Below are 57,671 nucleotides of genomic sequence, written 5' to 3'. Positions count from 1 at the left end.
TTACATTGCGATCAAGTGATGATTAGGTAGTAAAAACAGAGAGCCGTCCGACCATTGCTGTGGTGCGGACGGTTTTTTTTGCTGTTTAAATCATAGTAGTCGACCCTTCATTCAAGTTGAACGGCAGGTTACGGCCCAAAAAATAAGTGCCAAGGTGCTGACGCCAGCACCCAACAGACATACCCCATTCCAGCCGGCATATGTGTACATATGAGTCGAGGCGATGGCTCCAGTGGCGCTGCCGATGGAATAAAATATCATATAGCCTGCGGTAAGTCGGCTACGCGCTTCAGGACGCACAGTGAAAATCATGCTCTGATTCGTCACATGCACAGCCTGTACCGCCAAATCCAGAAGGATAACGCCAAGGACCAAAGCGAACAGCGAGTGCTCGGCATAGCCGATAGGCAACCAGGATAGCAGCAGCAGAGCCAGTGCAATACCCGTCGTCCGCTGTCCTGAGCCTTGATCGGCAAGACGTCCTGCCCGCGCAGCCGCTAATGCTCCGGCGACTCCGGCCAGACCAAAGGCCCCGATAGCAGTATGTGAAAGAGATAGCGGCGGGGCACTGAGAGGCAATACTAGCGAAGTCCACAATATGCTGAACGCAGTAAAAATGAGCAAAGCCAGCACGGCCCGAACACGCAGAATCCGTTCTTGCACGAACAGTGTGAAAACCGAACGAAGCAGCTGCGGATAGGATAGCGTTGCTCCTTTGGGTTCATTCTGTGGCAGCACCCGAAACAGCGCTACAGCCATGAATAGCGTCAATGCGGCAGAAACAAGGTACACCGAACGCCAACCCGCGAGATCGGTCAATACACCGGCCACGGTTCGTGCCAGCAGAATACCGATAACGACACCGCTGGTCACCAGACCTACGATACGTCCGCGTTCAGCCGGGGCGGCCAAGGTTGAGGCGAACGCGACAAGTGTCTGTGTGACGACAGCCAGCAGTCCAACCGCTGCCATGCCCATGAGCAGGATTGTACGCGTGGGAGCCAGGCTAACTGCGACTAACGCCAGCACGGATAGGAGCATTTGTCCGGTAATCAGCCGCCGCCGATTCAAAAGATCGCCAAGCGGGACGAGCAGAAACAGTCCCAATGCATAACAAATCTGCGTGACTGTAATGACGATGCCAACCGATGAATGTGTGATGCCAAACTCGTGTGCCAGCGCGTCCAGCAATGGTTGCGCGTAATAAATGTTGGCGACAACCAGCCCACAGACGATGGCAAATAGGAGTGCCACAGATCGGGACATGGAATGAACGGGGGCTGTTTCGGCAGCGTTGGCTACAGTCTGATGGGGCAGGAGTACCGCTTTTTTTTCTGACGTCTTCATTTGCACATACCACATCACTTTCTGTGAGTTACATACCGATAAGTATAATATACCGATTGGTACGTAATGATTTCAGGTTAATATAACTTGCGTCCATACGAGATGTCAAGAGTTTATCATGTACATATTTGACAGTCGCTTCTGATAATCATACAATCTTAATATACTGAACGATACGAAAAGAAGGGGTTATTTATGGTTCGACCACGGGAATTTGATGAGGAAAAGGCATTGGATGCAGCGATGCAGCTTTTTTGGGAAAAAGGGTTCGAGGCTACGTCTTTAAGCGATTTAACCTCCAAAATGGGAATTCAGCGCCCCAGTATTTATGCTGCCTTTGGGGATAAAAAGCAATTATTCGAAGCCGCGCTGCGCAAATATACACAATCCCACGCTGCTAATGTACGGTCCAGACTGCTAAGTAGTGCTTCTGTCAAAGAAGCAATTTGCAATTTTTTTGAAGGGGTAGTGGCAGAAGAATATGATGAAGGCCCTAACCGGGGGTGCTTTTGCATCAATACAATGGTAGAATTGGCCCCACATGATGAGAAGTTTGAAATTTTGACGAGGGAACATCAGATGTATCTTTCTACTGTATTCCAAGAAACCATCGAGCGTGGTATACGGTCAGGGGAGCTTGAGGCGACTACGGACGCGCGAGCTTTGGCTCATACGATGATCTCGTTGTTAATCGGGATTACCGTAATGATGAAGTCACGTCCGGAGCGTTCTTTTGTGGATCATGCGGTTGCGACTACACTTATGTTATTGAAGTGACTATTTCATTTTGAATATATTAAGGGATGTGTGTATTTCTCGCAATTTTTTGGAAAGCTCATGATTGAGAAGAAGCATCAGGGGATTATCGTAAATATGTCTTCTGTTTCTGGAATGGAAGGAAGCTCGGATGCGATCTATGGATTATCAAAAGCTGCAATCTTGGGCTTTACTAAAAGCTGTGCCATGAATTTTTCACCTTATGTAAGGGTTAATGCTGTGGCACCAACGATGGTAAGTACTCCAATGATGGATCATATTCCTGAATGGAGAAAGGAAGAATATACAAGTCACCAGCTAATTCCAGAGCCTTTAAATGCAGAAGATGTTGCTTATACTGTCCTTTTTCTGCTATCGGAAAGATCCAGGCATTATACGGGAGCGACCTTTGATATTAATAATGGCTGTTATTTAAGATAATTTTATACGATATACTGGAAATCGCTTGTGTAGACTATAAGATGAATCTATAGCTTGATGTAGTCAATGAATACGGGTGACAAGGATGATGAACACGCAAATTCAACTGTTAAATGTATTATTACGCGTGGTGCAAGGAGACATCACCCGTTGTAAGGCCGATATTATGACGTTTTGTACAGAAGCATACTACTTTGGATGAAATTATTTTTGTTTGTTTTGATGCGGATAATGCTCAGTTATACAGCCGCAAGCTTCAAGATGAAGTAAAGGATATTAAAAAAGATACGGTTGAATGAGAGAATGCACGAGTGGGTATAAGGGGGATAAGTGAATGCATGAGGAGCAAAATCAGGAACATTGGCCGGTGTGGGCTACGGAGCCTGTGAAAATAGTGAATCCTGATCCTGACTGGTCAGAGCAGGGCTTGCAGGTTATTCACGAGTTGCGGGAGCTGCTACTGCCGTTTAAGGTGACGGAAATGGAGCACATAGGAAGCACGGCAATTCCCAATCTTTCCGCCAAGCCCATCATAGACATTATGGCAAAATTGGAATCCTGGGATAGGTTGGAACAGATTGTATCTGCCTTGCAACCAGCAGGCTGGAGCTATGTTCCGCCTGAGCTGGACGGTCGGGAATGGAGAAGATTTTTGGTTAAAGTGGAACAGGATCAAAGAAAGGGACATCTGCATCTCATGCTGGAACATGAGGAGCATTGGGATCAACAACTGTTGTTTCGAAACCATCTTCGTGAACGGCCTGAGCTGGTTCAGCAATATGATGCATTAAAAAGGAAGCTGGCGATGGAAAATCAGCATGATCGTGAAGCGTACACGGACGCTAAAACCGATTTTGTGCAAAACGTTCTGGATGCCGGACCATCCTAAAGATTAGGACGGCCGGACATCCCGGTTTTTTACATTGTTACTATAGAAGGTAGAATCGCTGGATAGTTTATAGGAAGGGAACTTCTCGTCTGCATCAAGGCGCATGGATTCCTCAAAATAAATCGCCTGCTGACCGCTAACGAGAAAAGGCAAGCTGCCCGCCTGTACTTCTATATCGCCGTTGTCCGGTGCGCTGACGATCTTTAGTACCGTAATACCATCACAGCCGCAGCCCTCTGTGTCGTAAAAAAGCTTGATATAGCCCGGTTGATCACCGAGAATTTGTGTAAGCCGCTGTTCAGCCAGTGGATTGATTTGAATGTTCATGATGTCATGTCGCTCCTTTATTTCGAATAGGTCCTTACTGATAAATAAAATCCCGCGAGATTGGCTTGTATTCATGTCAGGATTTTGAAAAATTCGATTCCAGTCGCTCCAAAGTGCAATATATAGACGAACTAACCATTTCGATCTATATATTGTTTATTGGAAGTCGCTTATTGGATTATATGGAGGGCTGATTACAGACGTTTCAAGAATACACTGATACGCTCCAAGGCGATTTCCAGTTGTTCCTGCGACGATGCGTACGAGCAGCGGATAAAGCCCTCGCCGCCCGGTCCGAATGCGGAGCCGGGTACGGTAATGACACCCTCTTCTTCCAGTAACCGCTTGGCAAACTGCTCTGAGCTTAAGCCCGTGTGTGTAATGGATGGAAAAGCGTAGAAGGCACCGTTCGGTTCATGGCACGGCAGTCCTGTCTGACGCAAGCTTTCAACAAACCATTTTCTGCGCAGATTGTACGATTCCATCATGCGGTCTTTTTCCTCCAGCCCGTGGCGCAGGGACTCAATAGCGGCAATTTGCCCGATAATAGGAGCACACATGACCGTATATTGATGGATTTTCAGCATGGCTGAAATCAGCTCCTGCGGGCCGCATACATAGCCGACTCTCCAACCCGTCATCGCAAAGGCTTTGGAAAAGCCGCTGATGAGCAGGGTTCGTTCTTTCATGCCCGGCAAAGCGGCGAAGCTTACATGCTTCTGTCCATAGGTCAGCTCACCATAAATTTCATCGGAGATCACGACTAGATTATGCTCCTCCACCAGGCGGGCAATCGGTAGCCAGTCCTCATAAGTCATCACTCCACCTGTCGGATTGTTCGGATAACAGAGAATAAGCACTTTGGATCGTGGAGTCAGCTTGGCTTTGAGCGCTTCAGCCGTCAGCTTGAACTGCTGATCAGCAGAGGTTTCAACCGTTACGGTATGCCCTCCATTCAGAAACGTGATCGGTGAATACGAAATATAGCAGGGAGCCGGAATGAGAATTTCATCGTGTTCCGTAATCAGGGCACGGAGCGCCAAATCCAGCGCTTCACTGCTGCCGATCGTTACCATGATTTCATTTGCCGGATTGTAGGACGTGTTAAAGTTGCTCTCCAGATACCCGGCAATCTCCTCACGCAGCTCGGGAAGACCAGCATTCGGTGTGTACGAGGTCTTGCCATTTTCCAGTGCTAGAATACAAGCCTTTCTGACATGTTGAGGGGTCACAAAGTCCGGTTCACCAACACCAAGCGAAACGATATCTTTTCTGCCCGTACTATATTCAAAAAACTTACGGATGCCTGAAGGCGGCATTTCCCGTACAGCTGGAGTTAAAAAATCGCTTATAGATACTGTGGTCGATACGTTCGTCATATTGATTTCCTCCTTTTTGAAAAACAAAAAAAACCCGCCCCTGTAAAGGGACGAGCTTATACCCGTGTTACCACCCTAGTTTCATTCCATAAGAAATGACACTCTGTTCACGTATCCATCAATACGTGTTCCGGTTAACGCTGGAAAGGCGGCAGAGCTTACTTCAAGTTCAGCCCGCTTCTCGGAGATGGCGTTCGGCTACCCTCGGAATGTTGGCTTTCACCTGCCCCAACTCTCTGCAAATCCGCTGTATAGCTTACTCGTTCTCGTCATTGAAATTTGTTGCCGTATCAAGTTAGGTGTAATTATAAGCACAACATTTCAGGATGGCAAGTCTTTTTTTATAAATTTTAAAGACAGGAGCATCATCATTGACGATTGGAAAATAACGTATATAGTGGTATCAAGGGGGATTGGGCCCCCGATTTCACCATGATATTTGACAATATTGGCTAGAGAAGGATGGTGTCCATATGAACGTATTTGAACGCTTTAACGGCAAGGTTTTGCCTACAGGATGGGGCTGGACCAACGAACCGACTGTATGGAGATTCGATGATTCCAAGGCTTTAAAAGTATCTGCACCTTCACAGGCGGATTTCTTTAGAGATCCGTCCGGCGCGGCGATAAAATCGTCCGCACCCTTTTTGCATACAACGCTTCAAGGTGATTTTACAATATGGACGAGGGTTCGTGTCGATATGAAGCAGCCTTATGATTCAGGATGCTTGATGATTATGGCGGATGATACCCATTGGGCCAAGCTGTGCTTTGAATACTTTGAAAGCACCCCCTCTATCCTTAGTGTGGTCACACGGGATACGTCCGATGATTGTATATCTGGGACGATGGACGTTTCCAATCCGTATTTGCGAGTGGCAAGAGCCGGAAATTGCTTTGCCTTTCATTATTCATCAGACGGGCAGCAATGGAAGTTGGCGAGATATTTTGGCATGGATGTTCCAAACGAGCTAAAGGTCGGGGTCGTTGCACAATCTCCGGTCGGAGAAGGTTGTGATGTTACTTTTGATGCCTTGAATGTGGAAAATCACGTATCCGGGGACATACGAACTGTGTAATAAACGGAGAGAGCATTTCTATAAACAAATATGGCAGCATGACGTATATACGTATATTCATACAGGGGGAAGGACGAGAGTTTGCTGTTTAAAGGGAAGAGATATAAGCTGCCCGGCTTATTGAGTGTACTGCTTGTAGCTTCGTTGGGATGTTATGGACTTATTATGTATGTGCAGTCCACAAGTGGGACGAAAATGTATCAATTTTTGTACTGGGATATATTTCTGGCATGGGTTCCGGTCTTGATTTCTCTAGGAATGATCGCCTTATCCAGACTGGGAAACATAAGAGTGAGAAGGCTTCTTTTATTAATTGCCGGAGTCGTATGGCTGTTTTTTCTGCCGAATGCACTCTATTTGCTGACTGAATTACTGCATGCATTCCGTTTTTATGAAGTGAATCCTGACTCGCGTTTTTGGCTGGATATTCAATTTTGGTTGATCTTATTTACGCCTTTTTCGGCAGCAGGGATTGGTCTTTTTCTTACTTCCATTTGTATATTTACGATCCACCGTATGCTGCAAGAGGTTTGTTCCAGCTGGCTTGCGTGGGTTATCGTTTTTATATTCCTGTGGCTGTCCAGTGTAGGTGTATATATCGGCAGATTTGCTCGCTGGAATAGCTGGGATGTGGCGTTGCAACCCATGGTGATCGTGATGAATGTTTGGAAATGGGTGGTGCATGCCGGAGCAAGGGTTCATTTGTTGTCTTTTAGCTGGCTGGTGTTTGGAATCGCGGTCATTTTTTATCTGTTGATCTATATCTCTTTAAGTGAGGAGAAGCACGCTTAGGCCGAGGAGACGTATTCCACGAATACGGGCTTCGGCCTTTTTACATATGGGAAGTCATCAGCTAACGTTGGCCTCCCCGTGTTCTTCATAAAGCACACGCACCAGCAGATCCTGACTGAAATTGCCGAATCTTTTGCCGAAAATGGTGAGACCCCCTTTGTTCTCTGACTGATCGGATACGGATAAGCGTAGTGTAATATCGCTTTTATAGTTAAGCCCAATATCGTCTATTGTGACTTCTGATATACGGCATCCGTCAATAAAGCTTCCATGTTGATTGATGCGAATTAATTTGAGCATGCCATATTGATTCAAATGCGGTGGCCACCAATCGGGATTCAGAACCCCCGGTACTTCTCCAAAATCTCCGGCGCTAGTCCAGTGACCAATAGGGATGCCGTTGACATGAAAACAAATGTCGGAAGGATATACCTCACAATAACCCGGTGCTTCTGAGCCCAGTTCTGCGGAAAATTGAATTTCGGTAAAGGATTGATTCTCTTTCAGATAGTTAGGAATCCGATATTCCAGAAAACCATCTGCCATCCAGATCATTTCCGAGTCCAGCCGCCCGGGATCTGCAAAATAGCGGGGATCATCAAAATCACCAATAATGCTGTCTCTGGTCACCAAGCCACAGGTAGGTACTGCCTGGTAGTTACTATAATGACCGATGCGAATTTCAACCTCGTACACATTTTTCTGCTCTCTGCTACGCAAGTCCACCATCAGTTTTTCCTTGTTCAGATAGCACATTTTTCGGGTACCATGCTTGCCGCTTACTGTATTGATCTCGACAAGGCCACATTCCTCCAGCTTACGAATATGCATCGTAATCGTACCGTTGCTCAAATCAAGCCTGTTAGCGATGTCATTCATACTTTGTCCTTGATGGGCGGCGAGCAATTCCAAAATTTGAATGCGGATTTCCGAGCCGAGCGCTTTGAAAATGTCTAGCCCTGACATTAAGTCCTTAATATAAATCATAGCTATAGACCTTCCTTATCTATAAAAAATGTAATGTAAGCGCTTATATATTTGTTTTGATTTATGTTAAAATAAAATCAGAAAGAAGTAAACCGCTTTGCTGTAAATTATTTTTACAAAAATAAAAAGGGGAGTGAAACGAAACTCAGAATCGTTTTTTTACTTAAATAAAATCGTATTTAAGTTTATTTACTCTAAATTTTTCAATAAAATAACTTAAATACGATTTTATTTCGTTTTTCATGCTATTTAATTCTATACTTTATATTTATTTAAAAAGATTTAAAAATGCATTGACGAACCGTAGAATGCCGTGCTATATTTTGTTTGTAAACGAATACATTATTGATAAAGTAAAATGTTAATTATATGGCGCATGAGAGGGATGATGATCACAGGCTGAGTGTACAACAGATGATGTACCGCACAGGTGAATACAGCCCAAGTGGTATGAGTTTATTTTAACACTATATGTATGCGGTTTCATTTCAATTTTAGGAGGGGTCGCGTTGATAAAGAAAAAAGGTTTTGCAATGACAATGGTTGTGCTGTTGATGATGGTTGCTGCACTGGCTGGCTGTAGTGGAGGAAGCTCCAGTAGTGATGGAAGCAAGGAGCTGACGTTCATGTTCCGTGGTGGTACGGATGAGCAGAAGGCTTATAAGGAAGTCATTAAGAAATTTGAACAGGAACATCCTGGCGTGAAGGTTAAAATGGTCGTGACGGCAGCAGATCAATATGCTACAAAGCTTAGAGCTGCGATCACAGGGAATAATCTTCCAGATGTCTTTTATTTTAACCCTGGAGATGTGAAGGCTTATGTAAATAGTGGGGTACTGAAGGACCTCACCCCTTACATTGAGAAGAACAAGGATATAAAGCTGGATAACATTTGGAAATACGGTGTGGATTTGTATCGATATGACGGTAAAATGGCTGGCCAAGGAAATATTTACGGTATGCCAAAGGACTTGGGTCCATTCGCCTTGGGTTATAACAAAACCATGTTTGAAAAAGCAGGCGTTCCGTTACCTGATAAAGACAAACCGTATACATGGGATGAGTTTATCAAGGTCAGCCAAGAGCTGACAAAAGATACGAATGGTGATGGCAAACCGGATCAGTATGGTACAGGTTTTAACGTTCAGTGGGCATTGCAAGCCTTCGTATGGAGCAATGGTGCGGATTGGCTGGATGAGAGCAAAACGAAAGTAACGATTGATGATCCTAAATTTGCGGAAGCGCTTCAATACTTTGCTGATATGCAAAACAAATATAAGATTACGCCTGGTATTGAACAATCACAAACACTGGACACCTATCAACGCTGGATGAAGGGCGAAATGGCATTCTTCCCGGTAGGTCCTTGGGATATGAGTACATTTGAAAAACTGCCATTTGAATATGATCTGTTGCCATTCCCGGCAGGATCGACTGGCAAATCGGCAACATGGATTGGTTCTCTGGGTATTGGTGTTTCCTCTAAAACAAAGTACCCGGATGAAGCTGTAGAACTGGTCAACTATCTGACAACTTCCAAAGAAGGAATGAAGCAGCTCGTAGATGCCAAGGTACAAATTCCGAATCTGTTAGATATGGCGGACGAGTGGTCCAAAGATACGAAAACCAAGCCTAACAATAAACAGGAATTCATTGATATTGTGAATGACTATGGACGCTCATTACCAGGCAACTACACGTATAACGCAGAATGGTACGATATTTTCTTCACCGATATTCAGCCTGTGCTGGACGGGAAAATTACGGCAGCGGATTATGTGAAGCAGGAGCAACCGAAGATGCAGAAACTGCTGGATAAAGCGGTGGAGCAAGAGAAAAAATCACAGAAATAGTACGTAAATAACGGATAGAGGATGATGTTAGTGGCTGATATCATGCTGCTGGCATCATCTTCATTCCAAATTAGAAACAGAGGTGAGCCCTGTGATAACCAAATCTAATCTCTATCGCAAAGAGAAAATATATGGATATTTATTTATCCTTCCTCCTATTCTCGGTTTGCTAATCTTTACGTTGTTCCCGTTTGTCTATTCGTTATACGGCTCTTTTACAGACTGGGACGGATTGGGACAAATGAACTTTATTGGTCTCGATAATTTTAAAGATTTATTTACCGATGAACTCTTTTACAAATCGATGTACAATACTCTTTTCTTAATGCTGGGTATTCCAATCGGTCTTTTGTTAGCTTTGCTGCTGGCATTGGGGTTGAATCGCAAGATTCCGGGCACGACAACGTTTCGTGTGATCTACTATATTCCGGTTATTTCTTCTTTGGCTGCTGTTTCTATTATGTGGAACTGGGCATACAACGGAGACTACGGTCTGGTGAACCAATTCCTCGAATTGTTCGGTATTAAAGGTCCCAATTGGCTGATGGATAAGGATACGGTTAAGCCTGCCTTGATCCTTATGACGGTCTGGAAGGGTCTTGGCTACACGATGTTACTGTATTTGGCAGCCCTGCAAAGTGTATCTCGCTCTTACTATGAAGCAGCAGAGCTGGATGGAGCTAGCGGATTCCAAATGTTCCGCAACATTACATGGCCAATGGTGAAACCAGTGACCTTTTTCCTGGTCGTAACCAATATCATTGGCGGTTCACAAATCTTTACTGAAATGAACATTATGACTCCTACAGGGGGGCCGGAATACTCATCCGCCTCAATCGTCTTCTATATTTGGGATAAGGCATTTAAAAACCTGCAAATGGGATATGCCTCCGCGATGGCTATGATTCTTGGCATCTTCATTTTTATCGTAACTTTGATTCAATTCAAAATGAATGAAAAATCGTCCTTTGATGGGGATTGATTTTCGCGGAAAGGAGTGAGTCTGATTATGTCCCATAGTCAAAGAACGAAAGTTACCAATATCATTATTTTTATTGCACTGGCGATTGGAGCGATTGCGATGATCGCGCCGCTGCTGTGGATGCTGTCCACTTCGGTGAAAGAAAAGCAGGATGTCTTTGCTCTTCCACCGGTATGGATACCAGAGGTGTTCCAGTTTAGCAAGTACAAGGAAATTTGGGAAGCGGGACCTTTGTTAAGCGGGATCAAGAACAGCGTGATTGTGGCTGTAAGTGTTACCGTTGTGGGTACCTTTACATCCAGTGTGGCTGCTTTTGCATTTGCAAAGCTGAGATTCCCTCATAAAAATAAACTGTTTCTTTTACTCATCGCATCGATGATGATTCCATACCCAACGGTTATGATTCCACAGTTTATGATGTTTTCCAAGCTCGGTTGGGTAGATACACTCTTGCCTCTGATCGTTCCAGGTTTGTTCGGGAATGTGGTTATGATCTTTTTCCTGCGGCAGTATTTGCTCAGTGTACCGGATGCCATTATCGAAGCAGCTAAAATTGACGGAAGCTCTTATTTCCGACTGTATTCGTCCATTACATTCCCGCTTATTAAGCCGGCAGTAGCAGCACAGCTTATTTTATGGTTCATGGGAATTTGGAACGATTATTTGGCACCGATTATTTACTTGAATTCACCGGAAACACAGACGTTGCAGTTGGTCATAGCGAACTTTAATGCGACCTATGCCATTCAGACGGATTATCCGCTCATTATGGCAGCTTCCATAGTCGCTTTGTTACCTGTGCTGATTATATTCCTGATCTTCCAGAAACAGATTATTGAGTCGGTTGCTATTTCCGGTGTCAAAGGTTAAGTGTAGCCACTGGAGGGCACGGATGAATGATGCAAGGCAATCACAATATGTAATGGGTAAAGGAAGGAGGAGAATAACAGTTATGGTAATGCTGCTTATGCTGGGCCTATCCGGCTGTGGGGATAATACCCCGGACCCTATATATCCGCAGGCTCCGCCTCCCGATCACTTGTATGATCAGAGTACAATAAATGATGAGCAGCGCTGGACGATTAACAATGCGCATGATCCTGCGATTATCAAAACAGATCAGGGCTATTATGTATATTCCACGGATGTAAAGGCAGGCGGAGAGCTGAGGCCGGGGGTCATGGTACGTAAATCGACTGACCTGATTCACTGGAACTGGGTGCAGTATGCACTGCCCGGCATTCCAAAGGAAGCGGGGGCATGGTCATCAGCAACCAATCTGTGGGCACCGGACGTTATTAAAATGGGCGATGCCTATCGGATGTATTATTCAGCTTCCACCTTCGGTAGCACACGGTCAGCAATCGGATTGCAGACATCCAGCTCGCCGGAAGGCCCGTGGAAGGATGAAGGGCTGGTCGTTAAAACGAAGGAGCATGACAAGCTGAATGCGATTGATGCCAATCCGGTGCTGGATGCGGAGGGGAATCCGTGGATGGTATACGGCTCGTTTTTTGGAGGCATTTATATTACGCCACTTGATCCCCAGACTGGAAAGCTGAAGGAGTCTGGCTACGGCAAAAATATTGCCGCCAGAGATCGGGCAACAGAGGACGGTGCTGTGGAAGGGCCGTACATTGTGTACAATCCCGCATTCCGCAAATATTACTTGTTTGTCTCATATGATTCTTTGTTCGAGGACTATAATGTACGCGTTGCCCGCTCGGATTCGATCACAGGGCCGTATGTGGATATCAATGGACATGATATGGCAGATACCAGCTACTTGCCCCAATATGAGATCGGGAACAAGGTATTGGGTGGTTATCGGTTCAGCGAAGGAGAAGGCTGGGTTGCGCCAGGTCACAATTCCGTTCTGAAGGACGGAAAGGATTATTATATTGTGCATCACGCTAGGGGAGAAACGGATAAGCAATGGCCGTATCTGCATGTACGCAAAATATTATGGACCGATGAGGGCTGGCCTGTCGTATCGCCGGAACGGTATGCGGGCGAGCAGGAGCAGGATATACCTAAAAGATTATTACCCGGCAGTTGGGAACGCATCGTGATGAAGCAGGAAGTGGACGGTCAAGTGGAAGCTGAACCGCTTCGTCTGGAAGATGGAGGTCGGGCAACCAGCGGAACGCTTGAAGGCCAGTGGAGCTTTGACGGCAAGCGTACTTTAACACTGGATTGGAGCGATACATCCGAAAGGGCCAAGGAACAACTGCTATTGCTTCCTTCATGGGACTGGGAGCTGGGTCGCCAAACTTTAATTTTTACAGGTATGGACGACAAGGGAGTTTCCATTTGGGGTAAGCGTATCGGCGATTAATTGTATGAACTTACATACTACACATAGAGGAGAGAAGAACCATGAATCAACCTGTACCTTTTATTAATCCGGTCATTGAGCAACGGGCAGACCCTTGGATTTACAAGCATAGTGACGGATACTATTACTTTACCGGATCTGTACCAGAGTATGACCGCATTGAGGTTCGGCGGGCACATACCATTCAGGGCTTGAATACAGCAGAGCCTGTTGCCGTGTGGCACAAATATGAAACAGGCCCATTAAGCGCCAACATTTGGGCACCGGAAATTCATTTTATTGATGGTAAATGGTACATTTATTTTGCAGCGGCTCGCACCACAGAAACGAAGGAAGGTCTGTTCGACCACCGGATGTTCGTGCTGGAAAATGATTCAGCTAACCCTCTGGAAGGAGAATGGGTGGAAAAGGGGCAGATCAAGACCCGATGGGAAACATTCGCGCTGGATGCCACAACCTTCCAGCATAATGGAGTTCTGTATTATGTATGGGCCCAGAAGGATCCGGATATCGTCGGCAATTCCAATCTGTACATTTCTGAAATGAGCAATCCGTGGACGCTGCGCGGTGAGCAGGTGATGATCTCTACCCCTGAATATGATTGGGAAGTCATCGGTTTTAAGGTGAATGAAGGAGCGGCAGTTCTGAAACGAAACGGACGAATCTTTATCAGCTATTCAGCCAGCGCCACAGACTATAATTATTGCATGGGGCTGCTGACAGCGGACGAGAATGCAGACTTGCTCGACCCGAAATCATGGGCGAAATCGCCTGAGCCGGTATTCTGCACGAATGAGGAAACGGGCCAATTTGGACCCGGTCATAACAGCTTTACGGTTGGGGCTGACGGTAATGACGTCATCGTGTATCATGCACGGAATTACAAGGAGATTACGGGTGACCCGTTGTATGACCCGAATCGCCATACACGTGTTCAGCCGTTGAACTGGCATGAGGACGGGACGCCTGATTTTGGCATTCCTGTACCGGATGGAGTTCCTGCTGGTAAATAAGCGATACGAATGTTGTAGATGGTTCATGGGTTGCACAGCAATACTGTAGCTTTCTAAATAGGGTAGTAAGTATAATTTCACTACGCATAACAAGAGGAATAAGACATCCCCTGAGCATTAGGCCGGGGGATATCTTTTTTATTTCGGGAAAGCAAGGGTGATTTTTTTAAACTGTATATGGAAGTAAGCAGGCTGGCCGCAATTCCTTATGTTGGAGTTACGGTCATTTGTTTTGTAGAAGACAGGTATGTCAAGCATTTGATTTGATAAAAATGTTTAATATTTTCCACGGTATGGAAGCTGCAAATGTATGGTAAAGTGTAGTTTATACAAGAATTTTTTATCCTAAAGTTTTTTTCCAAGGTCTCATGTGCATACCGAATCCGAATCACACGAGGTGAGAAAAATGCTGCAATCATTAAAAGCCATTGCTAATTATCGGAAAGAAAATGATCTGGCCTGGGATACGCCGACTTGGCTGAAACTGCTCGTTTCGGCTGAGGAGCGTATTGTGAATCTGGAACGCATCCACTCTATAGGGGAGTTAAAGGATGCTAATCCCGTACTGGATTATGTGGAGCGTACGTTGCTTATTTTGGACGGGCTTCCATTGTCTTTCTGGATTAAGGAGCTGCTGGAAGACGTGCTGGTATGGTCTGAGACGGCCAAAGGAGGCACAGTTCGCGAACGGCTGCGCTGGCAGCAGGAGGGCATCAATTTATTTGTGCATAATATCGGTTCCGCCCAGTTGTACGTCAGACAGGCTCAAGCGGAGAAACCGGTGTTCCCCCGCAACACTATGACTCGGATTCTGATTGAGACCCATGGATTAATCGGACAGTATATACGGGGTGAAATTCCTTTTGCGGAAAATCGGGCGCTGCTGGAAATGACCCGTAAGGGCTGGTTAAGCCACGAGGAACTGGAGCTTGCCTTGCGGGTGCTGAACGAGTGCATTATCGCTGGGGTAGACCCTGAATTATGGGAGCAGGTAAGGAGTGAAGTGGAGCAACTGATTGGCTGGATCGCATGGGATAACGCGCCTGTGGCCTGGAGTGTAAAGGAACGACTGGAGAGATTACGATCGGTTTCTATTCATGAAGGGGAGCCCTTTGAGCAGGCTTACGCCGAGCTGGAGCGCGAGTTGAATGTAGATAAGGCGCTGGCTCCGTTGGAGAATCGAACGCTTTGGTATGTGGAGTCGGCTTTACAGGATTTTTCGTTGCAGGAGTTGGTGAAGGTATTTTTACTTGCGTTACGGGATGGTACGGGACAGGAATTGCCTGCAACGGTGCGACATATCAGCTTTGAATCTCTCATGAACACCATGCATTATGACTATCGCGGCATCAAGAAAATTAACGTTTATAAAAAACGGATGATCGAAAAGTATTTACATGCGCTATCCTGGCAGGATATCTTGAAAGGAAAACGGAAGCATAATCCTCATTTGAATGTGATCGTGGAGCATAAAGAGGAACTGCCGAGTACCGTATTTTTCAATTTTCATTTTTCATCTGCGGCTGAGAAGCTGATCGACTTTTGCATCGAGGCGGAAAAAACGCCTTTGTATGACAAAGCTATATTACTACTGTTTGACCTGTTCGGTTTGCGCCGTGATGCTTATGATCGTTTTCACAATGAGGAAACATATCTTACGGATATGAATCAAACTGTGGATTACAAAAAGGTCATTCTGGATTACGTGACGGGAACTCGTGTACTGGATATCGGACCGGGCGGGGGTGTGCTGCTGGACCTGATTGAACAGGAGATACCGGACGCGAAGCCGTTGGGACTCGATATTTCTGTGAACGTTATTGAGGCGCTCAAACGTAAAAAGCAATTGGAGGGCCACCGTTGGGATGTTATTAAAGGAGATGCCCTCCAACTGGAGGAATTTATAGAGCCGGGGAGCATGGACACGGTCATTTTTTCTTCCATTCTCCATGAGCTGTATTCTTACATTGAACGGGATGGAGCCCGATTCAATCTGCATACGGTGGAGGCTGCTTTGCAAAGCGCCTATCATGTGCTGGCACCAGGCGGACGTATCATTATCCGTGACGGCATTATGACTGAACCGGGAGAACAGCGCAGACGAATCCGGTTCCTGGAGCCGGACGGAATGGAATGGCTGTTGCGATATGCCAAAGATTTTGCAGGTCGCCACATTGAAGTGGAGCGTGTGAGTGAGCATGAGGCTATTTTGCCTGTGAACGATGCGATGGAATTTCTATACACCTACACGTGGGGGACGGAAGCCTATGTGCATGAAGTGCAGGAGCAGTTTGGGTATTTTACCCCTTCACAGTATGAAGAGTGTATTCGCCGCACGCTTGGATCGGAGGCTATAATCCGGGAGAGCCGTCACTATTTGCAGGAGGGATATGCAGAAGCGCTTGCCGGGCGTATTGAATTTACCGATGAGCTGGGTCAGCCTGTTCCCCTGCCGGATAGCACCTGTCTGATTGTGATTGAGAAGCCGCAATTGAGTAGGTTAAGCTGATCCAGTTGAACAAAAAAAAGCCTTTTGATTGCGCCAAGTGCGATCAAAAGGCTTTTTGGCATATTCGACCGGCTTATAGAGAGATTCTTAGCGTATTTGTGTTTTCATCATAGACTAATTGCGCACCCAATCCTTTGGCGAATACCTGTACAGGTACATAAGTGGTGTCGTTGATCGTCTTGGGGGCCAAAGCGATTTGTTCCGCTTGTCCGTTGTAAAATACGGTTTGGCTTCCCAGGGTTAACGTGACTTTGTGGTCGGCTTTGGTAACTCCTATGGTTCCAGTGCCGTGATCCCACACGACCTCAGCCTTCAAGCTTTCTGCTATATCGCGCAAGGGAACAAGATTTGTATTTTGGTAGACAATGGGCTTGGCTGTAAAAGAAATAGGCGTTCCATTCACGAGTACTTTCAGATTGGATGTAGTATAAGCGGGTTTTTGGCTCTGTTGTGTACTTTGCTGCTGTTTTGATTTTTGCTTTGATTTCGTGGTTTTCTTGGATGCAGAGCTACTGGAAGAGGAAGAACTGCTGGAGGAAGAACCCCCGTTATGATAGTGATATTCCCCGTAGGAAAGGCCCCATTTCGAGCAGTTGGTCCAGCAGGTATGGCCGCCACTGGAGTCTGTTCTGCCCGGATGAGCAGATACGGATAAAGAACCGGATAGAGCGAGCAGTAAGACAGAAGCAGTAATGCCGACTTTCTTTTTCATGAATTGTAATCTCCTTGTTATTCGAAGTTTTTATATGACCCTCAAAGTAGAAGAGAACGTTTGCAGTGTTGGGTTCTATAGAATATATCGGTAGCAGCATCCCAAAAATGTACCATAATTATGGAAAAAACGATTTTGGAAATGATATACCAAAGGGCCCTTCATTCGGCAGGTGATTGAGCAGGCGAAGCTTGAAAAATTTAAGAAGGAGGAATGATGAAGGAACTGGAGCAGCAACTTGGCATTTCGGTAGAAGAAAGATAACAAACAACTCTGTTTTTCTTAACACTTTTTGCATATAATACAGGAGAAATGACGGGATAACTTTAAAATGAAGGAGTTGTGTTGAAAATGTCAAAGCGTTTGATCCCCTATATTACGATGGATGGAAATGCGAAGGACGCGATTCAATTTTATGAAAAGGCATTGGATGCCCAACTGCTTTTTATCCAAACCTTCGGTGAAATGCCTGAAAATCCGGAATTTCCGATTCCAGCAGAGGTCAAGGCACGTGTGGGACATGCTACGCTCAAAGTCGGTGAGACGGAGCTTATGTTTTCCGACACCTTTCCTGGCTCGCCGTTTAGCAGCGGGAATCAGGTGAGCATCTGTATTACAACCGACAGTGTCGAGCAATCCAGAAAAATGTTTGACGCTCTACAGCAAGGAGGACAGGTGGGGATGGCTTTGCAAGAAACCCATTTTAGTCCTGCTTATGGGAATGTAACGGACAAGTTTGGTGTCACTTTTCAAATTTTCACGGAGGCTCGGTCTTAAACAATGGAAAACGGCCTGATTTCGCTATCTTGGCGATCTGGCCGTTTTTTTGCATGAATCCTCGTTCAAGAGGTTGCTCCATGCTGGCGAAGGTATTCTGCAACGTTCTGGTGGCCTTGCTGAACAGCGAGAGACAGTGCGGTTTCGCCGACGCTTCCCTTGGCATTTACAACAGCGCCGTGCTCCATTAACAGACGAATGATTTCCGGTTGATCGTCATGATATGCAGCGGTGTGCAGACAAGTATGACCATCGCTATCCTGAATGTGGGTTGGACCTCCTTATCAATCATAGCACTATGCTTTTTTTTGAAAATCAAATATGTATACTTATAGTATGGGTGGCCTTATCTGTTTTTACAAGCACAGGGTAATATATGTGTAACTGATCTTTGATGATCAAAGTGGAGAGACCTGAGGAGGTTGACGATGTTAGTCCCTAACGAGATTTTGTCTATATGGGAAAAGTTTAATACCTTTCCGATGGAGACGTTAACGAAGGCTTGGTTTTATAAGAAAACGGATGGAAAGAAACAGAGAGATGTGTCTTTAATGAAGGAGCACCATGAGCGGTATGGGATTACAGGTAATTGTTTTGACTTAGCGATATGGCTGCTGCACGAGTTTGAAAAAGAAGGAATTGAAGCTTATCCTATCGGCCATGACTTGGGGACAACAGAGGCGCACGTCGCTGTAATTGCCAAAATGAAGATGGCAGACGTTATTTATGCGACTTGGGAGACCAATGGTTGATTCCAGTATTAGTAGATGCAGATCATCCAAGCTTTACATCAGAGAGATTAACAGGCTTTTTTCCAGCAGCAGAAATTGAGGTTCAACCGCATCAGGATACAGTTACAATCTTATATCACAGACCTAATGGTAAAATGAGTCGTCAGAAGTTCGATCTTGCACCATTGGAATTCTCGACATTTTGGAAGGCAGCGGAAATTTCTCAGAACACAATAAAAAAGTCGCCTTTGCTAGAATGTAGAGTTCCGTATCTATCCGAAATTGCACATTGGGAGTTTTATAACTGGTCAAGTTTTCTGAGTACGACGGCTGGAATTATAAATGAACCTGAGATAAAGGATATTAAAGCATGGTGTGATCGACTCCATCAAAAAACAGGGTATGATAAGGATTTTCTTTTGGAAGTATTACAAATATACAAAGATAGTTGACTCAGTATGCAGAGATGACTATAACTCGTTCTTAGATGGTGCCTGTATGGTTTATAAATATAAATAACTCAACGACTTCTATGAATATGTAAAATACTTTTGGATATTAAATCATGCTGAGAAACGCAGCGAGTGGATGGATTCTGGAGAAGCGAAGCGTTCGCCTTTGCCGGGGGACTCGAACCTTAAATTCTGATCCAAAAGAATCCCCTGACAACAGCGATCGGAAGAACCATCCACTTGCGGAGTGGTCTTCCTTAGCATCACCTAAACAAACTATTTTCACATATACCGATTACCTACACTCCAAAATTAAAATCATCATCAGTCAGCGGCTCCACATTCATTGCACGCACGTAGCCGTTTCCTTTTTTAGAAAAGAAATCATGCTGCTTGGTGTGGGTGCTGATGCCGTTGAATACAATTGGATTGACTTCTTCTTCTTCAAACAACGGATCAAAGCCCAGGTTCATCATGGCTTTATTAGCGTTGTAGCGCAAGAAGACTTTGACATCGTCCACCAGCCCGATAGGAGCATAAATTTGCTCGGTGTATTGTTCCTCGTTATTGTGCAAGTAGCGCAGCAACCCTACCAGCGTCTGGTACAGATCCCGTTGCTCTTCCTCGTCCAGCTCTGCATAAATCTCCTGTGCCAGCACACCCACATAAACACCGTGAATACTTTCGTCCCGTAAAATCAGGTCGATAATTTCTCCGCTGCATGTCATCTTGCCCTGACCCGCCAGATAGAGAGGGTAGAAGAAGCCGCTATAAAATAAATAGCTTTCTAACAGCACTGACGCTGCCATAGCGAGATACAAGTCTTTTGGCGTATGAATATTCATATAATACTGACGAATGGTTTCCGCCTTGGTCTGGAGATGCGGATTTTCCTCTACCCAACGGAATATATTATCAATCTCTTCCGTAGAAGCCAGGGTTGTAAAAATGCTGCTGTACGACTTCGCATGAATTTGCTCCATCATCGCCATAAAGCTCAGTACAGCTTTGCGTTGCAGCCCGTCCACATGCTCCATAATTTGCGGCATACCCACGCCGCCTTGAATCGTGTCAAGCAACGTCAAGCCGCCTAATACTTTCATGTAGGCTTCTTTTTCAATATCACTGAGGGTTACCCAGCTCATTTTATCGTCGGACAGCGGAATTTCATCATCCGTCCAAAATTGCATAATGTTCTGATTCCAGAACATCAGTGTGAAATCATCGTCCGAGCGATTCCAGTTTACAGCTTGTATACCTGTCATTGTTTAGCATTCTCCCTTCAGCTTCCGAGATTTCCTAGAGTCATAATGAAATGACATAGGCGAATCATCGTATGCTTGACATACGGAAGCTGCATCCGCGAGGCCGTGTCCCAACCCATAAATGGCGGAACATCACGCTGGATACAGCTTCTAATGAAAAGCATCCATACATATGAGGACTTCTGATTTTAATTTATGATTATGGTCTTAGATCGAGCAGGTGAGGCACTCTTCTACAGACAGCTTTTTGGTGCGTGTGTAGTACAACGATTTGAGTCCTTTGTGAGCAGCATACAGGTAGCAACGCGCCAATTGGCGTGTAGTCACGTCACTGTTCACATGAAGCACGGTCGAAATTCCTTGATCCACGTGAGGCTGAATTTCTGCAATCAGGTCCAGCACCTTGAACTGATCCATTTGATACGCAGATTTATAAAAGAACACATTATCTCTTTGCAAGTAAGGCATTGGATAATAGGTCGTTGAGTTCGCATAGGTACGTGTTTCAATTTGCTCTACGATAGGCATTACGCTGGACGTCGCATTTTGAATATATGAAATGCTGGCAGTCGGCGCAATCGCCATACGGTACGCGTGATACAGGCCGTTCTTCTGCACGTCTGCTTTCAGCTTGTCCCAGTCCGCTGGAGAAGGAATATAGATGCCGTTGAACAGCTCTTGTACGCGTGCCGTTGTCGGACGGTAATCGGTGTTCATATAACGGTCAAAATACACCCCAGTCGCATAATCCGATTCCTCAAAGCCATAAAAGCTTTGTCCGGCCGCTTGCGCGATTTCCATGCTTTTCTCCAAAGAGTGATAGTTCATCGTCATGAAGAAGGTACGGACAAAATCCTTCGCTTCGTTGCTTTCATAAGCAATTTTGTTCTTGGCAAGGTAGCCGTGCAGGTTCATGACACCCAGACCGACAGAATGCATCTCCCGGTTTGCCTTGGCAACACCCGGCGCGTTCGCGACTTGGGTCATATCACTGACCGAGGTCAAGGCAATCATCCCCTCGTGAACGGATTCGCGGATTTTCCCATGCTCCATCACATTTACAATGTTGAGAGAAGCCAGATTACAGCTGATATCCCGACGGATTGTATCCTGTTGGCCGTAATCTGTAATTTCAGAGGTTTCCTGTAATTGGAAAATTTCTGTGCACAGGTTTGACATTTTGACCTGGCCCACGTTTTTAAGAGCATGTGCCTGATTCGCGTTACTTTTGTTCATCATGTATGGATAGCCGGATTCCAGCTGGATCATGGCAATTTTGGTCAGCATGTCACGCGCGCTCATCGCCACTTTTTTCTTCACCCGGTCGTCAGCGAGCAGTGTATCGTACATTTCATCCAGATCCATATCGTCCAGATGGGTACCGTAGGCCTTGTACACACTGTAAGGAGCGAATACATGCAACGGCTCATTATCCTGAGCCAGCTTATAAAAGCGGTTAGGTACTATCAGTCCAATGGAGAGTGTCTTCAGACGTACTCTTTCGTCGGCATTGATTTTTTTACTATCCAGGAACTCCAGTACATCCCATCCGAAAATGTTGTAGTATGCTGCGCCGGAACCTTTACGTTGACCCATCTGATCCGCGTAAGAGAAGCCGTCCTCCATCAGCTTCAGCACAGGCATAATTCCTTTAGCCGCGCCTTCTACACCTTTGATCGCTTCGCCACGTGACCGCAGTTTCGACAGGTTGACCGCGACACCGCCGCCGATTTTGGACAACTGCATGCAAGTGTTTAGCACGTAGTTGATCGAGTTGAGGGAGTCGTCCATTTCGAGCAGGAAGCAGGACACCAGTTCTCCACGACGGCTTTTGCCTGCATTTAGGAAGGTTGGCGTAGCCGGCTGGAGACGCTGCTCCATCATCGAGCGGGACAACAGGCGCGCCGTATCGGCGTTACCGCGTCCCAAATGCAGGGCGACGACCGCCACCCGGTCAGGGTAGTGCTCCAGATAAACCTTACGGTCATTACTCTTCACTGCATAATCCGTATAAAACTTGGATGCTGCCATATAGGAAGGAAATTTAAAATTATAGCTATGAGTGATATGGAAAATATCCTTAATTTCGTCAGCTGTATAGCTACTATAGAAATTTTCGTAATAATCATTCTCAATCATGTAGAGCACTTGAGCCGCTGTATCCGCAAACTTCAAGCTCCGTTCTTCGACTTCCTTCATAAATTCGTCTACAGCCTCTTGGTCCTTTTCCAATTGGAAAAAGCCATCTGTATCGCGTTTCATCAACATGTTGTTCAGTTCAATATGCCGCAACTCGGCTCACCTCCTGTTTGAAACGCTCTACATCGCCGAACGTTCCGGATAATTCAAATTTACTGATGACAGGCACGTTATAATGGTCGGAGATCAAATCCGCGCTTTTGGCAAAGCTCTCGCCCCAGTTACGGTTGCCGCTGGCAGCCACACCCACGAGGTTTTGAGCATTTTTTTGCAAAAAGGAAGATACCCTCTCAGGTATCTGTCCAAACCCCGTTGTATATGTAATGAGTACGTATGGTTCCTCTATAGTCATTTGCTCCTGGATTTGGACCGCCGGAAGCTTGAGCTTCCCGATAAATCTTTTTACATTGCCGGTCTTGGAATCATAAGCAATCAGCATTGTATTCATCCTCCTTGACATTTGGCAAAACAGCATCTGTCCAAGGCTCGAAATCCTGTAAAGATTCGCAACCCCTTGCTGGCTGTGCTTCGCCAAAATTTTAACGCCTATTTATATTGGTACTTCCATATCTGTATTTTCAAGATATATGTGTAAAATACGCGTTGTACACTATATTTAGAGTACGATTTCTATTTTATATCTATATATAGGTGAGGTCAATCACTTTTAAAAGGTTGGGCACAAGGATTGGGGGCAAGTCCAAGCGGGGTGCGGGATAAGCAGAATAACTTTTTTTTCGTGCGAATTTTACAAATGTACTGGAGTTTTGAAGGATGAAGATGTACGATTTGTCAATAGGAGATACTGTGGTAAATCTACCTTTTACTGTAGGGGGAATACGTATGATGGGAAATGGATTTATGGATTCAGGGTCGTTTGATGCCATATTTTTTATCGTTTTTGGAATCATTGCAATTGGATTTATTGCTATCATTGCCAAGGCAATCGGTACAGGGCTTTCGAATCAAGCTGCTGAGTTGGAGCAACGTTCATGCAAGGTGGTGGACAAGAGAACGAGGGTTCGCGGGGGCTCAGGCGATTTTTCAGCTTCGACAAATTATTATGTTACCTTTGAGTTTGATGGGGGCGAGCGTAAGGAGCTGGAGGTGAAGGATAGGGATTTTGGAATGATTGTTACTGGAGATCGTGGGGAGCTTCGTTATAAAGGCACGCGCTTTCTGGAGTTCGTGAGAGCGATGGAAGCATAAGCTGAATTACCTGAGGGCAGGTAACTGCCAGGATGCCCATACATAACTGGAGGGAAGATGTACTATGCCGCATATTATTGGGGAACGCATCGTGCTGAGAGAGTATCGTCAGGAGGATATACCGGAAATACGAAAATGGGTCAATGACCCGGATATTACACGCGGTTTGAGCGATGTTTTTACTTATCCTCATTCTCAGACGAATAGCGAAGCCTATGTACAGATGATGATCGACGGCAGTTCGGAGACGAAGGGCTTTGTCATTGCGCATAAAGACACACTGGACTATATTGGACAACTGGATTTATTTAAAATCAACTGGATGAATCGGCATGCCACGCTCGGCATTGTGATTGGACGCGATGATAACCTGGGCAAAGGCTACGGACGTGAAGCGATCTGGCTATTACAGAAATTTGTATTTCATACGCTGAATCTGAATCGGCTGGAGTTGGAGGTCTATGCATACAACGAGCGTGCATATCGCTGCTATCTGGCCTGCGGCTTCAAGGAGGAAGGTCGGCTGCGGCAAAAGCTGTTCAGGGAAGGACAATACTATGACATCATTCAAATGGGCATTTTGCGAAGTGAGTATGAGGCTGCGGAGCAAACGACGGAATCTTCGCAGAACGTGTAGGGAAACAGACAGTCATCATCGTGTCATGTATATATGGAACGAAACAGAACGTTCAATGTAAAAGGGCTGAACAGCATCAGGCTGTCAGCCCCTGTATGCTTTCATTCATATAAGCCAAGCTCGAACTATAAGCTGACTTGAAAAAATAAGCATCAAAACGGAGTAGGTGGAATGGTGCTGTACAAGCGAAGCGTTCGCTTTTGTCCCCGGATTTCTACCCTAGTTATATGATTATTCAAGAAATCCGGGGGCGGTGGCGATGGGAAGCACCATCCGACTGCGTAGTGGCACGATAAGTAACTTTTAAGTTCAGCTTATTTGATCGTTATTTTTCCGCGTTCCACAGCTTGAGCCGATTTTGGATCAGTCCGGTGTAGATTTCTTCAGCCTTCGGCACACCTGCCTGATCCAGCTCTTGGAGCATGCGGTCATAGACAGCATCAAATTGATCCGGCTTGGCGAGTACGGCCTCGGGAATCCGTTTGCGCACAATGTCCTGCGACTTCTGATAAATGACATTGTAGTTCGTATTGGTCGGAACGGGCATATTGTAGGCGGCGCCCCATTCTTTCACTGGAAAATCCTTTTCGTTCGGGAACAGGTCCTTCCACGTTCGAGCATTGTAGGCTTGCAGGGATTTTTTTTCGGCCCGGCTGTAATTTTCGGTAATCATCTCTGGATAGTTCGTCGTATAGTAGTTGCCAGAAGGGTCCTTGATGCCGTCACCGTAATGCGGTCCCCATATCCAGTACAAACCGATGCCCGACTCTCTCGTAAAAGCGGAATTATCGGTGTTTTTACGTTGCTGCACATCGGGCGGAATAACCCGTTTGCCATTCTCTACATTGTAATGCTGGCCTTCGATTCCCCAGTTGCGCAAAATTTGTCCTTCGTCGGAGGCCAGAAAATCCAGAAATTTGATGGCACGCACGGGATTTTTGCACGAGGTCGTAATTCCGATCCCGTATGCAGCATCAAACCCGAGCGGCTGGAGGGAATGATCCTCATATTTCTCGCTTAACGTGACTGGAAAATGCGCGTAGGTAAATTCATCCTTGCCTGACGCTTTGAGTGCGTTTTCGGCATCCTGATAGTTCCATTCCTGATCGATGAGTCCAATCACACGACCTGCGGCGATTTTGGACTTGTATTGATCGCTTTTTTGCACAAAAGTGTCCTTATCCAGCAGTCCTTCGTTGTACATGTGATTCAGCCAGCGAAAATATTCCCGTTCCTCCGGGCGTTTGTAGTGGAGAATGGCTTTACGCGTCTTGGGATCGATATAATACTCTCCATCGTCCGGTCCGCCTGTAGCGGTAACTGCCGGATTGGTTACGGTAATTTGAATTTTCCAATCTTCGGCATCAAGGGAGAGGGGGATGGTAGGCTGACCGTTAGTGGTGGGATATAGGGCTACATAGTCCTTGAGTGCTTTTTCAAAATCCTGAACCGTGCGAATTTTCGGATAGCCGAGCTTCTCGAGTGCCTGATGCTGGATTTCGAACCCGGCTTGTGCGTCAAATGCGATGTGATCTACGCCCAAATTTGTCGGAATGGTATAGATGGCAGGGTCGTCATGGCTATATTTAATACGGTTAAAATAGTCTCCATACACTTTCTTGATATTGGGGCCGTATTTATCAATCAGGTCGGTTAAGTCAATGAGTGCCCCGGCATCGACCAGCTTACCGACATCGTTTTTGGGATAGACCAGGTCAGGATACTCTCCGCTGGCAGCCATCAAAGCAAACTTTTCCTCACTCCGGCCATTGACGGCATGTTCTCCGTTCAGTGTCACGCCCGTTTTTTTGATAATTTCCTGTCCAATTGCATCCTTCATGTTATTCCAGTTCGAGCTGGCGTCACCACCAAAGAAAGTAAGTGTAACAGGACTGGTATCATCGGGATTTTCCTTTTCTGCCGTACCGCCTGTTCCGTTTGCGCAGCCCGTCGTGACGAGCAGCAACAAAGCCAGGAGCAGGATGGAGCCTTGTCGTACCGACCTGATCTTGAACATCTGCAAAATCCCCCTTTATAAGTATGATTTACATAATGTAAGTGCTTTCAATAGTAAATTGTAGGAAATAGCGAGCCTTCCGTCAAGTCATTTCTGTTGATTTGTTATGTGTTTGTTTTTTTATTATGCAAACATATTTTGGTGGATGGTGTGGATTTGTGCAAATCTATCGTTTGATGATCTAAAACAAAGTGTGCTACGATGATACCAGTTTATTGGTACGCCTATGTATTGGAAAGGCAGAGGCAAAAAAAGATTCCGAATAGGGTTGGGTGAGAAGATGCGTGGAAAAGTAACGTTGCAGGAAATTGCGGATGCGGCCGGTGTTTCAAAGTTCGCTGTTTCGCGTGCATTGTCCGGCAAGCCCGGAGTAAGTGAGGAGACGAGGGCAGTGTTGGTCAAGCTGGCTGCCCAGATGGGCTATTTTCGCAATCATCCAAAGACAACGGGGGTGGAACCTCGGGACACGGATGCCGGGGAATGGTCGGGAACTGTGCTGGTGTTATTTCCGAATATACGGCACCAGAACAGAGAATCCAGGTATTGGGGTCCTGTGTTTGAAGGTATTTCTGAGCGCCTGAATGGAAAGGGTATGAACATGCTGACGTTAACGGAGCCTTCGACAGAGGATATGTTTTCTTTGCTGAATCCGGAAGCGATCAGGGGCATTATCACGGTGGGGTCGATTTCTACTTCTATATTGCTGAATATTTATCGGATGAGCATTCCGGTCGTCATGGTGGACCATTGGGATGCTGCGTTTTTAAGCGATACGGTGTTTACAGATAACCGCACATGTATGTCTGAACTCATGAGAAATGTGCTGTGCAGGGGCTATACCCGTTTTCAATTTGTCGGAAATATCGACGATGCTCACAGTTTCTATGAACGTTGGGAAGCTTTTCGCTCCACACTGGAGCTTGGAGGAATAGACTTAAAGCAAAACGGAGCTTTGCTCCACATGGGAGCGCAGAAGCTTGCCGAGGAATTGGACAAGCTGACCGAGGATGAATTGCCGGAGATGTTTGTATGTGTGAATGATGTGACTGCCGGGCAAGTGGTGGATGCGCTCAAACAAAAGGGAATTGACGTCCCAAGGCGCTGTGGAGTGACTGGTTTTGACGATACGAGCGAGCAGATGCCGATTTATGCGACGGTGAGAGTGGATAAGGAGCTGCTGGGAATGCGTGCGGTGGATCAACTGCTATGGCGTATAACTAACCCGGATTCTCCCGTCGAGAAAAAGCTGCTGCACGCGGAGCTAGTCGTACGGGAGGGGTATGCGCCGCGGCTCAGTCAGGGAAATGATGATCATGAACACCCGATTAGTACAATCAAATATAGTTGATGTCCAGATGTAGATGATTGAGCTCCGTACATGGGGAAGATAAAAAAGTCGCTTTTAGCCTTTTTTGGCCGAGAGCGACTTTTCTTTGTTGTTTTTCAATTTGTTTTTTTACAAAAAACGATTTGACTAATTTGTTAGCTTGATGTTATTTTTGTTATGTTTATAGAGGAGTCAAGATGTTCCCAATCATCCTTATAGGGAGGCTTGTGACGATGTTCAATGTGACAGGGTTGGATAACTGGAGGTTTAGGGAAGCGCAAGGTGATGAGTGGCTTAGCGCAGAGGTACCGGGATGTGTGCATACGGACCTTTTAAGACATGGCAAAATTCCTGATCCTTTTATCGGAACGAACGAGGAGAAGGTACAATGGATTGACAAACAGGACTGGATATACGAAGCCCATTTTGAAATGAGTGTGGAACAGCTTCAGTGCCCGTGTGTAGAACTGGTGCTGGAGGGCTTGGACACGTATGCGGAGGTAAAAGTGAATGGACACCCCGTTTTGTCGGCCAACAATATGTTTCGGATGTGGAGACGGGATGTGAAGGCATGGGTTCAACAGGGAGAGAATCGGCTGGAAATCGCGTTCCGTTCTCCAATAGCTGAGGATGTGCCCAAGCTGGAACAACTAGGTTACGCTCTTCCTGCGCCGAATGATCAGTCCGAAGCGGGTGGTTTGGCGGACAAAAAGGTAAGTGTTTTCGCGCGTAAGGCTCCTTACCATTACGGTTGGGATTGGGGGCCGAGGCTGGTGACGAGTGGCATTTGGAGAGAGGTGCGCGTGGAGGCATGGTCCGGCCTTATCGTAAGGGACTTGTTTATCCGGCAGGATGAAATAAGTGCAGAGGGAGCCAGACTCACGGCTGTGGCAGAGATTGAGAATGCGGGTGAGATCAGAGAAGCCGATCTGCGTATTTCCGCTGACGGCAGGGAGTGGTCGAAGCCTGTTCGTTTGCTGAAGGGAAGGCAAACGGTGGATCTGGAATTGTATATGGAGCAGCCAAAGCTGTGGTGGTGCCGGGGGCTTGGAGAGCCGCATCTATATACGTTTGCAGCCGAGCTTGTGGAGCGGGATGAAGGAGCTGTAATCGCGGAAAAAACGGTGAAGACAGGCTTGCGTTCGATTCGTCTTGTGCGTGAACGGGATGTGGCGGGAGAGAGTTTTTATTTTGAACTGAACGGGGTTCCAGTGTTTGCGAAGGGAGCCAACCATATTCCGAATGACAGCTTTGCCCCTGAAGTGACACGGGAAAGGTATCGGCATGAGATTGCCAGCGCTGCCGCCTCTCATATGAACATGTTGCGGGTCTGGGGCGGCGGTATTTATGAGGAAGACGTATTTTACGAGCTTTGCGATGAATACGGTTTATTGATATGGCAGGATTTTATGTTCGCGTGCAGTATGTACCCGGGGGATCAAGCTTTTTTGGACAATGTGGCTAAGGAAGCGGAGGACAACATCAAGCGTCTGCGCAATCATCCATGTATTGCGTTATGGTGCGGCAATAATGAGATTGATTCAGCTTGGGCGCATTATGAGGAGAAGGGAGGCTGGGGCTGGAAAAAGGATTATACGCCAGCGCAGCGAGAGCGCTTGTGGTCTGATTATGAGACGCTCTTTCACCGGATTTTACCGGAAGTGGTACACAGCTGGTCCCCGCAGACGGCATATTGGCCCTCGTCTCCACTGATCGGCCTGTCTGGAGACCGAAATCAGCATGCTCATCCGTCCTCGACGGCAGGGGATGTTCATTACTGGGGCGTATGGCACGCATCTGAGCCTTTTGAGAATTACCATGTGCATGTGGGGCGCTTTATGAGTGAATATGGCTTTCAGTCCTTTCCCGAATACAGGTCCGTGCGCGCTTATGCGGAAGAGAACGATCTGGAGCTGGAATCTGCGGTAATGCTGGCGCATCAAAAGAACGGGGCGGGCAATCGCCTGATTAAAGAATATATGGAACGGTACATGCGGGAGCCGAAGGATTTTAAAGCTTTTCTTCCCATGAGTCAGATTTTACAGGCGGAAGCAATGAAAATGGCCATCGAGGCGCATCGGCGTCGCAAGCCTTACTGCATGGGCACATTGTATTGGCAAATGAATGATTGCTGGCCCGTTGCCTCCTGGTCGAGTATGGACTATTTTGGTCGCTGGAAGGCGCTGCAATATACGGCTAAGCGCAGCTTTGCCGATGTGCTGCTGAGCGTGGCGGATACGGAGCAGGGTAATAAGGAGCTGCATATTGTCAACGATACGCTAAAACCTGTTCAAGGCACGCTGCGGCTGACGCTTTTGCATATCCGGGGTAGTAAGGCCATCCGTGAAGAGGACATTCAGGTAGAGCAGCAAGCTAATGCGGCGGGGCCGGTACATATACTGCCTGCCGACAAATGGCTGAATGGCCTGAACCCTGCGGAGCATATGCTGGTCGCACGTCTGATACAAAACGGTGAACCAGTGGCTTCCTGTGAAGTTTATTTTGCTGACACAAAAGAGATGGATTTGCCGCAGCCGAATATTGAAGTGATAGAGGTGCAGGGAAGCGGAGGAAGCAGCTTTAACCTTCTCTCGGATGTACTGGCGAGGCATGTATGGCTGTCGGCGGACCAGGAAGGCATTTTCAGCGACAATCATCTGGATTTGGCTCCCGGTATTCCTAAAACGGTGGGATTTTTGGCTCTGGGCAGAGGGAGCTCGGCTTTTGAGGCAGCTTCTCCAGGCAAACTGACGGTACGCTCGTTGCTAGATTGGATACAAGATTAGAGAACAGATCAGGTTTATCCGTACTTCATGTAGGCGGATAAGCCTTTTTTTGTTGTAAATATGATTTTGTGATGATATGTATAACGCTTATCCGAATCAAAGTGCCGAATTGATTGCTGCCGTCAACCTCCGCCGCTTCTCCCAAGCTCTCTGGAATCCCGTTAAAGAAGGAAATCAGAATAATCAGATAAAACGGGCTGATCAGACCTGGTAAAATAAGGGACCCCATATTATTCAGCAAATGCAGATCGCGCACCAGAATGTATTCTGGAATGATACCGCCACTGAAAAACATCGTGACTACAATCATGAACATGATCGTTTTGCGGCCCTTTAAATTTTTCTTCGTTAATGGGTATGCAGCTATCACCGTCATCAGCATACTCAGCACTGTCGTGATCACGGTCAACATGACCGTAAACCCGAGCGAACGAATCATGCTCATATCGGAGAAAACTTTTCCATACGCCTTCAAATTGAACTCAACCGGAAACAGGGTAACCTCCCCGGACGTAATAGCCCGGTTTGAGCTGAAGGAAATAGACAAAATATGAATAAACGGGGCCAAACACAGCAGCACAGCCACAGCCACCAAAAGGGTGGTTACAATATCAAAGGTGCGGTTCGCAGTACGTTCACTCATCAGGTGTCAGCTCCTTTACCACTTACATAATACTTTCATCCGTCAGCTTCTTGGAAGCATAGTTCGCACCCAGTACGAAGATCAGGCCCACCACGGCTTGGAACAAACCAACCACCGTTGCCAGTGTGTATTGCCCGGATTCCATCCCGATGCGGTATACAAACGTACTTAGCACATCGGAATAATCCCGAACCCCCGCCACGTTGCCAATCACATACGGACGATCAAAGCCAATGGTGATCATATTGCCCAGATTAATGATGAGCAGCGTAGCAATCCGCGACAGTCTGGAAGAGGTGTGTGACCATATCGCCTCCAAGGGCTATGATGTAGCAATTGGTATCGAAACGCGTTCACGCTGCTATCAGATGCCTACCTTACAGGAGGCCAAGACGATCATAGACGATTTGAAGGACGCGCCCGTATATCTATGGTATGACATTGGACACGGCATGATCATGGACCGGATGGGATTGTACGATAATGCCAAGGAAGCCAATGAGATGATCGACTATATTCTTGGTGTCCACATCCATGAAACGATAGGGTTATGCGATCATTGGTGCCCTTATATTCATAGTGGTGATCTGGAGTTCTTTGATCGCTTCATTCATATTATCCGGCAGGCGCCGATCAAGGTGTATGAATTGAAAGCAGCATGCCAGCCGGAGGACATTGAACGCAGCCATGAGTTGCTGACAAGCAAGATAGCGAAACTTCAGACGCAAGGATGATCAACGATTATGCATATCACAGGGGGTGAGGGAATGTATAGTAAAATCGTAGCGGTCAATGATGCCTGGGTGAAACCGGGCATGGACCATCAGGTGCTGGATGTCGACAGCCGTTATTACGGTGGGGTGACGGATGATGAGAACGGGATTGCCTGGCCTAATCATTCGGTTGGCACTCCTGCGGCAATGGCGGTCTGGGCGGCCGCGCTCGTCAATCCGGATTCCGCTTATTACCGGAATGAGGGTGTGCTGATCCGGCTGGAGCTGGCGGCGCAGTACATGCTGCGCGTACAGCATGAGGACGGCTCTATTTCGCCGGGCTGGACCAATTTTCACTCGCCGCCGGATACAGCGTTCGTGGTAGTGGGCTACGCTCAGGTCTACCAGTTGCTGATCGGTGACGACTGGCTGGAGCTGCGCCGGGTGACTGACGCGATCCGCCTGTTTCTGGAGCGGACGATCCCGGTCATGCTGACCGGAGGTTGCCATACGCCGAATCACCGCTGGGTACTGTGCGCTGCTCTGGGCTTCCTGCACGAGCTGTTTGATCTGCCCGAAGCGCTCGCCCGGGCCGGTATGTGGCTGGCAGAAGGGCTGGACGAAACGCCGGATGGCGAATGGACGGAGCGCAGCAACGGAATTTATAATGCCGTCAGCGATATTATGCTGATTCATGCCGCCCGTTTATTGAAGCTGCCGGAGCTGCTTGAGCCGGTACGGCGCAATTTGCACATGATGGTGTACCTTGTCCATCCCGATGGGGAAGTGGTCACAGAATATTCGGGAAGACAGGACTTCGGCGTGATGATGAATTTATCCTCCTATCTTCTCCCGTATGCCATGCTGGCTACCAAGGATGAGGATGCTATATTCGAAGCGATGGCTGTCGCCGCCATTCAGGTAACGGATCATCCGGGCGGTGCTCCGATTAATGCGGCTGTACGCTTCTTGCTGGAGCCGCGCTTGCAAACCCGCAAAATATCGCCTGCTGCATTACCTGTCACCTATAACAAGTTGCTGAACGGAGGTTTTCCGAGGGCTGACTATCTGAGCCGGATGGATGAGGCAGGGCATCATCAGCACATTTATCACAGCAGGCTGCATACGGATTTTGGCGCTCCGGTTGCTCGATATCGGCAGAAGGATACCAGCGCGACACTCATGACTGAGGCTTCATCGTTCCTGTCGTTGCGGCATGGAAATGCACGTCTACTGGCGGTTCAGGCAGCTTCGTATTTCTCGCCAGGCTTCGTGCCTATGCAGGAGCTGACTGCGCATGAAACCGGATGGACGCTATCGGGTCAGCAGGCCAAGGGCTATTACGGGCCTGTTGCTGCCGCTGATCTGCCGCCTACCTCGCAGGAGGAAATCAGTCCGTGGTATTTGCTGCCGCATCACAAACGTCCACTAACCCATGAACAGAAGCATGAAATCCGGGTGGATGTGGATCGTCAGGAGGATGTGTGGACGCTTCGTTTTCGTTCGGAAGGTCCGGTGGATTGCATGACACAGATTTTATTTGTTTTTGGACGTGAAGGAAAATTCACTTGCGGGGAATATAGGCTGGTTAATGAAGCGGTGCAATGCTGGACTGGCGGTATGGCGCGCTATGAATCAGGAAATGCATGGTTTGAGCTGACAGGAACAGCGATGGAGCATACGGCTACCTCGGTTCGGGGGGCTGCATACCCAGTGGATTGTCACACATTGCTGGTCAATTGGATGGCTCCGTTTGATCAGACGATCACGATCCGCATGTCGCCTTTGCCTGTGAGTGAAGTTTGAGGTACGATGAGCACTTGTTTCCGAGGATGAGATCAGTCTCGTAAAACAGGTGCTTTTTCGCGTCTTGAGGCATGCTGAATGGAGCGCTTCCATTGAGCTTGAAGCGATTGTGGTGTACACTGTCCAGAACAGGTGTAAATTGGAACGTCAAAAGGCTGGACGGCTGCAAAGGAGGACAAGATACACATGTATGCCCGTTTAAGATCGTTAAATTATCCTGTAAAAGGGTATGTTTTTATCGTATTAGCTGTATGCTCAGTGATCAGCACTCTATGGATCATTAACGTGCAGCTGCCCTCGGGGGGACGCCCTTATCGTTTTATATGGTGGAATATGATGCTGGCCTGGATTCCGATGCTTTTAACGCTGCTGCTTGATGTGATTTATAGTTCCTGGCGGCGGGGAACGAGAACATTTTTGCTGTGGATAACAGGAGCGGTATGGCTCTTTTTTTATCCCAACACACCGTATTTAATCACAGATTTGCTGCATGTATTCGCCCGATATCCATTTCTTGGGGGGCAGCGCTTCTGGGGAGAGCCGTATTTCTGGAATCATGTACTGGGGATGCTGTTGGTCGCTGTCCTTGGGCTGACGATGGGATTTGTATCGCTCGAATCTGTACGACAGTTGGTACAGCGTGCACGCGGCGGGTTTGTAAGCTGGCTGTTTGTGCTGGCGGTGCTGCTGCTCAGCAGCTTGGGCATTTATATTGGCCGTTTCTTTCGGGGGAACACGTGGGATATTATTTCTGCGCCTTCCCAACTGTATGCGCAAGTGTCCTCCATATGGGCAGATACCCTACAGCGTACTCATTTTGTAGAGTTTAGCGGGATGGTATTTGCTATTTTGTTCATTAGCTATGTATCCACGATGTGCGTGGTTTGGATCGGATACAGCCGTCGGGATGAATGGCGTAACTAATGATTTAAATGCGACTGAGTGGCTGAATAACCGAGTAGCTTCATAAGCTTGAATAGAGAGGAGGAATAGAAACCATGAATGGACAAAACCGATCAGATATTCGCGCAGGGCTTCAGGTGGATATTGTGCTTAAAAAAGATCAGCCTACCGGAAAGCTGACACGAGGAACAGTGAAGGATATTTTGACCAATTCTCCGCGTCATCCGCATGGAATTAAAGTACGTTTGTCAGACGGACAGGTTGGGCGTGTCAAGCATATCGTAACGAATGAAGGATAGAGCTGAGGGTTGAGGAGGAATGACGCATGAATCAGGCAACGGCAAGGTCGAAACATGATCGCTACCCGCTTGTTTTGCTTGTATTACTGGTGCTTGCTCTCATCTGGTCCTTTATCCATCCGGCGGATCATTTTACTTGGGTACTGGAAGTTCTTCCGGCGATTTTGGGAGCTGGACTGCTGGTGGCTGTTTACCGCCAATTCCGGTTCACGAATCTGGTGTATACTCTGATATGGCTGCATGCGCTGATTTTGATTGTCGGCGGGCATTATACCTATGCGGAAGTGCCCCTGTTTAACTGGATACGGGATACATTCGGGCTGGAGCGTAATTATTACGACCGACTTGGGCACTTTGCGCAAGGTTTTGTGCCTGCGCTTATTGTCAGAGAAGTGCTGCTGCGTAAAACGACCTTGGGAAGCGGAGGCTGGCTGACCTTTCTCACGGTTAGTGTGTGCCTTGCGATTAGTGCTGCGTATGAGCTGATTGAGTTTGCCGTAGCCAAGGCGACTGGAACGGCCGCAGAAGCCTTTTTGGGAACCCAAGGGGATATATGGGATACCCAATGGGATATGCTTCTCGCTTTGATCGGCGCTCTGACAGCCGTGATTCTGTTGAGCGGAGTACATAACAAGTTGCTGAAACAGCTAAGATATTAACGTGTTCCTTTCTTTAGGAGAACATAGCTGGACGGTATAAAGTTATAATGATAGTGGAGGGTGGTTATAGAATGCATGCTAAAGCATTTTTTAACCACCCTTTGATGTATCCTGAAATCCGCAGTTTCCAGGGCTATATATGCGTCATAGGGCGACTGTCGAGATGCAGGGTTGCGGCATCCATGTAGCTGTCCAGCAGTCGTTCGAAAATGCGATCCCATGTCTGTTCCACGCTGTAGGCTCTACCCGCCATGGACATAGAATCGCGAAGCGGGCCGTCTTTGTACAACAGGTGCACAGCTTCGGCAAAGGCAGCGGTATCTCCGGCAGGACACAACAAGCCCGTTTTCCCATGAATGAGATTATCTTTTACCCCGCCTTCATCGGCACCGACCACGGGTGTTCCGCTAGCCATAGCTTCCAGCACGACGTTGCCGAATGTTTCCGTAGTGGAGGGGAACAGGAATACATCCGCTGCGGCGTATAGCTCCGCTAATTCCTGCCCTTTCACAAAACCAAGCCAATGGACTGCATGCTCTGGCACCCCCATGTCTGCTGCTGTTTTGACCTTGTACAGTGGTCCGTCTCCCGCAATGACCAGCACAGATTCTGCCTGGACATCGTCCGGCAACTGGAGGTAAGCATCCAGTAAGGTGTCTATTCCCTTTTCCGGTGCAAGTCTGCCGACATATAAAATAACGAATGCGTCTGCACGAACGCCCCATTTTCTCCATACTGCGTGACGATCCACTTTAGGTTGGAAGCGATGGGTATCAATGCCCCTGCCCCAGATTTCGAGTTGACTCATTCCTTTATTGTGCAATAACTCCATGGTTGACCGAGAGGGTACATACACCCTTTCACAATGTCTGTGAAACCAGAGCATGTATTTCCACAAGGCAGGTTCAAGCCAGCGAAGCTTGTAATATTCGAGGTATTTATCAAAGTGGGTATGATATGAGGCGACGAGCGGAACATGGTGTTTGGCTGCGTAGCTTGTTCCGTACAGGCCAAGGTTAAATGGGGTAGCGACATGAATCAGGTGCGGGGAAAAGGCGGACAAACGGTCGTTGATCTGTTTGGCGTTGGGGATCGCAAGCCTGCATTCTCGATACAACAAAAAAGGAATGCTCCGAAGCCGTTCTATACCCGACCCGGAGGGCAGATGGTGGTCTGCCTCCGGTGCGAAGACGAGCGTAGATACCCCATGTTTCTCCAGATAGCCAATCCATCGTTCCAGTGTCAGGGCAGCGCCATTTACGTCAGGCGCATACGTGTCCGTAAATAATGCGACTCGAAGCATGCCTTCATTCCTCCTCCGCCATTCTCATTTATCCTATGACGATCCAGGGGAGTCCGCTTGGTGGCTCCGGCTTTTATTGTGCCATGATTTTGTTTACGGGCTTGCCGGGTTTTGTAAAAGCTGACCCGCGGACGGGCGGTTTTCTCGGAACATCCAATAGTAGACGAGGGAGGACAAAATATAAAATACACCTGTCATGCTGAACGTGATGGCATAGCCCCAGTAATTGCCGTAGGTCGTAACCAGATAGGCTTGTACAGGTCCCATGCCTGCGGTTCCTAGCATCCAGGTCGTCTGGAGAACCGAGTTGGCAATCCCCCGGTTCTTATCCGATACACGTTCCACCAGAATGGCGGTTTGCAGCGGATTGGCGGCATTCATCAACGCTTGCCTGAACAGAAAGCTGATGGAAGCAATCCAGAGGACATTCGTGAAGCCGGTAATCAGGAGAAACGGGAGCGAGAGCAATTGGAAGCCAACGACAGCCTTGACCAGTCCGATTCGGCTGCCAAGCGTAGGCCCGATCAGCATAGAGAGGATCGTCATCAGCTGACCAAGAGCAATCAGCAAACTCATCGCACTGAGCGATACGGAAAAGCGGTTCGTAAAATACAAATTGAGATAAGGGATGACCAGACCTGAGCCCAACCCGAGAAAAAACTGGGCAAGGACAAATTGTCCGATGACTCTGGTATCCGAGAAAGCAGCAGGAGCAGGTGGCACTGGTAAAGCGGGCGTGGATTCCGCCGTATTCGCTGATACCGGTTTAGGTGTCGATTTAGCAAGGGCCGCTTCTTCCTCAACATGAGTTGCTTTTGTCATGAACAATAATGGTATAAAAGCGGTCAATGTTGCCGTTCCTCCGAGGAACAGGGCAACCCGCAGACTGGAGAGCTGTGTGATCCCCCACGTTTGCAGCCCATCCGCAAGTACACCACCGCCAAAGCTCCCCATGACCTGTGCTGCGAGTACAAGAGCCGAGTAATAGCTGAATATTTTCAAGCGTTGGGCTTTGCTGATGCTTTCCGCTAAAAAGGGTACAGCCAGCACCTGAATAAAGGCGGCGAATACACCCGAAACGACGGCGAAAACCAGCATACTGCCACTGGTATCCGTAAAGGTACGGATGAGAAAGGCGACACCGCTGAATAACGCACCGATGACCAGCATGTGTTTGCGGCTCCTCCGATCCCCCAAAAAACCGACCGGAATAAACAGCAAGGCTGTAGCCAGTGCTTGCATGCTCACCACTCGGCCATTCATGTCATCCCCGAAGCCAAGCCCCTGGATATACAGGTTATACAGAACGGAAAACATTCCCGTACCCATCTGATACAGCAGATTGGCGATAAAAAACAATCGGATATTACGCGGCCACTTTCGAGGCTCGTCTAACATTTTGCTAATCCATGACACGATGCGATCCTCCTGTGACGTTAATGCAGATAAGTTGATGCTGTTGATATGTATTCTAGCAGGATCTGTGCATTTCATAAATATTCCTTGTCTCCGATTTTTTTGGGTAATAATAAAGCATAGACTTTGTCTTGAAATTTCATTATAGTAATTCGGTATGAATAAATTTGAAGGGTAAGCAGGAGGGATGGCTTTGGCTTTTGGAGCACGGGTGTTAAAAACGGGAATCGCAGTGACGCTCGCCCTTTTTTTGAGCACGCTCTTGAATACCCATTCGCCTGTGGGGGCAGCGATAGCCGCTATTTTTGCCATGCAACCGTCGATATACAGGTCGTGGCGTTATTTTCTGGATCAACTCCAAACAAGCACACTGGGTGCAATCATGGCGTTGCTGGGCGGAATGGTATTTTCAAATGAACCGATTGCGGTCGGATTGGTATGTGTGCTGGTACTTATGATATGTCTGAAATTAAATATGGCTGATACGGTAGGACTAACACTGGTAACCGTTGTTTCTGTCATGGAAGCCTCGGATGACTGGAAATTTGCGGTGACCCGTTTTGTGCTTACTTTAATCGGGATTGTTTCTGCTTTTGTTATTAATATTACGGTGTTTCCTCCGAAACCGAAAAGACAGTTTATCAATCAGATTCAAAGTGTATTTAACACTATGTCCTTGCTGCTGCGCACCGCCATTTCCGATGAGATTAAGGAGTCTGTCTTTAAAGAGGAAAAAGGCAATCTGGAGGGAGCCATAAAATCGCTATCGGATAAATATCATTTGTTCGAGGAAGAGCAGAAGAAGCTCAAGCGCTCCCGGTTCAGTCAGACGAGACAGATGGTGGTATACAAGCAAATGCTCGGAAGTTTGCACAAAGGGTATGAGGTACTGGACGCGGTGGAAAGGCACTACTTCCAGTCTGTGCGACCGAAGGGAACGGATGCGTTTTTTGATGGTCATCTGGAACTGCTAATTCGGTTCCATGAACATGCGCTGCTGAAGTTTGAAGATAAGCTGAAACCGAACGAGGACGAAAGCGAAATGTTCCAGCAGGCGAACGGTGAGTTTATGAAGCATGCGATTACCCGTTTTGACCACTGTCAGGAGGGGATGCTGAGACTCTCGATTGTGGCTGCTGCGATGTATGACTATGGTCATCAACTGGAGCGGTTGAGCAGACTGGCGGAACATATTCATCCTGTGGAAGAGAGCAAGTAGCGAATGTATGAAAAAGTAAAAAGCGGCCGTATTCATCTTATAGATGGACGACCGCTTTTTACTTATATAAAGGCATAAAAAAAAGCCCGCTGGTTGCGAACAGAGGTTAAACTTGCTACAATAGAGGATGCTATGTTTATGAAAAACCATGAGTATAAAGTCGTTAATCACACTTCTTATCACATTATAGCATGTTTCAAAGTTTAAGTCAATTTTCCCGGATCAGAGGGATGCCATGGGTATACCCAGGTCCATAATAGAGCATAGTTTAGCCCTGCGGTGGAGCAGGAGGAAACGGAACAGGAGTGATGCCAGTGGCTACTGAGCAGCAATGGAACGAGGAACAACGGAGAGTAGAGGACGTGACTGCTGTCATTAGCGGGCGAATTCGGAAGCTGGAGACGGAGGTTGGCTCTGTACGCGGAGATGTCGTAGATATGCGTAAAGACTTTTGGGATGAGGTAACGATCAATTTCAGTGAGGCGGATGATGTGGGCGAGACCTCCACCAGCTTGCGTCAGCAATCTGAAATTTTGTCGGAACGGGAGCGCAGGCACAAGCATTCTACAGAGGCGCTGGGTCGTTTGAAAAAGCTGCTGGAATCACCGTATTTTGCACGTATTGATTTTGCTGAGGAAGGACAGCCCGCAGAGCGTGTTTATCTGGGGATCGCCTCCCTGCTGGATAATCAGGACGAGGAATTTCTGGTCTATGACTGGCGTGCGCCGATTTCCAATCTCTATTACGATAATATGCCGGGTCCCGCTTCCTATAAGACTCCGGCAGGGGAAATGGAAGGAGAACTGACCCTCAAGCGCCAATTCTCGATCCGAGATGGACAGATTCGTTTTATGTTCGATACAGGGGTAACGATTGGAGACGAGCTGCTACAGGCGGTGCTGAGTCGCAGCTCGGATGCTCAGATGAAAAGTATCGTGGCAACCATCCAAAAGGAGCAGAATCGCATCATTCGTGATGATCGAAGCCGGATGCTTATCGTACAGGGGGCGGCAGGAAGCGGCAAAACATCTGCTGCGCTCCAGAGAGTAGCCTATTTGCTGTATAAGTACCGTGACCGCTTGCGCGCGGATCAGGTAGTGCTATTTTCGCCCAATCCGATGTTTAACAGCTATGTTTCAACGGTATTACCTGAATTGGGTGAGGAAAACATGCTCCAGGCGACGCTTCAGGAGTATTTGGAGCGTCGGCTGGGCCGGGAGTTTCAACTGGAAGACCCTTTTGAGCAGCTGGAATATGTACTTTCGGCATCGACACAGCCGGGGTATGAGGCCAGAATGGAAGGTATTCGCTTTAAGTCTTCCAAGACGTTTTTGCAAGCCATTACCGGATACAAGGCGTATTTGGAGCAGGAGGGTATGCGTTTTAAACCGATCCGGTTTCAAGGGCGCGAGGTGGTTCCATTGGAGGAAATGGTGCATAAGTTTTATGGGTTTGATTCTTCGGTTCGGCTGGCGAATCGGCTGGAGCTGCTTCGGGATTGGATGCTCAAAGAGCTGGCCCGTTTCGGTAAAGAGGAATGCTCCGCTCCATGGGTGGATCAGCAGATGGACCTGATGGAGCCGGAGGATTACCAGCGTGCTTATAATCGCATGCGGCGTAAATCCAAGAATAAAGGCCATACCTTTGACGATTTTACACGTGAACGGGAAATATTGGCGCGAATGGTGGTCAGTGAACGCTTGAAGCCTTTGCGTAAATGGATCAAAGCGCTTCGCTTTGTGGACACGACCCGCTTATATGGCGAGTTGTTCCTGAATGAGACGCTACTGAGCCAGCTGGCCAATCACGCCGAGCTGCCCGATAACTGGAGTGAAATCAGCCGTCAAACGCTGGATCGGATGCAGGCCGGGGAACTGGCATATGAGGACGTGACACCATTTTTATATCTGCGTGAGCTGATGTTGGGCTTCCGTTCCAATAGCCATATCCGTCATGTGTTTATTGATGAAGCACAGGACTATTCACCCTTCCAATTGGCTTTTTTCAAACGTTTGTTTCCACAGGCTAAAATGACGGCGCTGGGCGATTTTAATCAGGCGATTTATGCGCATGCTTCGGTGCTTCAGGATGCGGAACCTCTTTATGAGCTGTATGGAGCGGAACAGACCGAGATGATCTCCCTGACACGCAGCTACCGCTCGACTCAGGAAATTGTGGAGTTTACCCGGGGAATGGTGGCCGGAGGCGAGCATATTGTACCGTTTAACCGCAAGGGTGAGAAGCCACGTGTTACGGAGGTACGTTCGCGTGAAACGCTGCATCGTCTGATCGTCGGAAACATCACGGAATTGCTGGCAGAAGGCTATGAATCCGTGGCAGTGATCTGCAAAAATGCCGGAGAAAGTGCGGCAGCTTATGAAGCGCTCGAAGGAGAGTTGCCCGTGAAGCCAAGGCTGATCAAGAAGACAACCCCGGCTTTTGAAAAGGGAGTCCATATCATTCCGGCTTACCTGGCAAAAGGCGTGGAATTTGATGCGGTCCTGATCTATGACGGTTCAGCGGAGCAATATCAGCGTGAAAGTGAGCGCAAGCTGTTCTACACTGCCTGTACACGGGCTATGCATTTGCTACACATCTATACGATAGGCGAAATTACACCGTTCGTGAGTTCGCAGGTATCGGATACGTATACCCGTAAAGTGGAAGAAAGTGATCCTGTTCTGTAAGACTGGCATAATTGTACGTATTCCAGTAACATAAGCAAATAAGAAAAACAGGTAAGAAGCATAAACGGAGGTTACAAAACGTAATGGACATGAAGAGTGTATTTCAACGCCCGCCGCTGGCGGACTGTGTACCCGAATTGGTAGCTACAGCCAGAGGGGAGCGCAAGGCATCGCTGGTTATCCGCGGAGGAACGCTGGTCAATGTGGTATCGGGCGAATTATTACCGGGAATGTCTATTGCTGTGCAGGGCTCCCGTATCGCATACGTCGGTCGGGACGTTAGCCATACCATTGGAGGAGACACCGTGATCATTGAAGCGGAAGGCCGCTATATGGCGCCGGGATTACTGGATGGACATTGTCACATCGAAAGCACGCAGCTTACGGTAACCGAGTTTGCAAAAGCTGTGCTGCCGCTGGGCGTGACGGGCGGATTTTTTGACCCGCATGAAATTTCCAATGTGCTCGGTCTGAAAGGGCTTCGCCTGATGCTTGATGAAGCACGTACGACACCGCTGGCTGCTTACATGCAGGTGGCTTCTTGTGTTCCGTCCACAGGGCCGGAACTGGAAACGACAGGGGCCTCCTTCGGCCCGGCGGAAGTCGAGGAAGCCTTAAGCTGGGGCCCGGATATGATCGGGCTGGGTGAAGTCATGAATTTCCCGGGCGTCGTCTATGGTGACGATGTGATGATCGGGGAAATTCAGGCCACGCTGCGCGCGGGCAAGGTGGCGGATGGCCATTTTACGTGGGCCTCCGACGACTGGCGGCTGCCGGTATATGCAGCCGCAGGGATTACGGGCGACCACGAATGTGTCACGCCCGAGGATGTAGCTGAGCGTATCCGGCTCGGCATGTATGCCAAAATGCGGCAAGGCTCCGCATGGCATGATGTGGCCGAGACCATCCGCGCCAGCACGGAAATGGGCCTCGACACCCGGCGCATGATGCTGGTGACGGATGACCGCAGCGCGGAATCCTTGCTCCATGAGGGTCAGATGGACTTCGTCGTGCGTCATGCCATTGCGCAGGGCGTCAAGCCCGTGACCGCGTTTCAGATGGCTACGCTGAATACGGCAGAGCGCTTCGGCGTAGCGCGGGATATCGGCTCGATCATTCCGGGCGCGATTGCCGATATTATTTTGCTTGATGGCCGTCTGGCCGAAGTGAACGTGACCGCTACGATTGCGGCGGGTCAACTGGTGGCCGAGCACGGCCAAATGGTCGCCGATTGGGAGGGCTTCGCTTATCCTGCGGAAGTGATGGACACGGTCCGTCTGGGACGCGACCTGAGTGCTGCGGATTTCCGCATTGCGACTCCAGTACAGGAGGGGAACGTACCTGTACGGGTCATTCGTGTCACGGAAAATCATGTGGACACGAAGGAAGTGCGGATGACCGTTCCGGTCCGCAATGGTGAGGTCACGGCAAATCCCGCGCAGGATCTGTGCAAAATAGCCGTCTTCGAGCGGCATCATGCCAGTGGCAGCCATGCCGTGGCACTCGTGACGGGCGTCGGTTTCACCGAGCCTGCCGCCATTGCCATGACTGTGGCGCATGACAGCCACAACCTGCTCGTCATTGGCAATGATGACGAGTTGATGACCCAGGCGGCGAAGCAGGCCGTGGCTATGCGCGGCGGTGTAGTGGTCGTGTCCGCCTCGGGCGAAACGCGCTTCCCGCTGCCTATCGCCGGGCTGATGTCTCCTGCGCCGTTTGCAGAGGTGGCTGCGCAGTCCGAGAGCATCAGCCGGGCACTTCAGCAATCCGGCTGTGTGCTGAACAACGCACTGATGACACTGTCGCTGCTGGCGCTGGTCGTCATCCCCGAAATCCGCCTGTCGGATCAGGGGCTTGTTGTGATCGGAGCAGACGGTATCCGCAAGGTTTCGATCTTCGTCGAAGAGGATATTGCAGAAGCCTGACAGGCTACTTTGCCCATACGCGTGTATTTATGATATGTGCGCTTTTTTGAAAGGGGGTTGTCCCATAAGGTCTGTAAAGACTGGAGGGATAGCTCCTGTTTTCTGTATTTAAAAATCAAAAAGGTTTCCTTCTATTTAAGAATTCCGGGGAGCAATGAGCATATGTATCAGTATTATCTTTCATTAGAGCAGATGGTTTATCAGGCCTCGATTGTAGAGCAGGATTGGAACAGATTTGTAGAACGAACCCGTGTAAAACATGTACAGCAGGGAACGTATCTGATCGAAACGGGTGAACCCGTGAATCATGCCTATTTTTGCTCAGAGGGATTATTCCGTTTATTTTACACTTTGGCAGATGGCAGGGAGTATAATGTTGGCTTTTCGCCAGAAGATGATTATGTAACCTCTTACGGGGCTATGGTCCAAGGGCAACCGTCGACCTTTACCATTGAGGCTATGGAGGATTCGGTTGTCATTGAAATCCCCTATGACGTACTGAAGGAGCTTATGGATACAAGCCATATGTGGGAAAGATTCGTGCGCAAGAGTGTAGAGAGACTATACATTCGAAAAGAGGAACGGGAACGCGAACTCTTGTATCTTTCCGCCAAGGAACGTTACCAAGCCTTTCTTCTCAAATACCCCGGATTGGACAAACGAATTGCCCAATATCATATCGCTTCGTACATCGGTGTATCCCCCGTTTCGCTTAGCCGATTGCTCCGCAGCGATCCGCATTAACATAGGTTAATGCAGCTTGCGGGACAAGCAGAGTACAATCATATTAGTCCATTCGAGCTTCATAAAAAAGGAGATAGGCATATGCGATATATGATGATTGTTTTGTTGGAATTTTATCCTTCCTGGCTGGCTTTGCCTCGGGAAGAGCGTCGAAAATATGCGGCATCCTTGCAGGAGAGCATTCAAAAATATAGCGAGCATGTTCAAGTTCGTTTTTTTGATGCAGAGGCGCTTCCTGGCAAGGATTACACCGATTTCGTCGTATGCGAAACGGAGGATATGAAACAGTATCACTATATGTGGGAAGAAATTCGCGACTCGGAGCCGTACACCAAGGGATATATGAAGATTAAAAATGTGGTCATGGGGATGGAAAATGCCTTTCAGTCATACGAGTCAGAAATACTACAGATGAAAAAGTGAAATTATAAGCTGAACCCGATAAATTAACTCGGAAAACGGAGTAGACGGAATGGTGCTGTACAAGCGATAGCGGTTGCCTTTGCCCCCGGATTTCTACCCTTGGGGTCCATTCAGGAAATCTGGGGACAACAGCGATGGGAAGAGCACCATCCGTCTGCGCAGTGGAGTAACATGTAATTTTTGGTTTCAACTTATATCTGTGACAAAGGGCGTTGCTCCAAGCATCTGCTCGGCTTCGTGCTGCTTGCGATATTGTGAAGGAGGCATGCCGTTCCATTTTTTAAAGGTTGCGATAAAATAGCTCAGATTATCAAAGCCAACCTCCAGCGCAATATCGACCACCTTGCGGTCACTTTGCTCCAGCAGTCTGCAAGCCTTCTGAACCCGGTGGTAATTGATGTATTCGACCGGGCTTTTTTGCACCATCTGCTTGAAGAAACGGCAAAAGTGTCCCTCGCTCATACGAATCTCATCCGCGATTTCCCGCAAACGAATGGGCTCATGAGCATGACTGTTGATGTACGCCAGCGCTTTTTTGATCCGTTCGACTTTGCTGCGCTGACCTGCCATAATCACGTCCTCTCCGTTAGCCGGGGTCATATGGGGATACATGCTGGCGATGATGCCATAGAGCTGTGCCTTGGTCGCCAGCTCACGGGCAGGCGCATTCTGCTCATGGCTGGTGATGATGCGGCGCAGCGCGGTCAGTACCTCCTGTTCCCAAGGCAGGACCCCGCGAATGTGAGGGGGAACGATGAGCTTTTTGCTGATAAAAGGGTCGATAAACTGCTCCTGTACCGTATCCTGTGTCCGGCTGTGCAGCAGATCGGGATGAAACACCACAGCAGAAAATACGCAGCTTGGCGCTTTTTTTAAATATCCGGCGTGTAGCTCTCCGCTGTTGACAAAAAGAGCCTCACCTTCGCTGACCTCGGTGTATTCCATATCCGTCTGAAAGACGGCGCTACCCTGCTCCACGACGATAAACTCCATTTCCTCATGCCAATGAGACTCCAGCACGCTGTTTCCGTTCAACTGCTCTACGCTCGGATACACGCTGACCGGATACATGGGATTACCATGAATACGGTTTTCCCGCAGCATTTCCCGATTCATTTCATCCACTCCCTTCCTGATTTTTGTTTTGTATAGAAAATATCAAAATATTGATACAATACGTCAAAATAAAAGAAGTAAACCCTTACATAAATCAATATTATTATAGTAAGGATTTCGAAAAAATCCAACAAGCGATTTTATTTGGGTTCAACAATATATAGATCGAAACGGAGGAAATAAACAGATGAAATTTACAGATGGCTATTGGATGGTCCGCAAAGGCTATGAGATCCAAAATCCTGCGGAAATCCGTGATATTGTGACGGACGATGCTTCCATGACGGTATACGCGTCGACCCACCGGATCGAGCATAAAGGAGACACCCTGAACGGGGCGTTGCTGAAAGCGACCTATAGCTCGCCGATGCCGAATGTCATTCGGGTACGCTTTAACCACCACAAGGGGCGGGTGCATCATGGACCGGATTTTGAAATTCATACCTTGCCAACAGAGGTGGATATTACGGCAGGTGAGGACGCAGCGGTGCTGAAAAGCGGTAATCTGAGTGTGCGTGTCGGTCGTGGAAAGAGCTGGGACGTAGGTTTTTATGTGGAGGATCGTAAAATCACGGGTAGCGGACATCGTGGGCCTGGATACATTACAGACCCACAGGATCAGCCTTTTTTCCGGGAGCAGCTGGAGTTGGGAATCGGGGAGTACGTATACGGCCTCGGGGAACGCTTCTCTCCATTTGTGAAAAATGGGCAGGTGGTCGATATCTGGAATGAGGACGGCGGCACGAGCAGTGAGCAGGCGTACAAAAACATTCCATTTTACCTGTCTAATAAAGGGTATGGTGTGTTTGTCAATCATCCGGAAAAGGTATCGTATGAAATTGCATCGGAAAATGTCTCGAAGGTGCAGTTTAGCGTCTCTGGCGAATCGTTAGAGTATTTTATTATTGGCGGAGCCAACCCTAAAGAGGTGCTGGACAATTACACCAAGCTGACGGGCAAGCCCGCGTTACCACCTGCCTGGACCTTTGGTTTGTGGCTGACGACCTCGTTCACGACCGATTATGATGAAGCGACGGTGAATCATTTTGTGGACGGGATGGCTGAGCGTGATTTGCCGCTCTCTGTATTCCATTTTGACTGCTTCTGGATGAAGGAATACCAATGGTGCGATTTCCAATGGGATCAAGATATGTTCCCGGACCCGGAAGGTATGCTACAGCGATTGAAAGCGAAGGGACTCAAAATTTGCGCTTGGATTAACCCGTATATTGCGGAAAAATCCATTTTATTCGATGAAGGCATGGAGAACGGGTATCTGGTCAAAACCCCCGATGGCGGCGTGTGGCAATGGGACATGTGGCAAGCAGGTATGGGGCTGGTTGACTTTACGAATCCGGCTGCGGTAGCCTGGTATCAGGAAAAGCTGAAGGTGCTGGTGGATCAGGGTGTGGATTGCTTTAAAACGGATTTTGGCGAGCGGATTCCTACGAATGTGGTGTATCATGACGGCTCTGATCCGGTGAAAATGCACAATTATTACACGCATTTGTACAACAAGGCTGTATTTGACGTGCTGGAGGAAAAGCTGGGTAAAAATGAAGCGGCGTTGTTCGCACGTTCCGCTACGGCCGGGGGACAGCAGTTCCCGGTTCACTGGGGCGGTGACTGCTCGTCGACATATGAGTCGATGGCGGAATCGCTGCGGGGCGGCTTATCGCTTGGCTTGAGCGGCTTTGGCTTTTGGAGCCATGATATTAGCGGCTTTGAATTAACGGCTGCGCCGGACGTGTATAAACGGTGGGTACAATTTGGACTTTTGTCTTCCCATAGTCGTCTGCACGGAAATGAATCGTACCGCGTGCCTTGGCTGTTTGATGAAGAATCGGTGGATGTGGTACGTAGCTTTACGAAGCTCAAATGTTCATTAATGCCGTATCTGTATCCATCTGCTGTGGAATCCTCGGTGAAGGGTCTGCCGATGATGCGGGCTATGGTGCTGGAATTCCCGCAGGACCCGACCTGTGCAACGCTGGATCTGCAATACATGCTGGGCGATTCCATTTTGGTGGCCCCGATCTTTAATAAGGAAGGCAACGTACAGTATTACGTACCGGAGGGCCAGTGGACGAATCTGTTGACGAATGAAACCGTGTCGGGTGGTCGCTGGGTTAACGAGCATCACGATTTTACAACCCTGCCCGTGCTGGTGAAGCCGAACACGCTGCTGGCGATCGGTCATGAGGATAGCCGTCCGGATTATGATTATGCAGAACAAGTGGCTTTTCACTTGTTCGAGCTGGGTGAAGGGCAGCAGGCTCGGACGGTTATCGTGAACACTTCTGGTGAAGAAGAGCTAACCGTCACTGCCAGTCGCAAGGATGCTGTGATTACGGTGAAGGCTGAGGGTACGGTTAGACCATGGTCACTGGTACTGCGGGGCATTCACGAAGCTAATCAGGTCGAGGGTGGCAGCAGTCAAGCGGGAGAGCAGGGAGTGATCATTACACCAGCCTCAAGCGGACAGCAGGAGCTTACCATTCACTTGGGATAGGTCATGTACACTCTCGCTCACAAGTAAAATTCGCCATTCCTTAGTGTAGCGATGTATTGCAAAAAGGGACTTGCCTGATCAAACGGGCAGGCCCTTTTTTGCTTTGGAGTCGTAATGGCAATTTTCAACTTAGGTTTCGATTTTTGTTTACCCTTGCTGAACAAGCATCGGTACGATGTACTGCCTGAATATATCCACAGGAGTCCGTTTCTTTTTGAACTTGTCAGCAGTAACAACAACCACCATGTCATAAGACGGGATGACAACAATGTATTGACCACCAAAGCCGAGCGCGTAATAATAATCCGTTTCAGCGCTTTTCTCCGTTTCGTCTGAAAAGGAAGAAGCCCACCAGTGCCAGCCGTAAAAGGCTTTTTGGGGTTTGACCGTCGGAAGGAGCGCACGAGTGGACTGTCGGACTGTTTCTGCCTGGATAAACTGACGGCCTTCCCGGCTTCCTTCATGCAGGTAAAGCAGGCCAAATTGGAGCATGCCCATGGGTTTGAGATGCAGCCCAAAGCCACCAGTATGAGTGCCTTGAGGATCGGTTTCCCAGTGGTAGCTTTCGATACCCAGCGGTTGGAATAACTGCTGCTCAGCAAATTCAGCTACCGCTTGTCCAGAAGCATGACGCAAAATGGTAGCCAAAAGCTGAGAACAGCCGGAGTTGTACTCCATTCGCGTACCTGGTACATCAGCCAGCGGCTGCGACAGCACAAATTGCACCCAGTCTGATGTTTTGCTCATCGTCGGAAATGAATTTTGACCGCCAAATTCAGTCCAGCTAAAGCCCGCGGACATCGTTAACAGATGTTCAATCGTAATATCACGCTTTCGTATATCGCTGTCCTCGGCAATCTGGGGAAAAAATTCGAGGATAGGCGTACCCGGCTGTGGTACGATTTGCTGATCCATGGCGATGCTGACTAATGCGGCAAGCACGCTTTTGGTGCAGGAATTTATTTTATAGAGTTCATTCGCAAATTGAGGTTCACGGTAGTATTCCAGCGCCATGCTCCCATGCTGGAAGATCAGGCAGCTACGGATTTCCAGCTCGGTTAGTCCGCAAAAAAGCGGTGTAAGTTCCAGACTACTCAAGTAAGTCCCTCCTTGACATTTATAGTACATGAGCATTTTTCATAGAATGATGCAAAATGCTGACATAAATAAATAGTATATCATTTTTAAAGATCACAAATCCGACTAATCTCATGATCATCAATAAGAGATGAATATAAGGATGGCGTTACTTTTTTTGTTTTTTATTTCAGAAAAGAACATATTAATTCACCATATTGTCACAATTACATTGGAAAAACTATACACTTTTCTTGTTTCGTTCAAAACTTCACCGAATTAAACGATATATAGTAAGTTGACATTATATTCAGACATAACTGGGGGACCGATTCATGAATTTAACGATTAAGGCTAAAATGATTCTTAGTGCGCTGCTTATTCCGGGTGTAATTGCAGCTATGCTGCTGACAAACTACATTCTGAGCGTACAAAATGAGAATAAATACAAGGATATTGTGAATCGTGAAGAGACCATTGTATATAATTCAAAGTCTCTTCAGTTTTTATTAAACGGGATATCTAATGACGAGCGAGGATACTTGCTAACTCGGGATGAACAATATGGAAAAGGGATTGAAAGCAAGCAGAGCGAAATTGTGAAGCTGCTTCAGCAAACGGAAGCTTTGCTCGATCTGAATGCAGGAGATACGAAGAGAACGATGGATGATTTGAAAATGGGAATCAATTCCTATTTCAACCGCGTCCATGGATTATTGAATACAGCGGGTTACCGGAGTACGATCGATACGTTTCCCCCGTTTTCTGATTTACTCGATATATATGAAAATGAACGGGTTTTACGGAAACAGCTTGATGTGAAAATGATGGCGTTCGTTAAATCTCAGGAGGACATGGTAGCGGCGAAAGTACAAGAAGCCCACCAAACCATGACCAACACGATCTGGATTACGAGCATTCTGGGCTGTCTTATTATCATTTACAGTATTGCACAATCGATCATTTTGATTCGCTCCATCCGGCCGTTGTACCACATGAATGAACAGTTGCTGGAGATGTCAGCGGGCGGCGGAGATTTGCGTAGTCAACTCGATATTACGACCAAGGACGAGATTGGCATGATTGCCAGCTCGTACAACAAGCTGATCGCGGGCTTTCGCAATATTATTGTGGATGCTCAGGATACAGCCCGTACGATATCTGTGACCGCCGAGCGGGTAAGCCTGAGCACTGAAGAAATGAATCAGGCCAATCGTCATACTTCCGGTGTGATGGAAGAGCTAGCGACTGGCATGGAGTATCAGGTCGATGACATCACACAGACCACAGATGCAGTAAAAGAGCTTGCTCATGGGCTGGAGCATATTGCGGTGACGAGCCAGCAGGTGTACAAGCTGTCGGATACGGCTGCCAAGGACGCAGAAGCAGGAGAGCAATCCATCGGTCAGGCGATGAGGCAGATGGAAAAGGTAAGCGAAAGTGTAGATAGCTCTGCTCGTGCTGTACGTCTGCTTAGTGAACAGGCTGAACAGATCGGAATGATCGGTTCTGTCATTACCGGCATTGCCAAGCAGACAGGGATGCTGGCGCTTAACGCGTCGATTGAAGCCGCCAGAGCAGGAGAACAGGGCAAAGGATTTGCTGTCGTAGCATCTGAGGTAAGAAGACTGTCTGAACAGGTATCCGTTTCAGCAGCGGAAATTACACAATTTGTGCATCATATTCAGGACCATGTGGGTAATGTCGCATCAACCATGCAAGCTGGAACAGTTGAAGTGCAGTCAGGTGTGAAGATCATGGAATCGGCCGAAACGGCATTTCGTCAGATTGGCAGCTCCATTCAGCAGGTCAGCGAACAGATTCACAGTGTGAATCGGTCTGTGGAACAGATGTCCACCGGATCGGGGCAAATGGTGGGAGCCGTGGAGCGTATCCGCGAAGTAGCGGAACAGTCCGCAGGCGGAACCCAGAGCGTCAGCGCAGCGGCTGAGGAGCAGCTGGCTTCCATGGAGGAAATCGCGTCATCCATTCATACGCTGGCAGAAATGTCGAAATTGCTGAATGCAAGGGTTGGAGGATTTAAGGTGTAGCTGTATAAATCCACACTAATGTAAACACAATAACACTTGTTGAACCATTTTGGACAGCTGTGTTATTACTTTTGCAAAGGTGGTAACGGGATGCAACAAAATAAAGGGAATCTGCTTGCATTAGGTTCCATCCCGCTGATGATGACGCTGGGCAATTCCATGCTGATTCCTGTTTTGCCGGAAATCGGACGTAAGCTACATGTCAGCTCCTTTCGCATTAGCATGTTAATTACGGTATATGCGGTAGTTGCCATTTTGCTGATTCCAATCGCGGGATATCTCTCCGACCGATTTGGTCGCAAGGCGGTGATTGTGCCCTGCTTGATCCTGACGGTGATTGGCGGGGGAATTTCTGCGGTGGGGGCATGGCTGCTTCATGATCAGGCAGCGTACTGGACCATTATTGGGGGTCGGTTGCTTCAGGGCGTCGGAGCGGCGGGAGCTTTTCCCATTGTCATTCCGCTCGTGGGGGATTTGTATGAGAATGAGGAAGAAGCCAGCAAAAACCTGGGTGTAGTCGAGACCTATAATACATTCGGTAAAGTGTTAAGCCCAATTCTGGGTGCGGCACTCGGCGCAGTCCTTTGGTTTTTGCCATTGGCAGTGATTCCGGGCCTCTGTCTGATTTCGCTCATTTTGGTGCTTTGGCTGATTCATGCGCCCAAGCGTAAGAACCAACCGATAATGTTTCGGGAGTTTCTGGGAAATGTGAAGCAGGTGCTTGACGAAAAAGGACGCTGGCTATATGCAATTTTCGCCGTGGGCGGCATTTGTATGTTTGTCATTTTTGGCGTCCTGTTCTACTTATCCGACATACTGGAAAGTCGTTACAACCTTCGCGGGGTCTGGAAAGGGTTCGTGCTGGCGATTCCGTTGGTTTCTCTCTGTCTGTGCTCTTATATCGGAGGAAAAATCATCGGCAAGCACAAAAAACGGATGAAATGGATCGGTTTTTCCGGTTTGGCAGTGTTGACGATCAGCTTTGGCATTCTCGGATTTTTTCAACATATTTATGCGGTGATCGGACTGTTTACATTGGGGGGAGCCGGAATTGGACTGGCACTGCCTTGTTTGGATGCCCTGATTACGAAAGGGATTGAAAAAGAGGAGCGCGGAACGATTACCAGCTTGTACAGTAGTATGCGCTTTGTCGGGGTGTCACTAGGTCCTCCGGTTGTATCCTTGCTGATCGGAAGCAGTGGACATAGTTTACTTTTTGGCGTGATGGCCGGAGTGGGCGGAATTGCGGCTCTGCTCATGCTGTTTGCGGTCAAACCGAAGCAAGATGAACCCTCAGACGAAAAATCCGGTGAACATATGAACGCCACTGGGGGGCTGACAGACGTATCCCGGAAAAAGCCGCTTTCTTCCAAGCTGAGACGCAAAACCCCGGCCAAATAAGAGCGATCTAAAACCAAAGAGCACCCGATTCCATGAAGCCATGGTGTTGGGTGCTCTTTTTGAAATATGCTTTACCCCTCGACAGGGACACGCGTTTTGGGCTTGCGACCTACAGCAAGCTGAATGATATAGATGAGCAGGAACAATACGATAAACAGCGAGGAAAGGCGATACATCCACGCATAATCGCTGGCTTTGGCGATAATACCAAGAATAAGCGCTCCGGCAGCGATTCCGAAATCAAGGGAGTTTAGAAACATACCGTTTGCCATGCCCCGTTGCTTGGGCGACACGACCTGAATCATCCACGTTTGCAAAGTCGGCTGCATGACGCCAAAACCGATGCCATAGCAAAGGGCAGACAGATACATGAAGGCATCACTGTGCGCATAGGAAAGCAGGATGAGACCGCCGAACAGGAACAGGGAACCGGGGATGAGCAGCGCTTTTGCTCCTTTTTTATCATAGATACGGCCTGAGAAGGGACGTACGATCAGAACGGACAGCGCATTAAACAGGAAAAAATAGGCCGGGTGCGACAAATTGGCTTCATCTCCGTAAAGCGCCATAAAGCCGATCAATCCGCCGTACGTAATAGACATGAGCATGTTCAGCAAGGCGGGAATCCAGAGCTTGCGGTTAAATGCCGGTTTTCGTCCTTCTTCCACAGGAACCATCGGCGGCTCAACATGTCCTTTCGGCAGGGTGCGAATCAGCCAGTAGGCCAACGGGAAAATGAGGACAATGACAGCTGAGGTCGTATATACAAGCAGATTAAAACTGCCATATTGCAGCATCGAAATACCGATGGTCGGTCCAATCGACATCGCCAGGCTGGTGGACAAGCTGAAATACCCCATTCCTTCACCGAGACGCTTGGCAGGAATGATATTTGAGGCCATGGTTGGAAAGGCGGTACTACTCAAACCGAAGCCGATGCCAAACAGCATACGCATGAGTAGCAACACCGTGATCGTCGGTGAAACGCTGTATCCGAGCGTACTCGCTAATCCGAACAGCAGACCGATGAAAATCAGGGTATTGCGATGCCCTTTTTCCAGCATACGGGCTGAAAAAAGCCTTGCCACAATCGCGCTCAATGCGAATAGCGTAGTGACGAGGCTGACCTGAACGGAGCTGGCGTGGAATGTATTTTTAACATACGCAGGAATGGAAGATACGATCATCTGTAATTCCAGAAATAAAAAAAGATTAGATACGGTTAAAACGATAAATTCCTTGGTCCAAAGTGGCTGCTTCCCTTGTTGCATGTTAGTCGTTCTCTCCTTGTTTTTCCGATTGAGTCAGGTTAGCGTGGACTTGTAAAAGAGTTTGACGGAACTGCTCCAGATCAGCAGGGGAAATTCCATTCACAAAATCGTGGTTGGCGCCGCGCTCGACCGGAAGAGTTTCCTCCACGAGCTGTCGACCGGCTTCAGTCAAATGAAGCAAATAGGCTCGACGGTCCTGTGGGCTATTCACACGCTGCACCCAACCCTTTTTGTCCAACAAATCAATAATTCGAGTCGTAGTTGGCTGGTCCTTGATCGCCTTAGATGCAATTTCCTTCTGATTCAGACCTTCTGCCTGGTAGATTTGATACAGAACCGACCATTGCTCAGGGGAAATATCATAAGGTTTAAGGCGATGCATAAGCTGCTGGCTCATCTTGCGATGGGTAATGCCGAGCAGCATGCCGATGGAGCAATCCGGGGGCAAGTTATTCATGAGTACTCCTTTCTGTTTTCCGTACATAAATTAATTCAAAAGTAAATTAATTGTTAAAACAATTATATGTAAAACAAGTTGTTTTGTCAAAAAAAGTTGTACTTTATTCATCGTTTACTTTGAGCTGGACTTTGTTGGAGAGAGGAGAGAACTCGTGGATAATACGATTGTAACTGCCATCACCAAAGCCAAAAACAGGAACTCCTTATTTCATTTTACACGAGTATGTAATGTATCGGTGATTGCTCATTTTGACGCTATATTGTCCAGTTACCAAATCAATCACCACATTGCAGGAGAACGCCGCGTAAAGGCGGTACAAGTAGATTATGAGGGGTATATGATTCAGGAAGCTCGCCGCGTTTTCCGGCCCATTATTCCTACAAGAAAAGTCTGGACATGTTTTTACCTCTAGACCGCTTCCAGGTGGTACGGAATAATTTTGTGCCTGTTAAGCCATCCGACATACGAGAGGTCTTGGTAGAGGATCGGGTTAACCATATGTCTAGCTATCTGAAATCGGTTTACGTGGATCATGGTGAGGATGTGCCTGAACGCTGGAAAAACTTGACGCGGCCTTTGGCAGACTTGCGAGATATGGAGAGAAAATGATACGGACGAAAAAAACAGCCCGCAATATGCGAGCTGTTCGGGTTTAAAGCAATATAGTTTTGCCGTTTCGGGCGAATTAGGCTTTAGGTACAGTTTCCCAGTCCTTCAGGAAGCGTTCAATACCGCTGTCAGTCAGCGGGTGTTTCCACAGGGAAGGGAGCAGGGAGCCAGGAATGGTGGCAATATGCGCACCAGACAGAGCAGCATCTTCCACATGCTTGATGTTACGGATGGAGGCTGCAATGATTTCGGCTTTCAGACCATGAATGTCCAAAATCTGTCTCAGTTCACGAATCAGCTTCATACCGTCAACAGCGATATCATCCAGACGTCCTACGAACGGGCTAATAAAAGTAGCGCCAGCTTTGGCAGCCATCAAACCTTGAGCCGCGGAGAAAATCAGCGTTACATTCGTTTTAATCCCGTTTTTGGTCAGCTCGTTACAAGCATACAAACCGTCTTCAGTCATAGGCAGCTTAATAACAACGTTCGGTGCCCATTTGGCAATCTCATAAGCTTCCTTGAGCATATCCTCGGCTTTCAAGCCAATGACCTCAGCACTCACGGGACCTTCAACGATACCGCAAATCTCCTGAATGACTTCCTTGAACACCCGACCTTCCTTAGCGATCAGCGAAGGGTTCGTTGTTACACCATCAACCAGACCCAAACGTTCAATACGTTTGATTTCTTCAATGTTACCAGTATCCAAGAAAAATTTCATTTGATTTCCTCCTCAGGTTTTTTTAAATTCATAATACATATCACACACCATGTACATCAGCTAAATAAAAGATAGCATATTGCACACGTTAAACTTATAATTAGTATGTATTACATACTCAATTGTGACACATTTTAAAATTGAAAACAAGCTGTCTTTGATTAAAATTTGATGAATTGTCGGAAAATGCGGAAATTTACCGATCTATGCTCATCTATAATGTATACTACCCCATTCTATAAGGAGGTAATCATTATTCAACTGTCTGAAAGACAGCGTGAAATTGTTGATATTGTCCAGCGCCTGGCGCCTGTTACGGGGGATAAAATTGCTGAGGAGTTGGGGCTGACGCGACCGACCCTCCGTTCCGATCTTGCGCTGCTCGTCATGCTCGGTCTGGTAGACGCCAAGCCGAAGGTAGGATATCTGCCAGGCCGTTACCCTAAATACGACAGTCATGTTGGCACCATGCTCAAAAAGCTGACTGTGGCTGATGTGCTCAGTGATCCGATTTTAATTTCTGGTGACGCTACGGCTTACGATGCGGTACTGATGTTATTTCAGCAAAATACCGGTACGTTGATGGTCACAGGAGAGGATCAGGAGCTGATCGGAATTGTTACTCGCAAGGATCTGCTGAAGGTGACGCTGGGGCATACCGATCTTCACGCTGTTCCGGTAACGATGGCAATGACGCGACGCGCCCAAATGACGACACTCACTCCGGGGGATTCTCTGCTGGAGGCGATATCCAGGCTCGTTCGTCATCAGATCAATTGCCTTCCGGTCATGGACGAGCAGTGTATGGGGACCTCCTTCATTCAAACTAATGGATTGATGGGTCGGGTTACCAAAACGGATATCATGAACGCTATTTTGAGCTTGACGGAAGAGAAGACGTAAAAG

The 57,671-nt window shown here is 47.7% G+C and carries 51 protein-coding genes, 4 pseudogenes and 1 other annotated feature (1 of these 56 running past the window's edge); of the genes and pseudogenes, 35 read left to right on the top strand and 20 right to left on the bottom strand.

The window, feature by feature from the left end:
- On the top strand, positions 1-19 hold the 3' end of the coding sequence (locus QD47_RS15485; protein WP_044646988.1) for a zinc ribbon domain-containing protein. The gene continues 725 nt to the left of window position 1, outside the view; only the last 19 of its 744 coding nucleotides appear in the window; its start codon lies beyond the left edge, outside the window; its stop codon occupies positions 17-19.
- Positions 20-111: 92 nt separating this feature from the next.
- Here the strand turns inward: QD47_RS15485 and QD47_RS15480 are convergent, their stop codons facing one another.
- Entirely contained in the window at positions 112-1,347 is a 1,236-nt protein-coding gene (locus tag QD47_RS15480) for an MFS transporter (RefSeq protein WP_044646987.1), read from the bottom strand.
- Positions 1,348-1,542: 195 nt separating this feature from the next.
- On the opposite strand from QD47_RS15480, the gene QD47_RS15475 reads away from it, so the two are divergent.
- From QD47_RS15475 to QD47_RS15465, 3 genes and pseudogenes are all read left to right on the top strand, one after another.
- Positions 1,543-2,124, top strand: a complete 582-nt coding sequence (locus QD47_RS15475) for a TetR/AcrR family transcriptional regulator (RefSeq protein WP_044646986.1) — start codon at positions 1,543-1,545, stop codon at positions 2,122-2,124.
- Between the two features lie 18 nt (positions 2,125-2,142).
- Positions 2,143-2,544, top strand: a pseudogene (locus QD47_RS15470) (SDR family NAD(P)-dependent oxidoreductase); the annotation flags it as partial.
- A 334-nt stretch (positions 2,545-2,878) separates the two neighbouring features.
- On the top strand, positions 2,879-3,433 hold the full coding sequence (locus QD47_RS15465; RefSeq protein ID WP_044646985.1) for a GrpB family protein: 555 nt from the start codon (positions 2,879-2,881) through the stop codon (positions 3,431-3,433).
- A gap of 3 nt (positions 3,434-3,436) precedes the next feature.
- Here QD47_RS15465 and QD47_RS15460 read toward each other — a convergent pair whose 3' ends face one another.
- Together QD47_RS15460 and QD47_RS15455 are read right to left on the bottom strand one after the other, a co-directional pair.
- On the bottom strand, positions 3,437-3,760 hold the full coding sequence (locus QD47_RS15460) for an iron-sulfur cluster biosynthesis family protein (RefSeq protein ID WP_044646984.1): 324 nt from the start codon (positions 3,758-3,760) through the stop codon (positions 3,437-3,439).
- A gap of 194 nt (positions 3,761-3,954) precedes the next feature.
- Positions 3,955-5,139 carry an aminotransferase class I/II-fold pyridoxal phosphate-dependent enzyme gene (locus QD47_RS15455; RefSeq protein ID WP_044646983.1) on the bottom strand — a complete coding sequence of 395 codons (1,185 nt, stop codon included), beginning with the start codon at positions 5,137-5,139 and terminating at the stop codon, positions 3,955-3,957.
- Positions 5,140-5,182: 43 nt separating this feature from the next.
- Positions 5,183-5,421: a binding site (T-box leader), on the bottom strand.
- Positions 5,422-5,612: 191 nt separating this feature from the next.
- Here QD47_RS15455 and QD47_RS15450 point away from each other — a divergent pair.
- The gene (locus QD47_RS15450; protein WP_044646982.1) at positions 5,613-6,218 is read left to right on the top strand and encodes a DUF1349 domain-containing protein; all 606 of its coding nucleotides are present in this window, start codon (positions 5,613-5,615) and stop codon (positions 6,216-6,218) included.
- Between the two features lie 81 nt (positions 6,219-6,299).
- Entirely contained in the window at positions 6,300-7,010 is a 711-nt protein-coding gene (locus QD47_RS15445) for a DUF1361 domain-containing protein (protein WP_044646981.1), read from the top strand.
- Between the two features lie 57 nt (positions 7,011-7,067).
- Here the strand turns inward: QD47_RS15445 and QD47_RS15440 are convergent, their stop codons facing one another.
- Positions 7,068-7,997, bottom strand: coding sequence for an ArsR/SmtB family transcription factor (locus QD47_RS15440; protein WP_044646980.1), 930 nt, complete (start codon positions 7,995-7,997; stop codon positions 7,068-7,070).
- 509 nt (positions 7,998-8,506) lie between these two features.
- Here QD47_RS15440 and QD47_RS15435 point away from each other — a divergent pair.
- The 6 genes from QD47_RS15435 (at position 8,507) to QD47_RS15410 (ending at position 16,692) form a co-directional block, all read left to right on the top strand.
- Positions 8,507-9,850 carry an ABC transporter substrate-binding protein gene (locus QD47_RS15435; RefSeq protein WP_044646979.1) on the top strand — a complete coding sequence of 448 codons (1,344 nt, stop codon included), beginning with the start codon at positions 8,507-8,509 and terminating at the stop codon, positions 9,848-9,850.
- Positions 9,851-9,941: 91 nt separating this feature from the next.
- On the top strand, positions 9,942-10,832 hold the full coding sequence (locus tag QD47_RS15430) for a carbohydrate ABC transporter permease (RefSeq protein WP_044646978.1): 891 nt from the start codon (positions 9,942-9,944) through the stop codon (positions 10,830-10,832).
- Positions 10,833-10,859: 27 nt separating this feature from the next.
- Entirely contained in the window at positions 10,860-11,702 is an 843-nt protein-coding gene (locus QD47_RS15425; protein WP_044646977.1) for a carbohydrate ABC transporter permease, read from the top strand.
- Between the two features lie 82 nt (positions 11,703-11,784).
- Complete coding sequence (locus QD47_RS15420; RefSeq protein ID WP_044646976.1) at positions 11,785-13,170, top strand: arabinan endo-1,5-alpha-L-arabinosidase; 1,386 nt, start codon at positions 11,785-11,787, stop codon at positions 13,168-13,170.
- A gap of 41 nt (positions 13,171-13,211) precedes the next feature.
- Positions 13,212-14,183 carry a glycoside hydrolase family 43 protein gene (locus QD47_RS15415; RefSeq protein WP_044646975.1) on the top strand — a complete coding sequence of 324 codons (972 nt, stop codon included), beginning with the start codon at positions 13,212-13,214 and terminating at the stop codon, positions 14,181-14,183.
- A gap of 406 nt (positions 14,184-14,589) precedes the next feature.
- On the top strand, positions 14,590-16,692 hold the full coding sequence (locus QD47_RS15410) for a class I SAM-dependent methyltransferase (RefSeq protein ID WP_044646974.1): 2,103 nt from the start codon (positions 14,590-14,592) through the stop codon (positions 16,690-16,692).
- A gap of 73 nt (positions 16,693-16,765) precedes the next feature.
- Here QD47_RS15410 and QD47_RS15405 read toward each other — a convergent pair whose 3' ends face one another.
- Complete coding sequence (locus tag QD47_RS15405) at positions 16,766-17,404, bottom strand: copper amine oxidase N-terminal domain-containing protein (RefSeq protein ID WP_044646973.1); 639 nt, start codon at positions 17,402-17,404, stop codon at positions 16,766-16,768.
- 351 nt (positions 17,405-17,755) lie between these two features.
- Between QD47_RS15405 and QD47_RS15395 the strand changes: the two genes are divergently transcribed.
- A complete protein-coding gene (locus QD47_RS15395) occupies positions 17,756-18,181 on the top strand; it encodes a VOC family protein (RefSeq protein WP_044646971.1) in 426 nt (141 codons plus the stop codon).
- A gap of 65 nt (positions 18,182-18,246) precedes the next feature.
- Here the strand turns inward: QD47_RS15395 and QD47_RS30800 are convergent, their stop codons facing one another.
- Positions 18,247-18,420 carry an ankyrin repeat domain-containing protein gene (locus tag QD47_RS30800; RefSeq protein WP_235332276.1) on the bottom strand — a complete coding sequence of 58 codons (174 nt, stop codon included), beginning with the start codon at positions 18,418-18,420 and terminating at the stop codon, positions 18,247-18,249.
- Between the two features lie 189 nt (positions 18,421-18,609).
- Between QD47_RS30800 and QD47_RS33925 the strand changes: the two genes are divergently transcribed.
- Together QD47_RS33925 and QD47_RS33920 are read left to right on the top strand one after the other, a co-directional pair.
- Entirely contained in the window at positions 18,610-18,933 is a 324-nt protein-coding gene (locus QD47_RS33925) for a hypothetical protein (RefSeq protein ID WP_327204675.1), read from the top strand.
- The gene (locus tag QD47_RS33920) at positions 18,930-19,364 is read left to right on the top strand and encodes a hypothetical protein (protein WP_327204674.1); all 435 of its coding nucleotides are present in this window, start codon (positions 18,930-18,932) and stop codon (positions 19,362-19,364) included. The genes QD47_RS33925 and QD47_RS33920 overlap by 4 nt, the downstream gene beginning before the upstream one ends.
- Before the next feature lie 299 nt (positions 19,365-19,663).
- On the opposite strand, the gene nrdF is transcribed toward QD47_RS33920, so the two are convergent.
- The 3 genes from nrdF to nrdI form a co-directional block, all read right to left on the bottom strand.
- Entirely contained in the window at positions 19,664-20,629 is a 966-nt protein-coding gene (gene nrdF, locus QD47_RS15385; protein ID WP_044646970.1) for a class 1b ribonucleoside-diphosphate reductase subunit beta, read from the bottom strand.
- Positions 20,630-20,836: 207 nt separating this feature from the next.
- Positions 20,837-22,921: a class 1b ribonucleoside-diphosphate reductase subunit alpha gene (nrdE, locus tag QD47_RS15380; RefSeq protein WP_044646969.1), complete on the bottom strand. Its 2,085-nt coding sequence runs from the start codon at positions 22,919-22,921 to the stop codon at positions 20,837-20,839.
- Positions 22,908-23,267: a class Ib ribonucleoside-diphosphate reductase assembly flavoprotein NrdI gene (gene nrdI, locus QD47_RS15375; RefSeq protein WP_044646968.1), complete on the bottom strand. Its 360-nt coding sequence runs from the start codon at positions 23,265-23,267 to the stop codon at positions 22,908-22,910. The genes nrdE and nrdI overlap by 14 nt, the downstream gene beginning before the upstream one ends.
- A gap of 407 nt (positions 23,268-23,674) precedes the next feature.
- Here nrdI and QD47_RS15370 point away from each other — a divergent pair, with 407 nt between their 5' ends.
- Positions 23,675-24,037: a DUF2500 domain-containing protein gene (locus QD47_RS15370; RefSeq protein WP_152643817.1), complete on the top strand. Its 363-nt coding sequence runs from the start codon at positions 23,675-23,677 to the stop codon at positions 24,035-24,037.
- A gap of 64 nt (positions 24,038-24,101) precedes the next feature.
- Positions 24,102-24,674 carry a GNAT family N-acetyltransferase gene (locus QD47_RS15365; protein WP_044646966.1) on the top strand — a complete coding sequence of 191 codons (573 nt, stop codon included), beginning with the start codon at positions 24,102-24,104 and terminating at the stop codon, positions 24,672-24,674.
- A gap of 325 nt (positions 24,675-24,999) precedes the next feature.
- Here QD47_RS15365 and QD47_RS15360 read toward each other — a convergent pair whose 3' ends face one another.
- A complete protein-coding gene (locus tag QD47_RS15360) occupies positions 25,000-26,691 on the bottom strand; it encodes an ABC transporter substrate-binding protein (protein ID WP_044646965.1) in 1,692 nt (563 codons plus the stop codon).
- Between the two features lie 280 nt (positions 26,692-26,971).
- On the opposite strand from QD47_RS15360, the gene QD47_RS15355 reads away from it, so the two are divergent.
- Both QD47_RS15355 and QD47_RS15350 read left to right on the top strand, forming a co-directional pair.
- Complete coding sequence (locus QD47_RS15355) at positions 26,972-28,039, top strand: LacI family DNA-binding transcriptional regulator (protein WP_044646964.1); 1,068 nt, start codon at positions 26,972-26,974, stop codon at positions 28,037-28,039.
- A 212-nt stretch (positions 28,040-28,251) separates the two neighbouring features.
- Positions 28,252-30,804, top strand: coding sequence for a beta-mannosidase (locus QD47_RS15350; RefSeq protein ID WP_044646963.1), 2,553 nt, complete (start codon positions 28,252-28,254; stop codon positions 30,802-30,804).
- An 88-nt stretch (positions 30,805-30,892) separates the two neighbouring features.
- Here the strand turns inward: QD47_RS15350 and QD47_RS15345 are convergent.
- Both QD47_RS15345 and QD47_RS15340 read right to left on the bottom strand, forming a co-directional pair.
- Positions 30,893-31,447 (bottom strand): annotated as a pseudogene (locus tag QD47_RS15345) (carbohydrate ABC transporter permease); the annotation flags it as partial.
- 22 nt (positions 31,448-31,469) lie between these two features.
- Positions 31,470-31,766 (bottom strand): annotated as a pseudogene (locus QD47_RS15340) (sugar ABC transporter permease); the annotation flags it as partial.
- Here QD47_RS15340 and QD47_RS15335 point away from each other — a divergent pair.
- From QD47_RS15335 to QD47_RS15315, 5 genes and pseudogenes are all read left to right on the top strand, one after another.
- A pseudogene (locus QD47_RS15335) lies at positions 31,723-32,181 on the top strand (TIM barrel protein); the annotation flags it as partial. The pseudogenes QD47_RS15340 and QD47_RS15335 sit on opposite strands and share 44 nt — an antisense overlap.
- A gap of 33 nt (positions 32,182-32,214) precedes the next feature.
- Entirely contained in the window at positions 32,215-33,966 is a 1,752-nt protein-coding gene (locus QD47_RS15330; protein WP_044646961.1) for a hypothetical protein, read from the top strand.
- A 186-nt stretch (positions 33,967-34,152) separates the two neighbouring features.
- Positions 34,153-34,890: a DUF1361 domain-containing protein gene (locus QD47_RS15325; RefSeq protein ID WP_044646960.1), complete on the top strand. Its 738-nt coding sequence runs from the start codon at positions 34,153-34,155 to the stop codon at positions 34,888-34,890.
- Between the two features lie 74 nt (positions 34,891-34,964).
- Positions 34,965-35,168, top strand: coding sequence for a YwbE family protein (locus QD47_RS15320; RefSeq protein WP_044646959.1), 204 nt, complete (start codon positions 34,965-34,967; stop codon positions 35,166-35,168).
- A gap of 26 nt (positions 35,169-35,194) precedes the next feature.
- Positions 35,195-35,827, top strand: coding sequence for a DUF2238 domain-containing protein (locus QD47_RS15315; RefSeq protein ID WP_044646958.1), 633 nt, complete (start codon positions 35,195-35,197; stop codon positions 35,825-35,827).
- Between the two features lie 133 nt (positions 35,828-35,960).
- Here the strand turns inward: QD47_RS15315 and QD47_RS15310 are convergent, their stop codons facing one another.
- Both QD47_RS15310 and QD47_RS15305 read right to left on the bottom strand, forming a co-directional pair.
- Positions 35,961-37,130: a glycosyltransferase family 4 protein gene (locus tag QD47_RS15310; protein ID WP_044646957.1), complete on the bottom strand. Its 1,170-nt coding sequence runs from the start codon at positions 37,128-37,130 to the stop codon at positions 35,961-35,963.
- A gap of 93 nt (positions 37,131-37,223) precedes the next feature.
- Positions 37,224-38,546 (bottom strand): MFS transporter, encoded by a 1,323-nt coding sequence (locus tag QD47_RS15305; protein ID WP_044646956.1) that lies wholly within the window; start codon positions 38,544-38,546, stop codon positions 37,224-37,226.
- A gap of 187 nt (positions 38,547-38,733) precedes the next feature.
- Here QD47_RS15305 and QD47_RS15300 point away from each other — a divergent pair, with 187 nt between their 5' ends.
- Positions 38,734-39,765: an FUSC family protein gene (locus tag QD47_RS15300; protein WP_200893447.1), complete on the top strand. Its 1,032-nt coding sequence runs from the start codon at positions 38,734-38,736 to the stop codon at positions 39,763-39,765.
- A gap of 308 nt (positions 39,766-40,073) precedes the next feature.
- The gene (gene helD / locus QD47_RS15295) at positions 40,074-42,452 is read left to right on the top strand and encodes an RNA polymerase recycling motor HelD (protein WP_235332275.1); all 2,379 of its coding nucleotides are present in this window, start codon (positions 40,074-40,076) and stop codon (positions 42,450-42,452) included.
- A gap of 103 nt (positions 42,453-42,555) precedes the next feature.
- Here helD and QD47_RS33195 read toward each other — a convergent pair whose 3' ends face one another.
- Entirely contained in the window at positions 42,556-42,744 is a 189-nt protein-coding gene (locus QD47_RS33195; RefSeq protein ID WP_235332274.1) for a hypothetical protein, read from the bottom strand.
- 13 nt (positions 42,745-42,757) lie between these two features.
- On the opposite strand from QD47_RS33195, the gene QD47_RS15290 reads away from it, so the two are divergent.
- The 3 genes from QD47_RS15290 to QD47_RS15280 all read left to right on the top strand — a co-directional run bounded on the left by QD47_RS15290 (position 42,758) and on the right by QD47_RS15280 (position 45,544).
- A complete protein-coding gene (locus tag QD47_RS15290) occupies positions 42,758-44,377 on the top strand; it encodes an adenine deaminase (protein WP_235332273.1) in 1,620 nt (539 codons plus the stop codon).
- A gap of 162 nt (positions 44,378-44,539) precedes the next feature.
- A complete protein-coding gene (locus tag QD47_RS15285; RefSeq protein WP_044646953.1) occupies positions 44,540-45,121 on the top strand; it encodes a Crp/Fnr family transcriptional regulator in 582 nt (193 codons plus the stop codon).
- Positions 45,122-45,202: 81 nt separating this feature from the next.
- Complete coding sequence (locus QD47_RS15280) at positions 45,203-45,544, top strand: darcynin family protein (RefSeq protein WP_044646952.1); 342 nt, start codon at positions 45,203-45,205, stop codon at positions 45,542-45,544.
- Positions 45,545-45,730: 186 nt separating this feature from the next.
- On the opposite strand, the gene QD47_RS15275 is transcribed toward QD47_RS15280, so the two are convergent.
- Positions 45,731-46,660: a helix-turn-helix transcriptional regulator gene (locus QD47_RS15275; protein WP_044646951.1), complete on the bottom strand. Its 930-nt coding sequence runs from the start codon at positions 46,658-46,660 to the stop codon at positions 45,731-45,733.
- 187 nt (positions 46,661-46,847) lie between these two features.
- Between QD47_RS15275 and yicI the strand changes: the two genes are divergently transcribed.
- Positions 46,848-49,172 carry an alpha-xylosidase gene (gene yicI, locus QD47_RS15270; protein ID WP_044646950.1) on the top strand — a complete coding sequence of 775 codons (2,325 nt, stop codon included), beginning with the start codon at positions 46,848-46,850 and terminating at the stop codon, positions 49,170-49,172.
- Positions 49,173-49,319: 147 nt separating this feature from the next.
- Here yicI and QD47_RS15265 read toward each other — a convergent pair whose 3' ends face one another.
- Entirely contained in the window at positions 49,320-50,270 is a 951-nt protein-coding gene (locus tag QD47_RS15265) for a serine hydrolase domain-containing protein (protein WP_044646949.1), read from the bottom strand.
- A 314-nt stretch (positions 50,271-50,584) separates the two neighbouring features.
- Here QD47_RS15265 and QD47_RS15260 point away from each other — a divergent pair, with 314 nt between their 5' ends.
- Both QD47_RS15260 and QD47_RS15255 read left to right on the top strand, forming a co-directional pair.
- Positions 50,585-52,300 (top strand): methyl-accepting chemotaxis protein, encoded by a 1,716-nt coding sequence (locus tag QD47_RS15260; RefSeq protein WP_044646948.1) that lies wholly within the window; start codon positions 50,585-50,587, stop codon positions 52,298-52,300.
- A gap of 90 nt (positions 52,301-52,390) precedes the next feature.
- Positions 52,391-53,701 carry an MFS transporter gene (locus QD47_RS15255; RefSeq protein ID WP_044646947.1) on the top strand — a complete coding sequence of 437 codons (1,311 nt, stop codon included), beginning with the start codon at positions 52,391-52,393 and terminating at the stop codon, positions 53,699-53,701.
- Positions 53,702-53,772: 71 nt separating this feature from the next.
- Here QD47_RS15255 and QD47_RS15250 read toward each other — a convergent pair whose 3' ends face one another.
- Together QD47_RS15250 and QD47_RS15245 are read right to left on the bottom strand one after the other, a co-directional pair.
- On the bottom strand, positions 53,773-54,972 hold the full coding sequence (locus QD47_RS15250; RefSeq protein ID WP_044646946.1) for an MFS transporter: 1,200 nt from the start codon (positions 54,970-54,972) through the stop codon (positions 53,773-53,775).
- 1 nt (position 54,973) lies between these two features.
- Positions 54,974-55,429, bottom strand: a complete 456-nt coding sequence (locus tag QD47_RS15245) for a MarR family winged helix-turn-helix transcriptional regulator (RefSeq protein ID WP_044646945.1) — start codon at positions 55,427-55,429, stop codon at positions 54,974-54,976.
- Between the two features lie 154 nt (positions 55,430-55,583).
- On the opposite strand from QD47_RS15245, the gene QD47_RS15240 reads away from it, so the two are divergent.
- Both QD47_RS15240 and QD47_RS15235 read left to right on the top strand, forming a co-directional pair.
- Entirely contained in the window at positions 55,584-55,844 is a 261-nt protein-coding gene (locus QD47_RS15240) for a hypothetical protein (protein ID WP_044646944.1), read from the top strand.
- Complete coding sequence (locus QD47_RS15235; RefSeq protein WP_044646943.1) at positions 55,829-56,041, top strand: hypothetical protein; 213 nt, start codon at positions 55,829-55,831, stop codon at positions 56,039-56,041. The genes QD47_RS15240 and QD47_RS15235 overlap by 16 nt, the downstream gene beginning before the upstream one ends.
- A gap of 76 nt (positions 56,042-56,117) precedes the next feature.
- Here QD47_RS15235 and fsa read toward each other — a convergent pair whose 3' ends face one another.
- The gene (gene fsa, locus QD47_RS15230; protein WP_044646942.1) at positions 56,118-56,765 is read right to left on the bottom strand and encodes a fructose-6-phosphate aldolase; all 648 of its coding nucleotides are present in this window, start codon (positions 56,763-56,765) and stop codon (positions 56,118-56,120) included.
- A 186-nt stretch (positions 56,766-56,951) separates the two neighbouring features.
- Between fsa and QD47_RS15225 the strand changes: the two genes are divergently transcribed.
- On the top strand, positions 56,952-57,668 hold the full coding sequence (locus tag QD47_RS15225; protein ID WP_044646941.1) for a CBS domain-containing protein: 717 nt from the start codon (positions 56,952-56,954) through the stop codon (positions 57,666-57,668).
- Positions 57,669-57,671 lie beyond the last annotated feature (3 nt).

Origin of the sequence: Paenibacillus terrae (genome assembly GCF_000943545.1) — a bacterium.
Classification (GTDB): Bacteria; Bacillota; Bacilli; order Paenibacillales; family Paenibacillaceae; genus Paenibacillus; species Paenibacillus terrae_A.
This window is presented reverse-complemented; position numbering and strand designations above follow the sequence as displayed.

Bases quoted from the DNA above. Each gene is read 5' to 3' on its own strand.
- QD47_RS15480 (WP_044646987.1), bottom strand. From the start codon at position 1,347: ATGAAGACGTCAGAAAAAAAAGCGGTACTCCTGCCCCATCAGACTGTA.
- QD47_RS15475 (WP_044646986.1), top strand. From the start codon at position 1,543: ATGGTTCGACCACGGGAATTTGATGAGGAAAAGGCATTGGATGCAGCG.
- QD47_RS15465 (WP_044646985.1), top strand. From the start codon at position 2,879: ATGCATGAGGAGCAAAATCAGGAACATTGGCCGGTGTGGGCTACGGAG.
- QD47_RS15460 (WP_044646984.1), bottom strand. From the start codon at position 3,760: ATGAACATTCAAATCAATCCACTGGCTGAACAGCGGCTTACACAAATT.
- QD47_RS15455 (WP_044646983.1), bottom strand. From the start codon at position 5,139: ATGACGAACGTATCGACCACAGTATCTATAAGCGATTTTTTAACTCCA.
- QD47_RS15450 (WP_044646982.1), top strand. From the start codon at position 5,613: ATGAACGTATTTGAACGCTTTAACGGCAAGGTTTTGCCTACAGGATGG.
- QD47_RS15440 (WP_044646980.1), bottom strand. From the start codon at position 7,997: ATGATTTATATTAAGGACTTAATGTCAGGGCTAGACATTTTCAAAGCG.
- QD47_RS15425 (WP_044646977.1), top strand. From the start codon at position 10,860: ATGTCCCATAGTCAAAGAACGAAAGTTACCAATATCATTATTTTTATT.
- QD47_RS15420 (WP_044646976.1), top strand. From the start codon at position 11,785: ATGGTAATGCTGCTTATGCTGGGCCTATCCGGCTGTGGGGATAATACC.
- QD47_RS15415 (WP_044646975.1), top strand. From the start codon at position 13,212: ATGAATCAACCTGTACCTTTTATTAATCCGGTCATTGAGCAACGGGCA.
- QD47_RS15410 (WP_044646974.1), top strand. From the start codon at position 14,590: ATGCTGCAATCATTAAAAGCCATTGCTAATTATCGGAAAGAAAATGAT.
- QD47_RS15405 (WP_044646973.1), bottom strand. From the start codon at position 17,404: ATGAAAAAGAAAGTCGGCATTACTGCTTCTGTCTTACTGCTCGCTCTA.
- QD47_RS15395 (WP_044646971.1), top strand. From the start codon at position 17,756: ATGTCAAAGCGTTTGATCCCCTATATTACGATGGATGGAAATGCGAAG.
- QD47_RS33925 (WP_327204675.1), top strand. From the start codon at position 18,610: ATGTTAGTCCCTAACGAGATTTTGTCTATATGGGAAAAGTTTAATACC.
- nrdF (WP_044646970.1), bottom strand. From the start codon at position 20,629: ATGACAGGTATACAAGCTGTAAACTGGAATCGCTCGGACGATGATTTC.
- nrdI (WP_044646968.1), bottom strand. From the start codon at position 23,267: ATGCTGATTGCTTATGATTCCAAGACCGGCAATGTAAAAAGATTTATC.
- QD47_RS15370 (WP_152643817.1), top strand. From the start codon at position 23,675: ATGGGAAATGGATTTATGGATTCAGGGTCGTTTGATGCCATATTTTTT.
- QD47_RS15365 (WP_044646966.1), top strand. From the start codon at position 24,102: ATGCCGCATATTATTGGGGAACGCATCGTGCTGAGAGAGTATCGTCAG.
- QD47_RS15360 (WP_044646965.1), bottom strand. From the start codon at position 26,691: ATGTTCAAGATCAGGTCGGTACGACAAGGCTCCATCCTGCTCCTGGCT.
- QD47_RS15355 (WP_044646964.1), top strand. From the start codon at position 26,972: ATGCGTGGAAAAGTAACGTTGCAGGAAATTGCGGATGCGGCCGGTGTT.
- QD47_RS15350 (WP_044646963.1), top strand. From the start codon at position 28,252: ATGTTCAATGTGACAGGGTTGGATAACTGGAGGTTTAGGGAAGCGCAA.
- QD47_RS15330 (WP_044646961.1), top strand. From the start codon at position 32,215: ATGTATAGTAAAATCGTAGCGGTCAATGATGCCTGGGTGAAACCGGGC.
- QD47_RS15325 (WP_044646960.1), top strand. From the start codon at position 34,153: ATGTATGCCCGTTTAAGATCGTTAAATTATCCTGTAAAAGGGTATGTT.
- QD47_RS15320 (WP_044646959.1), top strand. From the start codon at position 34,965: ATGAATGGACAAAACCGATCAGATATTCGCGCAGGGCTTCAGGTGGAT.
- QD47_RS15315 (WP_044646958.1), top strand. From the start codon at position 35,195: ATGAATCAGGCAACGGCAAGGTCGAAACATGATCGCTACCCGCTTGTT.
- QD47_RS15310 (WP_044646957.1), bottom strand. From the start codon at position 37,130: ATGCTTCGAGTCGCATTATTTACGGACACGTATGCGCCTGACGTAAAT.
- QD47_RS15300 (WP_200893447.1), top strand. From the start codon at position 38,734: ATGGCTTTGGCTTTTGGAGCACGGGTGTTAAAAACGGGAATCGCAGTG.
- helD (WP_235332275.1), top strand. From the start codon at position 40,074: ATGCCAGTGGCTACTGAGCAGCAATGGAACGAGGAACAACGGAGAGTA.
- QD47_RS33195 (WP_235332274.1), bottom strand. From the start codon at position 42,744: ATGGTATGGCTAACGTCCCGACCGACGTATGCGATACGGGAGCCCTGC.
- QD47_RS15285 (WP_044646953.1), top strand. From the start codon at position 44,540: ATGTATCAGTATTATCTTTCATTAGAGCAGATGGTTTATCAGGCCTCG.
- QD47_RS15280 (WP_044646952.1), top strand. From the start codon at position 45,203: ATGCGATATATGATGATTGTTTTGTTGGAATTTTATCCTTCCTGGCTG.
- QD47_RS15275 (WP_044646951.1), bottom strand. From the start codon at position 46,660: ATGAATCGGGAAATGCTGCGGGAAAACCGTATTCATGGTAATCCCATG.
- yicI (WP_044646950.1), top strand. From the start codon at position 46,848: ATGAAATTTACAGATGGCTATTGGATGGTCCGCAAAGGCTATGAGATC.
- QD47_RS15260 (WP_044646948.1), top strand. From the start codon at position 50,585: ATGAATTTAACGATTAAGGCTAAAATGATTCTTAGTGCGCTGCTTATT.
- QD47_RS15255 (WP_044646947.1), top strand. From the start codon at position 52,391: ATGCAACAAAATAAAGGGAATCTGCTTGCATTAGGTTCCATCCCGCTG.
- QD47_RS15250 (WP_044646946.1), bottom strand. From the start codon at position 54,972: ATGCAACAAGGGAAGCAGCCACTTTGGACCAAGGAATTTATCGTTTTA.
- QD47_RS15245 (WP_044646945.1), bottom strand. From the start codon at position 55,429: ATGAATAACTTGCCCCCGGATTGCTCCATCGGCATGCTGCTCGGCATT.
- QD47_RS15235 (WP_044646943.1), top strand. From the start codon at position 55,829: ATGTTTTTACCTCTAGACCGCTTCCAGGTGGTACGGAATAATTTTGTG.
- fsa (WP_044646942.1), bottom strand. From the start codon at position 56,765: ATGAAATTTTTCTTGGATACTGGTAACATTGAAGAAATCAAACGTATT.
- QD47_RS15225 (WP_044646941.1), top strand. From the start codon at position 56,952: ATGCGGAAATTTACCGATCTATGCTCATCTATAATGTATACTACCCCA.